Source organism: Cellulomonas sp. PhB150 (assembly GCF_003755175.1).
Classification (GTDB): Bacteria; Actinomycetota; Actinomycetes; order Actinomycetales; family Cellulomonadaceae; genus Cellulomonas.
This window is the reverse complement of sequence record NZ_RKHX01000004.1, coordinates 170,177-226,186: the sequence shown is the minus strand read 5'-3', so window position 1 is coordinate 226,186 and position 56,010 is coordinate 170,177. Positions and strand designations below refer to the sequence as shown.

The window sequence follows — 56,010 nt, the reverse complement described above, 5'->3', positions numbered from 1 at the left end:
AGCTGGTCGCGGGCGACTGAGGGGCGTTGTGCGCGGACCGGCGGTCCGCCACTCTGGGGCGATGCACTCGGTGGTGGTAGGCGACGACGGTGAGCCGGACCCGGAGCAGCAGCGCGCCGTGCGGGTGCGCTGGTCGCCGCCGGAGAACGAGGTCGGTGCGCTGGTCCGGGGACCCGTGGTGATCGTCGCGACCGACGACGCCGCCGCGGTGCTCGGGTCCGCGGTGCACTACAGCGCGGGCGTCCTGCTCTCGGTGCAGCTCAGTCGGCGCCAGGAGGCGCGCGGTGCGAGGTACGGCCGTGGCATGCCGGACGAGCCACTGGTCGGGGTGGAGCTGGCGGACGGCCGACGTGTCGCGGTGGACACCTACCGGCTCGACGAGAGGGACGACGGTGTGGTGATGACGGCGCAGGGCGGTGGCGGTGGCGGCCGATCGTTCGCGTTCTCGTACTGGCTCAGCCCGGCGCCGCCGGCGGGCGACCTCACCGTCGTCGTGCACGCGGTCGACCACGGCCTGCCCGAGGGTCGCGCCGTCCTGGCCGCCGACGACCTCGCGGCAGCCCGGTCCCGCGTCGTCGAGCTCTGGCCCTGGGTCCCGGACCCGCCCGACAGCCACGAACCACCCCCGCGCCCCACGCCGCCGCCCGGCGGCTGGTTCGACCACGAGAGCGAGTGACCATGGACTGGACCCTGGAAGTCGTCGTCGTCCCCGTCAGCGACCTGGCCGCCTCGATCGCGTTCTACCGCGACCAGGTCGGCTTCCACCTCGACCACGACACCGAGAACGAGTTCATGCACGTCGCCCAGCTGACCCCTCCTGGGTCGGGCTGCTCGATCGTGATCGGCAACCTGCCCTCGCAGAACGAGATGGCGCCGGGCTCGCTCAAGGCGCTGCAGCTTGTCGTCGCGGACGCAGAGGCCGCCCGCGCGGAGCTGCTCGGACGGGGGGTCGAGGCCTCCGAGATCACGGTGTTCGACGAGCGCGACGGCGGCACGTTCTTCGGCTTCGCCGACCCGGACGGGAACACGTGGGCGGTCCAGCAGATCCGCGCCCGCGCGGACAAGCCGCTGATCCCGCTCGAGGCTCGCGGTCGGTTCGGGGAGTGAGGTCAGGCGCGGCGGCGCCGCCCGAGCGCGTGCCCGCCGACGGCACCGAGGGCCAGCAGCCCGACGGCGACGAGCGCGAGCCCGACCCAGTCCGTCGTCGTGAGGATGCCCGGCGAGTAGACCGTCTCCGACATCGGCGCGTAGGCGAACCAGCCGAACGTCGCAGTGCGGGACGAGTGCCAGACGAGCCAGCCACCGCCGACGACGAGCAGTCCCGCCAGCACGGCGACCGCGGGCAGGGTCAGCCGGGTTCGCGAGTCAGTCATGCCCGGATCATGGCCCGGCCCGCGCGGCGGGTCAACGGGTCACCGCCGCCTCCCGGTACCAGGCGACGTACGCCTTGCCCGGCTTCCCGGTCCGGCGGCGGAACGCCGAGCGCCGCAGGGTCGTCGGCCGCAGGTTGATCCAGCTGCCCTTCGGCAGGCCCGTCACACCGACCGGAACCCGCTCGTGGTCGCGCCGGGCGTCGCGGTTCTGCGACGTGAACCGGGCGACCTCGCACGTCCGTCCGGAGACCGAGAGCACGAGCACCGGACGGTCCTTGCTGCCGGTCCCGTCCTCGAACGGCACCTGCGCGAACCAGACCTCGCCGACGCGCGGTCGCGGCCGGCGTGAGCCCCAGAGCAGGGCCAGCACGACGACGGCGCAGACGGCCCACCACGTCCAGGAGATGTCACCCATGCGCGGGAGCATAGGGCTCAGGCCGACGGGTCCAGCAACGACTCGAACGGCGCGACCGGCACCAGGCGCGCGGCGGCGCGCGCGAGGTCCTCGTCGAGGGTCACGAGGTAGTCGCCCTGCAGCCGCGTCAGTGCGACGTACTCCGCGTCATACGTCGAGGCGACCCCGAGCTCGTCGGCGAACTTCCACGCCTGCCCGCGCAGCACGGCGTCGCCGAGCAGCCGGATCCGCATCCGACCCACGGCGGAGACTCGCTTGCGGGCCTCCGACGACGAGAGCTCGCCGCGGTGCACGGCCTCGTGCATCGTCGAGAGCACCTGCGAGCGCAGCAGCGTGGGCGCGAGCAGCTCGTGCGGGACGACGGCGTCGGTGGCCGCCAGCCGCAGCGCGACCCCGGCGTCGATCACGAATCTGGTCATGCCGACCGACGCTAGCGCGAGCAACCGACATCGGTGCGACGATCGCCCCATGCCCAGCACCCTGCTCATGAAGTCGCTCAGTGGGCTGCACCGTGCGGCGCTCAAGCTGAGCGGCGGCCGACTGGGCGCAGCGCTGGGCGGCAACCCCTCGCTCGAGCTCACCACCACGGGCCGGCGCACCGGCAAGCCGCGCGTCTCGATGCTCACCTCTCCGGTTCAGGTCGGGGAGGCGCTGGTCGTCGTCGCGTCGCGCGGTGGCGACGACTTCGACCCCGCCTGGTTCCTCAACCTGCGCGACGACCCGCACGTGCAGGTCGCGCTCGCGGGTGGCCCGCGGCGCCCGATGCTGGCGCGGATCGCCGAGCCCGACGAGCGGGAGCGGCTCTGGCCGCAGATCACCGCCGCCCTGTCGAACTACGCCGAGTACCAGTCGCGGACGTCGCGGGTCATCCCGGTGGTGCTCCTGGAGCCGGCTGCCTGACCGCGACGAACCGCTCGACGAGGCGGAACCGGCCGGCCTCCTGCTCCTGCACGACGAGTCCGGCGTCCGGCACGACGAGAACCGGGCGGCGCCGGTGGTGCTCGCCCGACTCGCGCGCGGCGGTCGCGTCGAGCAGGCGCTGCAGCAGGCGGAAGGCCGCGGCCGACGAGACCACGTGGTCGGCTACCACGACTCGGCCCCCGGGCCGCAGCACGCGCCCCATCTCGCGCAGCGCGGCCCGCTCGTCGTCCACGCCGCAGAGGGCGAACGTGCACAGCACGGTGTCGAACGAGGCGGGCTCGAACGGCAGCGCCGCCACGTCGGCCCGAAGCAGCTCGATGCTGACGTCGAGGTCCGCTGCCCGACGAGCGCTCGCGGCGAGCATCTCCGCGCTGAGGTCGACCCCCGTCACGCTCGTCGCGCGCGCGGCGTAGTACGGCAGGTTCGCGCCGGTGCCGATCGCGACCTCGAGCGTCCGCCCTCGGACCCTCTCGGCTGCCCACGCGCGGGCCGGTGCGAGCAGCCGGCGCTCGAGGAATGCGGTCCGCCGGTCGTAGCTCGCGGCCTCCCGGTCCCAGTACGCGGCGCTGCTCATCCCGGCACCGTGCCACCGCGGCGGGAGGCTGTCGAGCGGCTCTCGCGGGCCGTCGTAGGTGCGTCGCGACGTGGTGCCCTAGTCTCTGGCCATGCTCATTCTCGGCCTGATCCTCTTCGGCATGCTCATCGGTGCGGCGGCGCAGCTCATCCTCGGCAGGGAGGGCAAGAGCATCGACTGGACGATGGCTATCGTCGCGGGCCTCGTCGGCTCGTTCATCGGCGGCCTGCTGTTCAGCCTGCTCGCGGGCGACGGCCTCGAGATCCACCCGAGCGGCATCATCGGATCCATCGTCGGCGCGATCATCGTGACCGCGATCTGGCGCTGGAGCCGGGGCCGCAAGGCCGCCTGAAACCCCAGCGCCGCGGGGCGCGCCCCGACATGATGGCCATCAGCTGACCGGCCACGTGCAGGGGGATGACATGCGGGTGCTCTTCGACGGCCCGGTGCGGGTGCACTACGGCTTCCTCGCGTTCGAGCCCGAGGAGGCGCCCAGCTCCGGCTTCCTTCTCGAGGCGCGGGGTGGGCAGGCCAACGGACTGTGCGGTGCCGCTGTGCCCGGTTGTCTGTCGATGGTGACGGGCCTGCACACGGGTGACGTGCCGGTCCGGGTCGAGTCCCACGAGGAGGCACCGGAGCTTGGTCCGGACTGGCAGGACGTGGTCGAGGCCTCGTTCGAGGTGCTCGTCGGCGACTACGCCGTCACGGCCTTCGAGGACGTCCACCGCGTCGTGACGCCGCAGCCGGGCCGGTACCGAGCACGATGGTCGGCTTCGGGGATGGACGCGGGCCGGGCGATGGACAACCCTGGCGACGGCCAGAGTGCACCCGACCGCTACCTCCTGCAGCTGTGGCCCGGCCCGTGGCAGCCGGACGTCGTGGTGCGCCAGACGAGTGAAGCCGCGGCGTACTGGCACGAGGCCGCTGCCGATACGCAGCCGTACGAACCGTCCGAGGAGCCCGAGGACGTCGGTCCCTTCAGTCTTCGCCCGATGACGCCCGAGGAGGAGCAGGCGGGCCGCGACGAGGACGAGCTGGAGGACTGGAACGGGCGCCTCCCCTCCGACGAGGTCCGCGCCTGGGACTGGCCCGCCGTGCAGCTGGGCAGGTCCGATCGGCTGCTGGTGGACGAGATCGTGGAGCTGCCTGCGGAGCGGCAACGTCACCTCGCGACCTGGGCGGCAACCCGTGCGTGCGAGCTCGCGGGAGTCCGTGACCACCCGTGGGTGGGCGAGGCGCTCGACCGCATCGCGCGGGGGCTGCCGGCACCGGAGCGCTGGCAGGACTGGTCGACGATGTGGGCGGCCTTCGACCGGCACCCCGCGGAAGCCTCCGAGCGGGTCGCCGTCCTGGTGATCGGCGGCGGCGCCGAGCCCGATCTCTCGCTCGACCCGCGCGCCGCGGCGATCAGCACGGTCCAGGCGGCCGGGCACGGCGACTCCGCACAGGCCGCGGCCGGCGCCGCCGAGTGCCTCGCCAGTGGCGCCGTCGACCGGAGGCTGTGCTTCGCCGAGGTCCGCGAGGCGATGCGCGGGTTGCGCTAGCTGTCGGCAGGCTCGTGCCGCAGCAGGTCCGCGGGCTGGCAGTCGAGCGCCTCGCAGAGCGCCTCGAGGGTGCTGAACCGCACGGCCTTCGCCCGACCGTTCTTGAGCACCGCGAGGTTGGCGGGCGTGATGCCGATGCGCTCCGCGAGCTCGCCCACGGACATCCGCCGGCGCGCGAGCATGACGTCGATGTCGACGACGATCGGCATCAGATGACCTCGTCGAGCTCGGCCCGCAGCGTGGTGGCCGTGGTGTCGAGCGCGACCGCCTTGACCAGCAGGGCCCGCAGCACGACGACGAGCAGGGCGATCCCCGCCGTGCCGACGCCACCCGTGACCACCAGCAGCACGAGCCCCGGTGCGACCGTCTCGCCCGGCGCCAGCACGAACGACAGCACCACCGCCAGCAGCGTCGCGGCCACGGCAGCACCGATCACGACGTCGACGTAGCGGAATGCAGCCGAGCTGAACACGGTGTCCCGGTCGACCATCGTCAGCAGCCGCCAGATGCACACGAGCGCGACCTCGACGGTGAGGACCCCGAGGATGCCGAGGACGACGACCGCCCAGCGCAGGAAGGTCAGGTCGGGGTGCTCCTCGGCGATGTCGACGCCGAGCAGCGGCAGGATCATCACCTGGACGAGGACGAGGCCGACGAGCAGCAGCGCGATGAGTCCGCGCAGAACGAGGACGGTGGCGTGACGCATGGGCGCTCCTATCTATCGAGAAACGATAGAAAAGTATCGCCCGACGATAGATCCGGCAACCTTCGTCACGGCGTGAGGGTCAGCGGCAGGTCGAGTGCGGCGACGTGGTGGGCGCCCACGAACGCGTTGATCTCGGCGATGCGGCCGTCGACGACCCGCAGGACGTCGACGACGAGCGCGTCGTAGGCATCGGGCCCGCGCAGGTAGTTCGCCAGGGCGGGCCGGCCGTTCGCGCGGGTGGGCACCGTCCGCCAGTCCAGCGGCCGCGCGAGGAACTCCGCGACGGCGCCGAGCCCGACGACGGCCTCGTCGGGCGGCATGGTGATCCGCACGTCGTCGGCCAGGAGCAGCGCGAGGGCCCCGGCGTCCGAGGCCGTGGCGTAGCGGCGCAGGATCTCCTCGTCGGCGGCGGTGAGCGCGGGGCGGCGCCAGTCCTGCGGGTCGGCGGGCGCGTGCTGCCGGACGGTGGCCCGGGCGCGCTGGACCAGGCTGTTCGCGGTGGCGACGGACGCGTCGAGCACCGCGGCGATCTCCGCCGGCGTCCACCCGTTGACGTCGCGCAGGACGAAGGCGGCGCGCTGCCGCGGCGGCAGGTGCATGAGCGCCGCGATCAGCGCGAGCTCCACGACCTCGTCGGCCGCGACCCTTTCATCCAGCGTGGGGTACGGGCCGATCGTCGTGCTTGTCTCGAGGACGTCGCCCACGGGCACCGTGCGCCGAGCCGCCGACTTCTGGGAGTCGAGGAAGACGTTGGTGGCGATCCGGTAGAGCCAGGTGCGCACCGATGCCCGGCCCTCGAAGCGGTCGCGGGCCCGCCAGGCGCGCAGGAAGGTCTCCTGCACGAGGTCGTCGGCGTCGGCGACGTTGCCGGTCAGCCGGTAGCCGTGGGCGCGCAGCTCGCGCTGGTGGTCGGCGAGGTGCTCGTCGAAGGCGGCCATCGCAGCACCCTAGCCACGGCCACACCGATGACGATCGGGCGCTGCCTCGTCGGTACCGGGGAGACCGCACGCACGAAGGAGCCCCGATGAACGTCCCCGAGATCGTCGACCGCGAGACCTGGCTGGCGGACCGCAACGCCCTGCTCGTCCGGGAGAAGGCGCACACCCGCGCCGGCGACGCGCTGGCCGCCGCCCGCCGCCGGCTGCCGATGGTAAAGGTCGACGCGAGCGTCCGTCTCGTCGGCGCGCACGGCCCGACAGCGCTGGCCGACATGTTCGAGGGCCGCGACCAGCTCCTGGTCTGCCGGCACATGTGGCACCGCGGCGAGGGCTTCGAGGGCCAGTGCCGCGGCTGCACCGCGACGGTCTGGAACTTCCAGGACGCCACGTACCTCGAGGCGCGCGGCGTCACGTTCGCGGTCTGGTGCGAGGGACCCTACGACGAGTTCGCGCCGTTCCGGGAGTTCATGGGCTACTCCGCGCCCTGGTACTCGCTCGACGGGATCGACTCGCCCGGCATCTCCGACGGCTGGCTGAGCGCCTACCTGCGGGTCGGCGACCGCATCTTCCTGACCTACGACACCGACGGCCGCGGGTGCGAGGCGATGATGCCCGCGCTGCAGCTGCTGGACATGACCGTGTACGGACGGCAGGAGGAGTGGGAGGACTCGCCCGAGGGGTGGCCGCAGGACCCGACGCAGAGCTGGTTCCGGCGTGCCGGCCGGCCCATCCCCCAGTGGACCCGGCCCGGCGTGACACCGGTGCCGGGCCGTGAGCCGCAGCCGATCGCGATCGGGCCGCGGCCGTAGCCCCGAACGCCGGACAGCGGCCCCCGCGGTCCGCTAGTTTTCCGCTGTGCTCGGCCGACGGACGCGCCGACGACTGCCCAAGGGGGCCCCGTGGTGCGCTACCTGCCGTTCCTCATCGAGCTCGGCCTGCTCGTCTACTGCCTGATCGACTGCATCCAGACGGACTCGTCGCTCGTGCGCAACCTGCCGAAGGCCGGCTGGGTGATCCTCATCGTGGTCCTGCCTCTCGTGGGCGGGATCGCGTGGCTCGTCGCGGGACGGCCCGAGGGTGCCTCGCGCGGCCGCCAGGTCGCCTGGCCCTCGACGCAGACCGCCGGGTTCCCGGAGTACGAGCGGCCGCGGGCGTCCTCGCCCGACGACGACGCGGAGTTCCTCGCGACGATGAAGAAGTCCGACCAGGACCACGAGCAGATGCTGCGCGACTGGGAGCGTCAGCTGCGCGAGCGCGAGGCCAGGCTCGAGCCGGAGGACCCGAAGGCCTGAGCGTTCCGCCGCGCAGGTTCCGGGAGTAGGTTCCGCGCATGGACCCTTCGTCCTCGACCCGGATGCCTGGCCGGTTCGTGCCCGCGAGCGGCGGGCACGTGCCCGTGCGCGTCCGCGGTTTCCTCGACGCGTCGGCGCCGGCGCGTGCCGCGCACGCCGACCGAGGGTTCGCCGTGGTCCTGGCCCGCACCGAGCACGACGTCGTGAAGGTGCTCGACGGTGCCACGGTCCTCGGCTTCCTCCCGCCGGCCTGGTCCGAGCTCGTCGACTTCGAGCTGTGGTCGTGCGAGCAGGCCGGCGAGCCCGCGCTCGCTCGCGCGGTGCTCGAGGGGCCCGTCGGGCAGCGCGACCTGTTCGTCATGCTCGACTGGCCGCGCCGGCGGGCCTGAGACCCGCTCAGGCGCCCGCCGACGTCCGCGCAGGGTGGCCTGCCGGGTAGTACGCGCGCACCCAGTCGGGGAACTCGTGCACGAGCCGGTCGTAGAGCTCGGCGTCGGGAACCGCGTCGATGTCGTCGAGGGCGAAGAAGCCGGTGTTGTCGACCGCGCGCCCGGCCAGGTCGTCGAGCCGCGCGAGGATGCCGTAGCTCGACCGACCCAGCCCGATGAACTGCCAGAACACGGGTGCCGGGACCGCGGCGCGGATCGCTGCCTCGGTGCGACGGTTGTCGGTGACGCCGCCGTCGTGGAAGAAGAGCACCAGGGTGGGGACGTCGGGCGACTGGGTCGCGACGAAGGCCAGGACCTCGTCGATCGCGGCGGGCTCGTTGTTGGTGCCGCCCGCCTCACCGGGGCGTTTGGCCGTGTAGGTCGCGAGCCACTGCGGCAGGTCGCCGACCTGGAGGTCGTCCACCCGCACCGTGCGAGCGCCCATCAGGAACATCTGCATCTCGGCGTCGTCGTCCATCGCCGCCGCGACCGGCATGATGCGCTCCACGGCGCGCGTGAACACGCCTCGCCTGTACATGCCGGCGGTCGACCCGCTGACGTCGAGCACACCGATCACCCGGGCGCGGAGCCCCGACGCGCCGCGCTTGCGGAGGGAGACGGTGACGAGGTCCTTGCGCAGGCTGAGCGTCTCGCGCATCTCCGGGGGGAGCCTCTCGGCGCCCTTGATGAGGTTCACGGGCGAGGGTGCCGGGGATGGCTCGTCGGCCACGTCGACACCGAAGTCGCGCGCGAGGCCGGCCAGCCCGTCGGAGTAGCCCTGGCCGACGGCCCGCACCTTCCACGCGCCGTTGCGCAGGTAGAGCTCGCACAGCACGAGGGCGGTCTCGGTCGTCGAGGCGCCGGGAGCGAACGAGGCGGTCAGCGAGCCCGACGCGATGCCGATCCCCACCCCGTCGACCTGGCCGAACGTCCGGCCCTCGACCGCGGGCGAGGCGATCAGCACGACCCGCTCGGCGCCGGCGCGCAGGGCGCTGAGCTCGACCTCGAGCGTGCTCCCGGTGAGCCGCGCGCCCGGTGCCGAGGGCTGGTTGAAGAACACCATGTCGGCGTCGCCGTCGACGGTGCCGGACGCGCCGAGCACCAGCGCGGTGAGGTCCACGGCACCGCTGGCCTCCACCCGGACGCTGGACGCGGGCAGCGCGAGGTTCTGGCCGGGACTCAGGACGGTCACGTGCCGAGGGTAGGGCGGCGCGGGGCGTCGGTGGGGGACGCACGCGGCCGCACGACGACGCAGCACCCGGAGAAGGGCGGCCCGATCCTGCGCCAACCCGTCACCCGGGAAGGGTTGACGGTAGACCCGCAGGTCAGCGAGCATCGGACAATCCACTCCGAACCGCTCGACGGCTCGGTAGCTGCGGTGCAGTCGGCCGGATCGGGTTGGTGCCGTGCTCCCGGAGCGCCGCGATCTCGACCCTGTGGGAGGGTCGATCCGGCGGCTCGCACGACGGGGTGTGGGACGTGACGGGCGAGCAGGAGGCACCGCGATGGGGATTCGGGCCGGATCGACACAGGGCATGCGGCACGCCCGCCGGCGCCACGAGCGCCCCGGGATCATGCGATGGGTCTCCACCCTCGCGGCCGCCGTGCTCGTCGCAGTCCCGCTCGCCGTCATCCCCGCGACGTCGGCGTCCGCCGCGGCCTGGGGGATCCAGAAGGTCGAGCTGAGCGACGGCCCCTACGAGCCCGGCGACACCGTCCAGTGGGGCATCGAGGTCTCCTGCTCCGACCCGAACGGCGTCGCGTGCGCCAACTCGACCATCACGGACCCGATGCCGCCGGGACTCGATCTCGTGGACGTCTCGATCCAGAGCCCGGCAGGCGGGACGACGAGCGACGCCGACAACACGGCGACCGTGAACTGGCCCAGCATCCCCAACGGCACGAACGCGGAGATCATCGTCACCGCGCAGGTGGACCCCGACCTGCCGTACAGCGAGAACGGCGTCCCGATCACCAACACGGCGACCGTGACGGCCGACAACGCGTCCGCCGCGTCGGACTCCGACGACATCACGCCCGTCGTCCCGCTCGTGCTCGACTCCGACACCACGAAGTCGATCGCCCCGGCCGGTGCCATCGCCTCGCCCGGGACCCCGGCGACGGTCACGATCGGCGCCACCAACACGTCGAACGACCCGGCCGACACGCTCGTCGTCCAGGACCCGGTGGACCCGACCGCTGACCCCAACCCGTTCACGTACCTCCAGTACACGGGCACCGGCGACGTCGTCCTGCCGCCGAACGCCACCGACGTGGACGAGGAGTACTGGGACGGCGACTCGTGGGAGCCGCTCACCGACGCGACGCCGCCCGAGGACGTGCAGGGCGTGCGGTACACGTTCAGCGGTGACATCCAGCCCGGGGCGACCGCCACGATCCCGGTCCAGGTCGAGCAGTCCGACGCGGTCACGGACCTGACGGACGCGACGACGGTCACCAACGACGCCTCGTCGTACGTGACGCACGACGACGACGAGTCCACCCCGACCACGGCCGATGACACCTACGTCATCACCCCGCCGAACAACAGCGTCACCGCGTCGAAGTCCTTCGACCCGCCGACGGTGAGCGCGGGCGACCCCACGACGGTGACGATCGGGGCGACGAACGACGGCGACCCGACGACCTCGATGACCATCACCGAGCCCGCCCCGGGGACGGACAGCCCGTTCGAGGGCGACGACCCCCTGACCTTCACCGGGTTCGGCTCCGACGGCGACGGGGCCGGGGTGCAGTGGCCGGCGGACGCGGACACCGCGGTGGTGACGTTCACGTGCGCCGACGGCTCGACGCCCGAGGAGACGAGCACGACGCCCGACACCCTCCCGGACCCGCCTGCCGGGTGCGACGTCACCGGCTTCAGCATCGAGTTCACCGGCGACCTCGTCACCGGCGCGGAGGCGTCGATCCCGTTCACGGCCGACACCGACCCCGACCAGACCGTCGACGACGTGGATCACCCGAACGAGATCGCCGCCGAGATCCCGAACGCGGACGACACCGCGGACGCGACGCTGACGACCCTGACCGACCGGCTCGCGACGAACACCACCAAGAGCATCTCGCCGTCGACGATCCCGGCGCTTCCCGGCCAGACCGTCGTGGTCCAGCTCCCGAGCCAGCTGGAGCCGTTCGGCCCCGACGGCTCGACGACCGACGCGAACGACGTCGTGATCCAGGACCCGACCGACCCGGCCGACCCCGGCGAGTTCTGGTCCGACTTCACCGCGACGTCGGTCCGCTCGACCGACGTGCCCGCCGGGTCGACGCTGACCATCAGCTACTGGAACGGCACGGAGTGGGTGACCGACCCCGACTGCGGCACGTTCACCGGCCCGACGACGGTCAACTGCGACCTTCCGGCCGACGCCCAGGGCGTGCAGTTCTCCTACCACTCCGATGACGGGTTCCCGCCGGGCACGTCGTTCCAGCCCAACTTCGTCGCGGCCTACGACGGCCCGGAGGACCGCGACGACCCCATCGCGAACTGCGGTGCGTCCAGCGCGTCCGCCGGCACGGTGGCGCCGACCACCCCCGCGGAGGGCTGCGACACGGTCGACCCGTTCCCGGTGCCGACCGACCCGGGCGACCTCGACTTCCTCGACAAGACGTTCCTCCCGCCGGCCGGCCAGTCGGGCGCTCCGTACAGCGTCCGGGCGCGCACCGAGGACCAGCTCACCGCGCAGCTGACCTGGTCCACGAACGGGTTCGACGGCGTCGACCCGATGGTCCTCAGCGACATCTCCGACCCCGCGGGCACGCCGATTGCAGACTCGTTCTACGACGCGTTCGACCTCGTGCGCGTCCAGCCGATCGACGGCTCGGTCGACCCGCTCATGCAGTACGACGCGATCACGGGCGTCGAGCTCTATGTCGCCGGCGCTTGGGTGGACGCGGTGGCGGACCCGTGCAGCGTGGCCGCGCCCTGCGTCGGATCCTTCCCGGGCTACACCCTCACCGACGACGAGAGCGCCAGCGCGACGTCGGTCCGGCTCACCTACACGGCGTCGCCGAGCCGCGCCCAGTTCCCGTCCGACCCGACCGTGCCAGCCGCAGGTGACGGCGTCGCCCGGTCGACGCAGGCCGACGGTCGCCACCTGGACCTGACCTTCCAGGTGCGTGACGACAAGCGCAGCGACGGCTCCCCGGTGCTCGGCACCACCAACGGCACGATCTACAACGCCGGCGAGGCCGGGCTGGTCAACGACACCGCGAGCGCCACGGCCACGTTCCAGGGGACCGAGCGGACCGACGTGGACGGCGACGACGTCCTCATCCTCGACGAGCCGATCAACGTGGGGATCACCAAGGAGTGGACCGGCGGTCCGCTCTCGGTCCCGCCCGACGGCACCCCGGCGGGGGCGTACCCGTCGACGCACGCGATCATCACGGCGACGAACAACTCCGTCGCCCGGGTCGACACCCTGGCCATCGCCGAGCCGTCGAGCGAGAACGACGACAACGTCGTGGAACCCGACGTCGCCCCGGGGACCGCGCCGTTCGACGCCTTCACCCTCACCGCGATCGACGTCACCGTCCCCGACGGCACGGCGACGACGACCATCACGCTCACCTCCGTCGGCGGCGGCACGGCGGACTACACGGAGGCAGAGGCCGAAGCCCTCACCGCCGCCCAGCTCGCGGACGTCGTCGGCGTCGAGGCGACGTTCGACGGGCGGGTGGAGTCGCAGGCCGAGGGGGCCCTCGACCTCACCCTGCGGCTGCGCGAGTTCGACCGCTACGAGCCGACCACGCGCGTCGACGTGGCGGGCTACTCGCCCGTGCCCAACAGTGCGGGCGCCGAGGTCACCGATCCCGGCGGCACGACCGCAGACGCCCCCGTGGCCTGGGACGACGCGCAGATGGTCCTCGACGACGCCGAGATCTCCCTGGAGGAGACCAAGTCGTTCGCCCCGTCGACGATCGTCGAGCCGGGGTCCGACGCGGAGCCGAACCCGATCTCGACGCTCACGATCACCGGGCAGCCGACAGGTCCGTCGCGTGCGGTCGAGATGACCCTCACGGACGTCGACGGCAGCTTCTGGAACCAGTACGACCTCGTGGGCTTCGACGCGTCGGCACTGACCGCGCCGATCGACCAGGTCCAGGTCGACGCCTACACGGGCGGGACCTACTCCGAGGCGACGGACACCTTCACGGGCGGGACTTGGACCGAGGGCGACCCGGCGGGGACGTTCGCGCTGCCCGACGGGGTGGACGCGGCCGACGTCACGGGCCTGCGCTTCACCTTCACGCGCGCCGACGGTGCCATCTGGGAGAACCCGGCGAACCCGGTGCAGCCCGTCAACCTCGAGGTCCAGGTCCGGGACGCGTTGCGCTCCGACCCCGGCACGCCGGTGCCGAGCGACCTGACCACCAACGACCCCGCACCCGGCGAGGACGCCCCGGGCCTGGCGACCAACGACGTGACCTCGACGGTCACGGGCGCTGACCTGGTCTCCGACGGGCAGGGCGGCACGGAGCCGGTCTCGAGCGACGACGACACCTCCGCGACGATCACGTACCAGCACACCGAGAACTCGGTGGAGATCGTCAAGGACTTCAACGGCACGGTCACGGGGGGCACGGCGAACGCGGGCGCGGTGGTGCCGATGAACATCACCGTCACCAACACCGGCAACCGCCCCATCTACGACCCGGTCATCGTCGACGACCCCATGCCGAGCGACCCCGACGGGCCGCTGCTCCGGCTCGCCGATGTCGACCAGCCCTACTCCTACGCGCTGACGGGCGCCGCGCCGAGCCCGACCAACGGCCCCGCGATGCCGACCGACCCGGACGACGTCGACGTCGACCGCACCGGCAACATCTTCGGTCTCACGTTCACCTTCCCGGCCGGCACGGTCCTCGAGGTCGAACAGTCGTACACGATCACGGTTCAGGTGGAGTTCCGCGTCGGCCTGGCGTCGGGCACGGTCGTCCGCAACACCGCGGCCGTCACCGGCGACCGCCCGTGGGACGGGTGTGCCGCCCGGCTCGACGACGACACCGGTGCGTGCGAGGCGGACGCCGACATCACGCCGCTGCCGTCGGCGGTGCTGGCGCAGACCAAGGTGGTCAAGCCGACGATCGACGACGACGAGCTCGGCGTGATCACGGACCCCGACGCGCCTGACCCGAGCGTCTCCTGCACGCAGGACTCGCGGGACGTCCTGGGCTTCTACGCCTACCCGTGCACGCCGGTGATCGCTCCTGGGCACGACGAGACGTGGCAGGTCCGCGTCGAGAACGTCGGCAACCTGCCGCTGAGCAAGCTGGTCATGTACGACCGCCTGCCGGCGCCCGGTGACACGGGCTCGATCGGCGACGACCCGCGCGGCTCGCAGTGGCGGCCCATCGGCGACGCCGCGCACCCCCCGACGCTCGTGAACGCACCCGACGGCGCCACCGCCACGTTCTACTACTCCACCGTGCAGGACTACTGCATGGACGACATCGAGAACCCCTCGGACGAGCCCGTCTGCCCGACGGACGACCCGACCACGGGGTGGGTTGCGATCACCCCGGGCACCACGGAGGACGTCTACCGGGAGATGACGGCCCTCAAGGTCGTCGTGACCTTCGAGCCGGACAGCCTCTTCCAGCCGACGCAGGTCATCGCGGTCGAGGGCACGACGGCGACGCCGGCGGTCGTGCCGCCCGAGGGTGACCACTCGATCGCATGGAACTCCGCCGCGGTGAGCGGTGTGGCGCAGGGCACCCAGGGCTCGATCGACCTGCTGCCCACCGAGGGCACCAAGGTCGGCGTGGCATCCGCGAGCGGCTCGCTGCGCGTCGAGAAGCAGGTCATCGGCGACGGCGCCGAGTACGCCCCGGACGTCTTCCACCTCGAGGTGGCCTGCACGTCCGCCGTGGGGACGTTCCTCGAGACGGCCCTCGAGCCGATCCCCATCGACGTCACGCCAGGGACGCCGGTGATCGTGCCCGACCTGCCCTACGGGGCGGAGTGCACGATCACCGAGAACGCGAGCAACGGCCAGACCCAGCTGATCGTCGGCAGTAAGACGATCGGTGAGGACCCGGAGATCGTCGACCTGGTCGCCGTGAACCGGTACGACCTGGCGAGCCTCGTCGTCTCCAAGGAGGTCGTCTCCGACGCGGCGGACCAGAACGGCGACCCGATCTCCTTCGGTCCGTTCGACGTCCAGGTCCGCTGCACGTTCCTGGGCAACCCGGTCTACGCCGACGGTTACGGGCCGGACGACCCCATGGACCTGACGATCGAGGACGGCGACGAGATCACGCTGACCGGCCTGCCGGTCGGCGCGGACTGCACGGTCACCGAGACGGGCACGGGCAACGCCACCGAGGTCGACGTCACCGTGCAGGAGGGCTCGAGGGACCCCGTGCACTTCGACGGCCCCCAGGGCGACGTGACCCTCGTCGGCGACCTCGCCGGCGGCCCGCGCAACACCGCCGACCTGGTCAACACCTACGACGTCGGGGGCCTCGACCTCACGAAGGTCGTCACGGGCGACGGCGTCGAGCGGTACGGGGCCGGGCCGTTCAGGTTGAACGTGCGCTGCACCTTCGACGACGACGGCATCGGGTCCGATCCGCCCCGCGTGGTGTACGACAGCCCGGTCGTCCTGGGGGGCGCCGGACCGCTCGACGCGCAGATCCCGGACCTGCCGGTCGGCGCTCTGTGCCGCGTCACCGAGCCCGACGACGGCGGCGCCACGACCACGACGATCCGCCCGGCGGTGGTCCGCATCGGCTCGGGCGACCCCGTCGAGGTCACCGCCACCAACACGTTCGACCTCGGCGGCATCACGGTCGACAAGGTCGTGGCGGGTCAGGGCGGTGAGGACTTCGGCGCCGGCCCGTTCGAGGTCTCGGTCGCGTGCACCTACGACGGCGAGGCGATCGGCATCCCCGGCGGCGCGACCCGCCCGCTCGTGCCCGGCGAGCAGCTCGTGTACTCCGACCTGCCTGTCGGAGCGCAGTGCACCGTCGAGGAGACGGTCGACGGGGAGGCGTCGTCGACGAGCATCGCCGTCACCACCGGCGACGACGACCCGGTCGTCACCGACGGCACGTCGGCCGACGTCGTCGTCCCCCCGAACGTCGACGGCGAGGCCACCGCGGTCGCGGTGGTCGCGACGAACACCTTCGACGACGGCGCGGTCACCGTGGACAAGGTCGTGGACGGCGACGGGGCGAGCCTCTACGGGAGCGGCCCGTTCGAGGTGAGCCTCGCGTGCACGTTCGACGGGAACGACGTCGACATCCCCGACGGGGCCGAGCGCGAGCTCGTCCCCGGGACGCCCGTGACCTACGACGGGCTGCCCGTCGGGGCCGACTGCACGGTCACCGAGACTGCGACCGGCGGCGCGACGAGCACTGTGGTCTCGTCCGTCGGTGACGGGGCGGCCGGGGCGGTCGTCGTGCCCGAGGGTGACCCCGCGACCGTCACGGTCACCAACACGTTCGACGTCGGCGAGGTCCGGGTCGTCAAGACCCTCTCCGGGAACGACGCCGCGGCGCACGTCGGGGACACCTTCACGGTGACGCTGGCGTGCACGCAGGACGTGGACGGCGAGGACGTCGCCGTCGACATCCCGGGCGGCGCCACCAGGACGCTCTCGGACGACGACGACTGGGTGGCGGTCTACGAGGACGTGCCGCAGGGCGCGGACTGCGTGGTCGCCGAGACGGACGCCGGCAGCGCGGACAGCGTCGAGATCGTCGTCGCCGGCCAGAGCACCGTGACCGACCCGGACGTGGAGACTCCGCAGTCCGCCTCGTTCGCCCTGCCGGTCGGTGACGACGTGTGCGCACCGGTCGACGTGGTCAACACCTGGTCGGCGGGTGGCGGGACAGGCACGGGCGGCGGCGGGTCCTCGGCCGCGGCCGGGGATCCGGGTGCGGCGGACGGCTGTGACGACGCCGGTGGCGGCCCTGCGTCGGGAGGCATCGCCATCACCGGGATCGACGCCCTCGTGGTGCTCGGGTGGATGGCGTTGCTGACGGCGAGCGGCATCATCCTCGTGCGGCTGAGGCAGCGTGGTCGTGCCTGACGCGGCGGCGAGCGAGCGTGGCGCGAGGATCGGGGCGCGCGAGGTCGTGGTGGTCGTGCTGCTCTCGGTGACGACGATCGTCACGGCGTGGGTCGGCTTCCAGGCGAGCAAGTGGGGCGGCGCGATGTCCATCTCGTTCAGCCAGGCGTCCAGCGCCCGGATCGAGGCATCGCGCCAAGAGGGTGTCGCCAACCGCAAGCTCAACCTGCAGGCCACGCTGTTCGCCCAGTGGGCGGCCGCCTACTCGGCCGATGACGAGGAGCTCGCGGACTTCCTCCAGGACCGCTTCCCGGAGCCCTTGGCCACCGCTTTCCCTGTCTGGCTCGACTCGAAGCCCCTGCAGAACCCCGCTGCCGCCGCGTCTCCCTTCGACCTGCCCGAGTACCGCATCCCCGAGCTCGCACTGGCCCAGGCCGCGGACGCCCGGGCGGACGCGAAGTTCGCCGAAGCTCTGAAGGACAACCAGCGGGGGGACAACTACACCGTCCTGACGGTGGCCTTCGCGGCGGTGCTGTTCTTCGCGGCGATGTCGGGGCGCATGAGCTCGAGGAGGGCCGGGGACGTGCTGCTCGGGCTCGGCCTGGTGCTCTTCGTGATCGCTGCGTCGCTCCTGATCGCCTACCCGAAGCTGGTCTAGGCGCCGACCTGCCGGTCGATCGTGGAGGGATCGCCCTCGAAAGGCAGCAGCGTGCCGGGCGCGGGGAACGGGAGCACGTACGTCTGGGTGATCACGTCGACGGCGCCGAAGTCGTCGCCCTTGACGACCACCCGCTCGGGCGTGACCTCGACGATCCGCACGCGCTCGCGGGTCCCGTCCGGCAGCTCGAGCCGCCAGATGTCGGCGAGCCACCGCAGGCCGCGCTCCTCGAGGGCTTCCTCGGCCTCCAGCCAGTCGACCGTGCCGCTCGCCTCGCGGCCCAGGGCGTCGAGGGCGACGAACCCGTCGCCCTCGGGCCGGATCCAGCCGAGGCGCTCGCGGTCGCCCGGGCGGCGGTGCTCGATCCAGTCCTGCGGGGGCATCGGTCGATCGTAGGCGCAACGCTGCCCCGGGGGGAGTGGCCCCCGGGGCAGCGGGCGCGTGGGTCAGCTCGTCGGGAAGCTGTCCGCCGTCATGATGCGGCTGCGGACGAACTGGCCGGACTGCGTGAGCTGGCCGGTTCCGTAGCTGCTCCCGGAGCACGTGCCGGGCTTGAAGGCAGCGCTGCTCTCGTCGGCGTCGGAGTACGTCCAGTTCACGTAGCTGATCTTCAGCGAGTCGAGCAGGTCGAGCCACGTCGTGGAGCTGCCGATGTCGACGGTGCCTCCGCCCGTGGCGCTCGTCGTGCCGAACTCGGTGACGAAGATCGGCAGCTTGCTCGCCGCGTTCCGGACCTCGTTGCGGTAGTTGTCGTAGTGCGACGCCGCGTAGAAGTGGAACGTGTACATGATGTTCGAGAAGGCGATCGGGTTCGCGACGATCTCCGCCGAGCTCGACCCGTTCGACACCCCGAGCGAGGACCAGCCGCGCGTGCCGACGATGATCACCGCGTCCGGGTCAGCCGCCCGGATGATCGGGATGACCTGGTTCGCGTAGGTGCGGATCTGGTCCCAGGAGACGCCGTTGGGCTCGTTGGCGATCTCGTAGATGACGTTCTTCTTCGCGGAGTTGCGCGCGGCCACGTTGGCGAAGAACGTCTTGGCGTTCTGCAGGTTGGCGTTCGGGTCGCCCGGCGTCAGGGTGTGGAAGTCGATGATCGAGTACATGCCGCGCGACTCCGCCTGGTCGACGAGGTCGTTCACCTTCGCCGTGAAGCCGGCCGGGTTCGTGACGTAGCCGTCCTCGTTGACGTACATCGCGATGCGCAGGACGTCGGCCTTCCAGTCGTTCGCGAGCGTGTTCAGCGAGGTCGTGTTGTAGCAGGCCGGGAACCACTGCAGCCCGTGGGTGCTCACGCCGCGCAGCTGGATCGGCTTGCCGTACTGGTTGCACAGGTTCACGCCGCAGACCTTGAGCTGGCCGTTGATGGCCAACGGGGTCGTGCCGGTGGGGGGCGGCGGCGTGGTGGTCGTGGTCGGCGTGGGGGTGGGGGTCTGCGTGGGGGTCTGCGTGGGCGTCGGGGTCGACGTCCCTGCCGACCCCGTGCACGCGACGCCGTTGACGGTGAACTGGGCCGGGACCGGGTTGCTGCCGCTCCACGAGGCGTTGAAGCCGAAGCTCGCGGTGCCACCCGTGCGCAGTGCCCCGTTGTAGCCGACGTCGCGCGCCGAGACCGTGCTCCCGGTCTGGGTCGCGGTCGCGTTCCACGCCTGCGTGAGCTTCTGGCCGGACGTGAACGTCCAGCCGACCGTCCAGCTCGTCAGGGGGTCGCCGAGATTCGTCACAGTGACGTTGGCGCCGAAGCCCCCGCCCCACTGGCTGCTGATGGCGTAGTCCACCTTGCAGCCGGTGGCTGCCTGGGCTGACGTGCTGGCGATCGTGCCGATTCCAGCCATGGCCAGTGTGGCCGCGGCCAGGAGGGCGGTCGCCCGGATCCGCTGGGACATGGGTCTCCTCGTCGTTGAGTGAGCGAACCAGCCCTCGCTGGGGGCGCGGGGCCGTCCGGCTCGAGCCACAGTGCGCCGGATCCCGCACCCTCGCCACCGGTCCGGGCACGAGGTTCGGGCGGCGAATCGTTTAACACTCGATCAGGTGACCTCGGCGTTCACCACTGCCGGCGCACGCTCGCCTTGGGACCGGCGACGAGCGTCGACGCGGGGACGTCGTCAGCCACGACAGCCCCGGCCGCGATCACCGCGTCCCGCCCGATGCTGACCCCGGGCAGGATCGTGGCGCCCGCCCCGATCCACACGTTCTCCGCCACGTCGATCGGCTCACCGGTGAGGTACAGCTTCCGGTCGGCGGGATCGACCGGGTGGCCGCCCGTGATGAACGTGACCTGGGGGCCGACCATCACGCGGTCCGCGAGGCGGATCCCGGCGTAGTCGAGGAACGTGCAGCCCTGGTTGACGAAGACGCGCTCGCCGAGCTCCAGGTGCAGGCCGTGGTCGGTGTAGAACGGCGGGTAGATCGTCGTCCGCGCCGGCACCGGCCGGCCCAGGATCTGCTCGAGCAGGGCCGCCCGCCCCTCCTCGTCGTCGAACGGCAGGACGTTCAACCGCGAGGTCAGCGCCGTGACCTGCAGGACCCTGTCGGCCATGGCCTGGAACTCGGGGCTGTGGATGCGCATGAGCCGGTCGTCGGACATGCCTCGATCCTGCCCTGCGCTCCCGCCTCAGGCTGCCAGGTGGAACGTGCTCGCGAACCGGTCGAGGAGGTCGCCCCGTCCGCGGAGGACCTCCACGACCCCCGTCGCGATCGCGCGGTCCGGCGCGAGCTCGCCGGAGATGAGCCGGCGGATGTCCGGTCCCGCGGCGAACGCGAGGTCCGCCGGCCCGTCGCCGCGCGTCACCTCGAGACGGGCGCCGTCGACGCGGACGAGCAGCTCGGCCGGGCCGAGCTGCGCCACGTACGACGTCGCGGGCAGCGCTGCGGCGACCTGCGGCCGGAAGGCGGTCCGCAGCGCCATGGTCATCGAGTCGGGCGTGATGACCTGCTCCTCGCGTGGCTCACCCATCGCCTTGAACCCCCAGGCCCCGAGCGCGAGCACGACGGGCTCGAGCTCGTGGCCGTAGGGGGTCAGCTCGTAGATGATGACGCGCGAGCGGGGCACCCGCCGGATGATGCCGGCGGCCTGCAGATCCTTGAGCCGCGCCGCCAGGATGTTGCTCGGGATGCGCGGCAGCCCCGCGGCGAGCTCTCCGTAGCGGCGCGGCCCGACGAGCAGGTCGCGCACGACGAGCAGCGACCAGCGCTCTCCCACGAGCTCCAGCGCCCGCGTGACACCGCAGTACTGGCCGTACTCGCGTGCGGCCATCAGGCCTGCTGGGCGGCGAACGCCTCGGGGCCCTGCGAGGCGGCGACCGGGTCCATCCAGCCGAACTCGAGGATGTTGCCGTCGGGGTCGGCCAGCTGGCGCTGGTACATGAAGCCGTAGTCCGAGGCGGGCCGGTCCTCCGCGCCGCCGGCGGCGAGCCCGTCGGTGACGGTCGAGTCGACGGCCTCGCGGCTGTCGAGGAAGATCGCGGTCGAGACCGAGGGGTTCACCTTCGGGTCGCCGATCGGCAGGTCGGTGAACGTCTGGAAGTACTCGCGGACCAGGATCATGAAGTAGCTGTGGTCCTCCTCCACGATCACGCAGGCCGCGTTGTGGTCGGTGAACTGGGGGTTGATGGTGAAACCGATCGCCGTGTAGAACGCCTTGGCGCGCTCCAGGTCGGTCACCGGCAGGTTGACGAACATCGCGGTCATGATGGTCTCGCTCTCGTGGGGCTCGGCTCGTTGACGTCTCCACACTTGCAAAAAACAAGTGCCCCGTCAAGGGTCGGGACCGACGCGAGGACGCCGGCCCGCGCCCGAGGGGGCGCGGACCGGCGTCGGTACCGCTCGTCAGGATGCGGTGCAGGTGAGCGCCAGCGAGCCCGGCGCGGAGCCGTTGCCGACGAACCCGAAGCTCGTCGACCCGCCGCCCCCCAGCTGCCCGTTGTACGGAGCGTTCGCGACGGTCACGTTCGCGCCGGACGACGAGGCGACCCCGTTCCAGAGGTTGTTGACCGTCTGACCACCGGGGAAGGCCCATCGCACCGACCAGCGGCTGAGCGCGGCCGAGCCGGTGTTCTTCACCGTGACGGTGGCCTGGAAGCCACCGCCCCACGAGCCGGTGACCGCCGCGGTGGCGGTGCAGCCCGCGCTGCCCGTGGCGGGCGGCGTGGTCGGCGTCGACGTGGGACTCGTCGTCGGGGTCGGCGACTGCGTCGGGGACGGCGACTGCGTCGGCTGGGTGCCGCCGGTGGTGACGGAGAAGCTGTTGACCGCGAGCCCCGTGCCGCCGACCCACGGCTCGAAGCCGGCCTGGATGCTGGTCAGGTACCAGCTGGTCGAGCCCAGGCCGCGGCTGACGACGTCCTTCCAGAAGTCGTTCACCAGGAAGCTCGCCGACGAGGTCGTCTGCTGGCGCACGTAGGAGATGACGTTCCACCCGGTGTTGCCCGACCAGACGTCCCACGTCGCACCGGCGATGCTCGCCGTGCCGATCTTCGAGCCGATCGGCTGGATCGCGCCCGTGTGGTTGAGCCACACCATGAGCTCGGCCCCGTCGTTCTGCCCGGTCGTCGTGCTCGGCCTCGACTTGTTGAACCAGATGTCGTACGCCGCGTCGTAGGTCCCGCTGCCGGGGTACGTCATGCTCACGCTCGTCGCGACCGAGGCGAACTGGGGGTCGGAGGCCTGGAGGCCGTTGGGGCTCAGGATGTTGTCGCTCGTGCTGCAGATCCCGTAGTGGCAGCCGTAGTACACGGTCGGGTACGACTTGGGTGCGCCGTTGGTCGCGGTGGAGCCGTCGGCCTGGGTGATGGTGAAGCCGGTGCCCGAGACGTCGATGCACTGGGTGGCGCTGGTCCCCCAGCGGTTGTTGCCGACGACGTACCGGCCGCCCTGGATGGACGTGCTGGCGTACTGGTCGCAGAGGACCGGCGCGGCGGTCGCGACCTGGGCGCCTGCGACCCCCGACAGGCCGAGCAACGAGCAGAGCAGCGCGATCAGCGCGACGATGCGAGGACGAGGCATGACTCTCCTTGGCTGGGGCGGGCACGGACGTGCCTGCCGGGTCCTGAGGGGAGGGACCCGGCAGGCTCTCTCTCAGGAGCAGATGGCTCCGTTGAGCTTGATGGCGCCGGGCGGCGGGGTCGACGTCCCGTTGGCGGTGAAGCCGACGCTCGCCGTCGCGCCGGCTGCGAGCGAGGCGTTCCAGCTCGGCGCGGTCACGGTGACGGTGGTGCCGCTCTGGGTGAAGGTGCCGTTCCAGCCGCTGCCGATGGTGACGCCGGCGGGGACGGTGAAGGAGACGACCCACGGGCTGAGCGCCGTGCTGCCCGTGTTCTTGGCGGTGACCGCGGCCTGGAAGCCGGTGGACCAGGAGTTCGTGAGCGCGACCGTCGCGGTGCACTTCCCGGTCGCCGTCGGGGTCGGAGTGGGCGTCGGGGTCGTCGTCGGGCTGGAGGTCGTCGTCGGGGTGCTCGTCGGGGTGCTCGTCGGCGTGCTGCCCGGCTTGACCGGCGGCACCAGCGCCGGCTGCAGGATCGACTGCTTGTTGGTGTTCACGGTGACCCAGTCGTCCTGCACGATCCCGCCGGTGTCACCGGAGTCCGGGTTCCAGGACCAGTACGTGAAGGACATGCCGCTCGAGCCGGTCCCCATGTACTTGACCAGCGCGTTCATCCACTGCACGTCGCGCGGGTCGCGCAGCGTGCTGCCGAACTCGCCCACCAGCACCGGCGCGATGTTCTGCTTGTAGATGTAGCCCCAGTAGTAGTCCCAGGTCGCCGGGAGGTTCGCCGGGAAGTCCGGGTGCTTGACGGTGTCGAACCAGTCCTGGTGGTCGTAGACGGAGATGCCGTAGTCGTGCGCGGAGTAGACGAGCTTGTTCGCGACGTTCAGCCGCACCGGGTTCTTCGCCACGCCCGAGAGGTTGCCGCCCCACCAGCTGCACGCGTTGGGGTCGTCGGGGATGGCGTCCCACGTGTTCGCGACGCTGCCGTCCAGGCAGCTGACACCCTCGACCAGCACGAGCCAGCTGGGGTTCGCGGCGTGCACGGCGTTGCCGATGCGCTCGGCAGCCAGGCGCCAGTCGCGTGCCGTGTCACCGCACCCCCAGCAGGAGCCCGTCCCGTTGGGGTACGTGCCCTCGGCGTGGGGCTCGTTGAACAGGTCGGCGCCCACGACGGTCGGGTTGCCCGCGTAGCGCTTCGCCAGCAGCTGCCAGTCGGCGATCATGCTCGCCTCGGAGACCGCCGGTGTGTACCAGAGCGCGGTCTGGCCCGCGGACGTCGGCCGGTGCCGGTCCAGGATGATGCGCATCCCGAGCGAGCCCGCGTAGTCGACGACCTTGTCCAGGATCTCCAGCGGCGAGAGCCCGACGAGGTCCGGGTTGGTGTTGGTGTTCACGCTCGACGCCACTGCGCCCGGCTTCAACGCGTCGCCGGCGTAGGGGACCCGGATCGTGTTGTACCCGAGCTGGGCCATGTGGTCGATCATCGACTTCCACGTGACGCCCGCCCACAGTCCGTGGAAGGTCTTGTTGTCGGTCTCCATGCCGAACCAGTTGATGCCGGTCAGGCGCACCGTCGCGCCGGAGGCGTCGACGATCTGGTTCCCCTTCGTGCTGAGGTAACCGGTGCCCGTGCCGTTCGCGGTGGCGGCGACGGCGCTGCTCTGCGTCGTCGCGACCAGGGTGGAGACGGCGAGAGCGAGCACGGCGAGCATGCCGAGGACGCGGGCGAAGAGGCTTGATCCGAGGTGGGACCTGGTGCGTGTCACGAGGGCTCCTGGGCAGAAGGCGGCGAACCCTCCTCTGGTGCCGGCGCGACGCCGACGGCCTCTTCCTCGAGGCGGACGACGTGCGGGGGGCCGGGGGCGGGACTGGGCGAGTACCTGCCATGCAAGCACCGCCGCCGACTGCGGACGACCCCTGAAACGTTTCGTTCTTTACCGATATACGACGACGTCGTCCGGCCGCCCGACGCCGGGCGCCGCGAGCGCGCCGACGCCCGGCGTCATCCGTTCACACCCCCGGCTGGGCCCCGACGGGCGCACCTCGGGCCGCCAGCAGCGCGTCCGTCTCGGCGTCGGGCATCAGCTCGCGGACCTCCTGCGCGCAGCGGCACCCGGCGGCGATCTTGGCCGCCCACACCAGCGCCTCCTCGCGTGAGGCCACCTCGACGACGGCGAACCCCCCGATGACCTCCTTGGTCTCCGGGTACGGGCCGTCGGTGACTGACCCGTCGGTGGCCACGATGCTCGCCCGCTGCCGCTCGAGCCCTGCCGCGAACACCCACACGCCTGCCTCGACGGCCTCGCGGATCACCGCGTGCGAGTCCTCGGCGACCTGCGGCCAGTCCCCGTCGGCGATGTGGTCCATCGCGCCGTCGTCGAACGAGATCACGTACCGGGCCATCTCTGCCTCCTTCGTCGGGCGGCCTCGGTCGGCCGCCGCTCACCTGTTCCACGAACGGCCCCACGCGCATCGGACAGCCGCCGACGATCCGGCGGCGCCGCTAGGGGGTCTCTCCTCACTTGAGCGGGCCTTCCCACGGGTAGCCGAGGTCGACGAAGGCGCTGCGGATCGCGCTCTTGTCGCCCTCGACGTCGTCCTCGAAGAGCGTCCGTCCGCTCTCGGCCTCGACGAGGATCTTGGCGCCGCGCGGGCGGACCGAGGCGACCGTGGCGCGCGCGATCACCCGCTCGACCTGCCCGCGGCGCCGGACCTCGACCTGCTCGCGGCTGATCGCGAGCCGCGGGGAGTCGACGAGGACCCAGGCGGCGAACGCGAGGCCGGCCACGAGCCCGAGCACGGGGCGGCCCCACACGAGCCACGCATCGTCGAACGACCCGAGCAGACGGATCGGTCCCTCGAACGGCACCCACGGCAGCTCGGCCGCCCATCGCGCGAGAGGGGGCAGGATGGCGCCGACCGCGATGCCTCCGATCCCGAAGAGCGTGAGGACCCAGACGCGGCCCGCGCGGTCGAACCCACCCACGGTTCGGGTCGATGCATCGCCCTTCGGGTTGATCTCGGTCATACGCTGCACGATCCCACGGTCGTCCGGGGCGACGCAGCCGCTCCGGATCGAGTCAGGCGCGTCCCTCGACGCGATCAGCCAGCCCGTCCAACGCCGTGAGTGCGACCTGGTGGAGCGTCGAGCGCAGCACGTCGCTGCGCTCGGGCAGGTGCGGGCGTCGGTGCCGGCCTGTGATCGTCACGGTCGTGCGGCCGTCGCCGGTGTCGGTGAACTGCCAGGTCTCCTCGTGGTCCCAGGCCCCGGCGTGCGCCTGGAGCGTGATCCAGTGGCCCTCCTGCTGGGCGACCACCTCCACGTACACGACGGTCCGCAGCCCGTACGGTGGTGCCTCCTCACCGAGGTGCACGTGCCTGGCGCCCACGCCGCTGGTGGGCGCTCCGACGATGTGCTGGCACCACCCGGCCTCGTCGTCGCATCCGTGCGTGGTGTACGCCGCCCAGACGTCGGCCCGCGACGCGGCGACGTCCCTCGCCGCGTGCGTCTGGATCGGGGAGAGGTCGGGCGCTGGTGGCGCCACCGGGTTCTGCCGCGCACCCCAGCGCGACTCGAGCTTCTCGTACCAGCGCGCCGTGCCCATGGACAGCGTCATCGGCAGCACGGGGGCGCCGCTTGACCACGCCGGCCGCCACGGCGGCGGCGCTTGACCACGCCGGCCGCCACGGCGGCGGCGCCCTCGCGTCAGAATCGGGCCGAGAAGCCGCCGTCGGTGTGGAGGAGCTGGCCCGAGACCCAGCGTCCTTCGTCGGAGACGAGGAACGAGACGATCGCCGCGATGTCGCCGGGCGTCCCCAGGCGTCCGAGCGGATGTGCGGGGATCAGCGACGCCCGGAGGTCGTCGTCGATCCACCCGGTGTCGATGGGGCCGGGGTTGACGACATTGGCCGAGATGCCCCGCGGGCCGAGCTCGCGCGCTGCCGAGATGACGATCCGGTCGAGCGCGCCCTTCGACGCCCCGTAGGGGAGGTTGCCCGTCGTGTGGTCGCTCGTGAGCCCGACGATCGCTCCGCCCTCGGGGGGCGTCTGACGTGCGAACGCCGCGATGAGCAGGAGGCTCGCGCGGGCGTTGATCGCCGTGTGCCTGTCGAAGCTCTCCGCCGTGGTGTCGAGGATGCCGCTCTCGACGTCGTGGGCGTGGCTCAGGACGAGGGCGTGGATCGGGCCCCGGTCGCGGACGACCGCGGCGATCAGCTCGTCGGGCCCCTCCGGCCTCGACAGGTCGCACGGGTAGTCGACGTCCGCGAGATCGCTGGTGACCACCTGCCAACCGTCGGCGGTCAGCCGCGGCACGATCCCTGCGGCGATGCTGGTGGCGCGAGCGGCGCCGGTGATGAGAGCGAGCGGCATCGGGCCAACCTAGCGAAGGCCCGTGCCTCAGCCCGTCGCGGCCAGGGCGGACCGCGCGATCTGCCCGGCGGCCTCGGCGGGCGAGCGGTCGGTCGTGTCGACCACCTCGGCCTCGTCGTGCAGCCAGGCGCGGGCGGCCTCGGCGTACGCCTCGACGTACTGCATGCGGAACGCGGACGGGCCCATCACGGTGTCGCCCAGGATCCGCGCCCGCAGGACGTCCGGCTCGGCGTGCAGCACGAAGTGCCGCACCGCGATGCCGTGCTCGGCCAGGCCGTCGCTGATCTCGCGCCAGTACGGCTCGACGAGGACCGTCATCGGGATCACCAGCGTGCCGCCGGTGTAGTCGAGCACGCGGCGCGCGGTGTCGACGACGAGCGGGCGCCAGGGCGGCCAGTGCTGGAAGTTGTCCGTCTCCGGCAGGCCCGGCTTGATGTCCATCAGCGTCTCGCCGACCTTCTCGGCGTCGAAGACCCGCGAGCCCGGCACGAGCTGCTGCACCAGGGCGCTGGTCGTCGTCTTGCCGATCCCGTGGGTCCCGTTGAGCCAGATGATCACGGGCCGACGCTAGTCGGCGGTGTCGGTCCAGCCCGCGATGTCCACGCCGTGGTTGTCGGGCGAGGCGAGCGACCACCAGGCGGGGGCGTAGGAGTCGTCGGCGAGCCGCCCACCCGCGGCCAGCGCGGCCTCCACACGGGCCTGCGCCTGGTCGGCCGGGACGAAGACGTCGAAGTGCGTCCTGCCGCGCGCCGGCACGTCCCCGGCGATCGGGTTGAAGGCGAGCCCCGGCCCGCACCGCAGCGGGTCGACGGCGTCCGTGTCGCCCAGGTCGTCGTAGCCCAGCGCGGCCCGGAAGAACGGTCGCGCGTCGGTCCCGGAGTGCTGGGCGACGTAGATGCCGACGGACTGCACGCGTGACGGGTCGGGCGTCAGCCCCAGCTCGGCGGCCGCCTGGGACACGGCGGCCGCGAACTGGCCGGCGGCTGCGGGGATGCCGTCCCAGTTCCGGTTCGGGATGCGCACGACGACGCCCTCGGGCCGGAGGTCCACGTCGGGCCGGATGCCGAACCGCTCGGCCGCGGCGACGATCGGGGCGACCAGGCCCGCCGCGTGCGCCAGGGAGGTCGCGGTGAAGACGGCCTGCGGCCCCGCGATCCCCGTGACGCGCCAGTCGGCGACGCCCGGTGCCCGGTGGAACTCGGCCGCGGAGATCCAGCCGTTCGTCGACTCGCTCATTCCGTGCTCCTTCGCAGGGGGTCGAGGGGCCTCGACCACCGATGAACGAGGCTGGATGTCCACGCTACTCGTCAGGCGTGCTCGTCGACCGAGCGCGAGCTGCTCAGGGACAGCGATCCGAACCCGACGGCGAGCCCGACGACGACCGCGAGGGTGCCGAAGACGACGCGCTCGCCGTGGAAGAACGACGCCACGAGGTCGCTGCCCCACACGCCGTCCGGCAGGACGGTGGTGACGAGCACGGCGATGAGCGTGCCGACGATCGCCGTGCCGACGCTGGTGCCGACCTCCTGCGCGGTGTCGTTCAGGGCGGCACCGAGCGAGGTGCGGTTCTCGGGGACGGCCTCGACGAGGGCGACGGCGCAGATCGTCATCACCGTCCGCAGGCCCATCGTGAAGGTGACCATGAAGAACGCGATGGCCAGGTACCCGTGCTCGACACCCCACGCCAGGCCGACGAGCGACCCCGCCAGGAGCCCCGCGCCGACGAGGCACGCGACGCGGTGGCCGAACCGCTTGGCCAGGGCCTCCGAGAAGGGGGTGGCGACGATCATCGTGAGGATCAGGGGCAGGTTGGCCAGGCCCGCGCGCACCGGGCTCCACCCGTAGGCGTACTGGAAGTGCAGGATCAGGCCGAACATCACGCCGGCCATGGCGATCGACGTGCCGAGCTGGGCGATGCTCGCGCCGCGGACGATGCCGTTGCGGAAGATCGTGAGGTCGAGCATCGGCTCGGCCGTGCGGTTCTCGTGCCGGACGAAGATGACGAGCGCGAGCACCGCGCCGAGGCCCGAGGCCCACGTCCAGGCCGACATCCAGCCGTGCTCGACGCCGCTCGTGGCGGTGTAGCAGGCCAGGCCGATGGTCATGATGCTCAGCACCGAGCCGGGGAGGTCGAGGCGGTCCGTCGTCAGCCCGGCGGGGTCGTCGGCCGCGACGCCCTTGCGGACGCCGAACCAGGCGATGAGGGCGATGGGCGCGTTGACCAGCAGCAACCACTGCCAGCCGACGTGCGCGAGGGCGGTGCCACCGAGCAGGGGCCCGAGGATGAACCCGCTCATGCCGACGACGATCATCACCGTCATCGCGCGCATCCGGAGCTCCTGCGCGTCGAACAGGCGGAAGACCAGCGAGTTCGTGATCGGCGCCATCGCGGCGGCCGCGACGCCGAGCGCCGCCCGCAGCGCGATGAGCTCGCCCGAGGTGGAGACGCCGAGGACGAGCAGGCTGATGAGCCCGAACGCGGCGAGCCCGTACAGCAGGACGCGGCGCCGGCCGATCCGGTCCGCCGCCGATCCCGCGGTCAGCAGGAGCCCGCCGAACGTGAGCGAGTACGCCCCGGTGACCCACTGGAGCGAGGTGGTGCCGGCGCCGAGGTCCCGGCCGATCGTCGGCAGCGCGATCGTCAGGAGGGTGTTGTCCACCATCTCGACGAAGAACGCGAGGCAGAGCGCGGCCATCGGGATCCAGGCCGCACGCAGGGACGGGTAGGTCCGTGCGGGTGAGGGAGCGGTGAGTGTCGTCATGATCGGGTCCTTGCTAGAACGGTGTTCGTTCATCGAACGTTGTTCCATACGCTAGAACGATGTTCGGTAGAGTGCAACCATGACGACGGACGACGAAGTGAGTGATGCGTCACGCGGGCCCGCCGATCTGGTCAGGCGCCGGGGCGGGGGACGACGACAGAGCGGCCGGCAACGCTCGTCGCACTCGCTGGACGCCGTGGTCTCCGAGGCGGTCGCGCTGCTCGACGAGGGCGGCGAGGCGGCCCTGACGTTCCGCGCGCTGGCCGCCCGGCTCGGCGGCGGGGTCGGCAGCATCTACTGGTACGTCTCGAGCAAGGACGAGCTCCTCGAGCGCGCCGCCGACCACGTCCTCGGCGGGGTCCTCACGGCGACCTCGCACGTGGGGCACGGGAAGGACCCGATCGCCGAGGTCCGCGAGCTCGCGATCGCCTTCTACGCCGCGACCGTGAACCGCCCGTGGCTCGGCGCGTACTTCCTGCAGGACACGGGCACGCAGACCAACGGGCTGATGTTCTTCGACCGCGTGGGCCGCGAGCTCATGCGGCTGGACCTGACGCCCCGGCAGCAGCTCGACGCCGTGTCGGCGGTCATGGCGTACGTCGTCGGCGTCGCCGCGGACCGTGGGCAGGACCCGCCCCCGGAGGTCCGGGACGGCACCGTGCCCGTCGACGAGTTCGTCTCCGAGTTCCGCGCGAGCATCCTCGCGATGGATGAGCACGACTTCCCGTTCCTGCACCACATCGCCGACGAGTTCGCCGCGCACGACGACGCCGAGCAGTTCCGCGCCGGGCTCGACCTCCTGCTCGCCGGCCTCCGGCAGCAGGCGGGCGCCTGACGCGGTTCCGTCAGGGACACTGGGTGACAGCAACCGAGAGAAGGAGTCCACCATGCCTGAGGCGACTGTCCGCTGGTTCGACGCCGAGCGGGGCTTCGGCTTCCTCGACCTCGGTCCTGACGGCGAGGACCTGTTCGTGCACGCGTCCGAGATCGTCGGCGGCGAGGGGATGAAGCAGCTGCGCGAGGGGCAGGTCGTCGAGTACGAGCTGGGCGAGGGGGATCGCGGTCCGCAGGCCCGGCGCGTCCGCGTCACGGGCGACGTGGCCGCCGACGCGCCCCTGGGCGTGCTCGGCACCGTCGCCTGGTACGAGCCGGCCAAGGGCTACGGCTTCGTCACGCCCGACAACGGCCGCGGCGAGATCTTCGTGCACAGCTCGGCGATCGTCGGCGGCGGCGTGATCTCGGACGGGCAGCGCGTGGCGTTCCTCGTCGTCGACGGGGAGAAGGGCCCGCAGGCGGACCACCTGCTGCCGCTCGGCGCGGAGGCCGCCCGCCAGGCGTCGTCCGACGGCGCGGACGGCACCGTGTCCTGGTGGGACGACGTCAAGGGCTTCGGGTTCGTCGTCCCCGACTCCGGCGGCGACGACGTCTTCGTGCACGTCAAGGAGCTGACCCGGGGGATGACCGAGCTGTCCGAGGGCGACCGCGTGACGTTCGACGTCACCACCGGCGACCGGGGACCGCTCGGCCGCAACGTGCAGGTGGTGGGCGGCTCGTCGCGCGGGGGGCCCGCGTCCAGGTCGGACCGTGGCCGCTCGTCGTCGGGCAGCTCGGTGACCGGCGGCGAGGGTGTCGTCGCGCGCTACGACGAGGAGCGCGGCTTCGGCTTCATCACCCCGGACGCCGGCGGCGAGGACCTGTTCGTGCACGTCTCGGTCGTGCGGGGGGCCGAGCCGCTCGAGCAGGGCGACCGGGTCCGGTTCAAGGTGCGCCAGAGCGACCGCGGGCCGCAGGCGGACGGGGTCGAGCTGGTGTGACCGCGGGGGACGCGGTTCTCCGCTGAGCGAACACGCGGAATGGTGGGGCTCCGCCGGCGGTTCGGACGGGCAGCAGATGGTGCTCGTCGTCCGGCGAGCACGCTCCGAGCGAGACGAGGAGTCCGCCCATGACCGTCGCCACCTTCGACCAGCCCACGACGACCGCTCAGCTCACCCGTCAGGACCGTTGCGACCGCTGCGGCGCGCAGGCCTACGTCAAGGCCACCCTCCCGATGGGCGAGGGCATGGAGCTGCTCTTCTGCGGGCACCACTTCCGCGACCACGAGGCGAAGCTGGTCGCGGCCGGCGCCGCGATCCTGGACGAGCGGCACCGGATCGACGAGCAGCCGGCCGAGCGGGTCTGAGCGAATTCAGCTGGGCCGGTCCGAGGGTGCTCCGGCATGCTGACCGCCGTGAGCTCCTACCTCCAGACCGACCGGGTGACGCTGCGTCAGCTGGGCCTCGACGACGCCGAGCGGCTCGTCGAGCTCGACAGCGATCCCGCGGTCATGCGCTACCTGACCGGAGGCGAGCCGACGCCGCCCGAGATGTACCGGGACGGCATGCACCACTTCGTCGCCGCCTACGAGCGGTGGGCCGGGAACTTCGGGCTCTTCGCGGCGTACGAGAGCGAGAGCGGCACGTTCATCGGGTGGTTCTGCCTGCGCCCGGAGCGTGACGGGCCGTTGGACCAGGTCGAGCTCGGCTACCGGCTGCGGCAGGCGGCGTGGGGCAAGGGCTACGCCACGGAGGTCTCGTCGGCCCTGCTCACGAAGGCGTTCACCGAGCTCGACGTCCGCACGGTCTGGGGCGAGACGATGTCCCTGAACGTGCCGTCGCAGCACGTGATGGAGAAGGTCGGGATGGTCGTCGTGCGGGACGTGGAGACGCCCGAGGACATGATGGCGGTCGAGGGGTCCGAGCTCGGCGGCTACCGGTACGAGATCACGCGGGAGCAGTGGGTCGCGCTGCACCCCTGACCCGGGCACGGCCGGCGTGGCCGCACCCGGGTCGCGACGAGCTCAGCCAGCCATGATCGCGTCGATGATGCCCTGCTGGGTCACCGTCGCGGAGCTCCGGTCGAACAGCGCGAACCCGTACTGGCCGTTGTAGCCGTTGTCCCAGTAGGCGGTGGCCGCGCCGTACTTCTTCGCCGTGGCGACCAGGGTCCGCGCGTAGTCGGCGCGGTACTTGTTGTTCGTCGCGTCGAAGTTGGTCTTGTCGATCGAGCCGTACTCGCCGACGAACACCGGGTATCCCTTGACCGTGAACGCGTCGTACGTCTTCTTCAGCTGTGCGTCCATGAAGTCCTGCTGACCCCACGTCGACTTCTTCGACGCGTCGGTCGCGTTCGGGCCCCACTGCGTGATCGCGCCGCTCTCGGTGCCCGTGAAGTCCCACGGGTCGTAGTAGTGCACCGAGATCATGATCCGACGCTCCGCGCTGGGGACTGCCGCCGAGCGGTACTGGTCCGTCGGGATGACGAAGCCGTAGCTCCCGGTCGTGTAGTCGATGTTGGTGTTCCAGCCCGGCACGAGCAGCCACCGGGAGGTGTTGTTGCCGCCGGTCTGGCGCACCGTGTCGACGAACGTCTGGTTGTAGGCGTTGATGTTGGAGTAGCAGGGCTGGGTCGGGGTGCCGTACTGCCCGTCGAAGTTCTCGTTCATCGACTCGAGGATCAGGCGCCCGTCGTAGCCCTTGAACGTCGACGCCACCTGCTGCCAGACCTTCTGGTACTTGGCCTTGATCGTGTCCTGCCCGGACGCGTCGCAGATGAGCCACGAGCCGCTGACGCCCTTGTAGCCGTCGCCGTGCATGTTGATGATCACGTGCAGCCCGCGGTCGTAGGCCAGGTTGACGACCGCCTGGATCCGGCTGAGCCAGGCAGCATCGACGGTGTAGCTCGGTGCCGAGCCGATCTTGCCCAGGTACGAGACCGGGATGCGGATCGTCTTGAAGCCCGACGCCTTGACGCGGTCGATGAGCGCCGACGTGATGACCGGGTTGCCCCAAGCCGTCTCGCTGGGCACCCCGTTGATGTTGGCCTCGAGCTGGTTGCCGAGGTTCCAGCCCTTGCCCAGGTCGGCGACGAGCTGGGTGGCGGTGCCCGTGACCGGGCCGGTGGTGGGTGTGGGCGTCGGAGTCGGGGTGGGCGTCGGGGTAGGCGACGCGGTGGGGGTGGGGGTCGGCGTCGGTGTGGGGGTCGGCGAGCTCGTCGGGGTGACCGGGGCGCCGGTGCACGCGACGCCGTTGAGCGTGAAGGCGCTCGGCACGGGATTCGTCGAGGTGTACGCGCCGTTGAAGCCGAACGACGCGGTGCCGTTCGTGGCGATGTTCCCGTTCCACCCGGCGTTGCGGACGGACACCGCCGCCCCGGACTGGGTGACGGCGCCGTTCCACAGCTGGGAGACGGTCTGGCCAGCGGCGAAGGAGAAGCGGAGGTCCCATCCGGAGATGGGGTCGCCCAGGTTCGTCACCTTGACGTCGGCGCCGAAGCCGCCGGGCCACTGGTTGGTCACCGTGTAGTCGACGCGGCACCCGGCGGCGGCGCTCGCCTGCTCGGTGACGGCGATCGAGCCGGTGACGGCGATGAGGGCGGCCGCGGTCGCGGTCAGCACCTTGCGTAGTGAGAACACGGAGGTCCCTCTCAGGGCGGAGCGGCCGTAGACGACCTTGGCGACGGAACGCCCAGCCCACCACTCCGACGCGGCCCGCGCAGCCGTGCGAAACGATTCGTACTCCGCTTCGTCCTGCGGCCGGGTGCGCGTGACCAGCGCGTCAGTCGCGCTTCGCGGCTCCCCAGCCGTGCCAGTGCTCGACCTCCACCCGGACGCTCACGCGGGGGCGGTCACGGACCGGGTAGGGGTTGCCGCCGTAGTGCGTCGAGAGCCGGTCGATGTCCACGAGGTCGACGTCGTCGCGGATGTCGACCACGCGGCCTTGGAGGCTGACGTGCGTGTACCAGTCGCCTTCGGCGAGGGCGGTGAGCGAGACGCGCGGGTCGGCCCGCAGGTGCTTGAGCCGCGCGCGTCCGGCGTCGAGGTTGAGGAGCACTCGACCGTCGTCCTCGACCAGGTACCAGGTCGCTACGGTGACGGGATGCCCGTCGGGGTGGATGGTCGCCATCACCGCAGGGTTCGGCGCCGCGAGCAGCGCGATGACGTCGGCGGGAAGCGGGAGGTTGGGCACGGTCGATCTCCGATCTGGCAGGTGGCTCGTCGAGTGTGCCGGTCGCGGCCGGCCGGTCGCTCAGCGCCCGGATGGTCCGTCGGGGGTGCGCACCGCGTGGCGGACGTAGACCACGCCGTTGTCGAACCGTCGGTGGTCGAGCAGCTCCAGGTCGAGGCGGACGCCCCGCGGCAGCGCGGGCTTGCCGCCGCCCACGAGCACCGGGCACAGCAGCAGCACGCACTCGTCGACGAGCCCGTGCCGGAACGCCTCGGCCCCGAGGGTCGCGCCGCCGATGCTGAGGTCCGCGTCGGACTCCTCCTTGAGCCGTCGGACGGCCTCGGGGTCGAACTGCCGCTCGATCCTCGTGCGCGCCGTCGACACCTCCTCGAGCGTGGTCGAGTAGACGACCTTGTCGGCGTTCCGCCAGATCGCCGCGTACTCCTGGACGACGTCCGGTTCGCCCGTCAGCCACTCGTCGTCCTCCCAGACACGCATCGTCTCGTACATGCGCCGGCCGCACAGCGACGTGCCGATGGTCCGCTCGTGCTCGTTCCAGAACGCGTGCACGGCCTCGTCGGGAACCGACCAGTCGAACGCGCCGGTCTCGTCCTCGAGGTAGCCGTCGAGCGAGGTGTTGGCCGCGTAGATCAGCTTGCCCATGAGTGCCTCCTGCGTGATTGTCAGGTGATCGTCGAGCCGGACCGGACGAAGCGCTTGCCGAGGAAGAAGATGCTGCGGGTCTTGCCCGTCCAGAAGCTCGCGCCGGTGTTCTTGGTGACCTTCGAGTGCGTGATCGTGAGCGTCCCGGTCCAGTCGTTGCTCACGTAGAAGACGCCCGGGCCGCCCTCCGGCGCGCGGTTGCGCTGGATGGTCGAGCGGTCGACGGTCACGGCCTGCTTGGTGCCGTCGAAGTACACGGCCCCGCCGTTGCCGCCCTTGCCCGACGATGTGCCGCTGCCCGTGGCGACGTTGTCCGTCAGGGTGCTGCGGCTCAGCAGCATCGGTGCCTGCAGCGAGGAGACGGCGCCGCCGTTCGCGCAGCGGTTGCGCACGAACGTCGAGTCGACGAGCTTCGACCGGACGCGCTGCCCGACGAGCCGGACCGCCCCGCCGCCGGCGTCGGAGTCAGCCTTGATGCAGCGGTTGTCGCGGAAGGTGACGTGCTGCACAGTCAGGTGCCCGCCGCGCATCGCGATCGCGCCGCCGCCGCGCAGGTTCTCGAGCCTGTGGCCCTTGAAGGTCGGCGCCTTGGTCGCGTTGCCCTTCTGCATGACGAGGTTCTTCACGACGATGTGCGGGGTCGTCTGCGTGTCGCAGTGCGCGTCGAGCCAGCCGAACGACTCCTGGCACGTGTTGGCGTACAGGATCGGTCGCTTGTTCGCGCCGGACAGGGTGACCTTGCCGCCGCCGTCGAGCACCAGCCGCTCGACGACCTTGGCGGACGGGTCGGCAAACGGGTGCTGGCACGTCGTGGTGTTGCACACGACGAGCGTGCGGTCGAGGACGATCGTGACGCGCTGCGGGCCGCAGCGGAACTTCACGGTCCCGCCGCCCCGCACCGCCTTGGCCAGGGCGGCCGGCGTGCACGACCTGGCGGTCCCGTGTCCCACGTAGGTCACGGGCGACGCCGTGCTCGCGGACGCTCGCGGGGCGGCGCCGACGAGAAGCATCACGAGCGTGGCGATCGAGGCGAGGACGCGGAGCATGTGGGCACGCTAGCCCCTGGTCGGGGTGTGCGGGAGTGGCAGTGGACTGCGGTGTCGGCGAGCCGCGACCGCAGGCTTCCGGTCGGTCAGGGAGTGACGATCGCGAAGTTCTTGTCGCCCGGGTCGAGCACCGAACCCAGCTTGCCGAGCACCGACGCGTCACCGGCGACCTCGATGCCAGCAGCGGCCAGCGCCTCCGCCGTCAGCCCACCGGCCAGCGCGGGCAGTGCCCGGCCCGTCGTGGTCAGCGTGACGTCTGCGTCGCCGGACTGGGCCGCAGCGCTGTACGTCAGCACGCCGTTGGAGAGCTTCAGGCGGTAGCGCTCGTCGACGTCGGTCAGGACCACGTCGATCGAGAGCTTCAGGTCCCACGCCTTCGGGCCGTTCACCGTGATGGCGATCGCGTCGAAGAGCATCGACGGCGACAGCTGCCCGATGACGTCCGGCGCGTTCGTCTCCGTCGGGGTACCGAACTGGCCGTCGCGCAGCTCGAGCGCGCCGGAGAGGTAGAAGTCGCGCCACGTGCCGTTCTCAGCGCCGTACCCCAGCTGCTCGTACGTGTCGGCCAGCAGCTCCCGCGCAGCGGCGTGATCCGGCTCGGCGAAGACCACGTGGTTGACGATCTCGGCCACCCAGCGGTAGTCGCCGGCGTCGAACGACGTTCGCGCCTTCTCGACGACCGCGTCCGCGCCGCCGCCGAGCTCGACGTACCGCTTGGCGCGCTCGACGGGCGTGTGCTCCCACAGGTGCGCAGGGTTGCCGTCGAACCAGCCGAGGTAGCGCTGGTAGATCGCCTTGACGTTGTGACTGACCGAGCCGTAGTAGCCGCGCGTGTGCCACGCGTTCTCCAGAGCCGGAGGCAACGTGATCTCCTCAGCGATCTCCGGGCCGGTGAGACCCTTGTTCAGCAGTCGGAGCGTCTGGTCGTGGAGGTACGCGTAAAGGTCACGCTGGAGCGAGAGGAACTCGACGACGCGCTCCTTGCCCCACGTGGGCCAGTGGTGGGAGGCGAACACGACCTCGATGTCAGCGCCGAACAGGTCGACGGTCTCGGTCAGGTACTTCGCCCACGCGTGCGGGTCACGGACCACCGCGCCACGCAACGTCAGCAGGTTGTGGAGGTTGTGGGTCGCGTCCTCGGCGGCGCACAGCGCCTTGAAGTCCGGCAGCCAGATCAGCATCTCCGACGGCGCCTCGGTCCCGGGCGCCATCTGGAAGACGAGGCGGACGCCGTCGATGACCTCTTCGTGGCCCGTCGTCGAGATGAGCTGTGTCGGTGCGATCAGCGACACGAGCCCGGTGGACAGCGTCTGCCCCAGCCCGGCTCCGACACCCCCCTGGGGGCCCTTCGCGAGTGCCGCGCCGTACATGTAACCTGCGCGCCGGTTCATGGCCGTGCCGGCATAGACGTTCTCGGAGACGGCCGCCTCGGTGAAGCCCTCGGGTGCGATGATCCGCACGGCGCCCGAGTCGACCTCCTCCTGCGTCACGAAGCCCTTGACCCCGCCGAAGTGGTCGGCGTGCGAGTGCGTGTAGATCACGGCCTTGACGGGGCGGTTGCCGCGGTGCTCGCGGTACAGCGCCAGCGCCGCCGCGCCCGTCTCCACGGAGAGCAGGGTGTCGATGACGACGATGCCCTCGTCGCCCTCGATGATCGAGGTGTTCGACAGGTCCTGGCCGCGCACCTGGTAGATGCCCGGCACCACCTCGAACAGGCCCTCCACGGCCGCCAGCTGCGACACCCGCCACAGGCTCGGGTTCACGGTGCTGGGCGCGTCGCCCTGCAGGAACGCGTAGGTGCTGTTGTCCCAGAGAACGGTGCCGTCCTCTGCCGCGACCGCGTTCGGCTCCCGGCGCCCGACGAGGCCGCGGGTCGCGTCCTCGAAGTCCTGCCGGTCCGAGAACGGCAGGCTGCTGAGAACTGCCTCCTGCTGGTCGGCGATCGTCTCTGATGCGGGCTTCGGTGTGGTGGCCATTCTTCCAGCATGGCACGGGAAGGTCGTGCTCAGACGAACAGCACGGAAAATCTCGGCGCTCTGGCCAACTCGAGCTGGCGCGTGCGTCAGCCGGCCGCGCGGGCGCGGGTCCGCCCGCGCAGCAATGTCGCCGTGACCACGGCCATGACCGTGAAGAAGACGGCGAACGTCAGCGTCGTCGTGCGGTACGCGTGCACGTAGGCCTCCTGCGCAGCACCGACGACCTGGTCGAACAGGTCGTTTCCCTTCGCCCACTCGGGGACGGTGCCGTCGGAGAACCAGCCCACGACCTGCGCCTGCTGCGACGGGGTCACCCCGAGCTCGTCGAGCCGGTTCCCCAGTCCTCGGCCGAAGCCCGAGTACAGCAGGGTCGAGCTCAGGGACAGGCCGAGCGCGAAGGAGGCCTGCCCGATCGCGGGCTTGCTCGCGACGGTCGCGCCCACGAGGTCCGGTGGGGGGATCTCGACGAAGAACTCGCCGGCCGAGGTCTCGGTCAGCATCCGGGAGAACCCGCCGAGCACGAGCCCGACGGCGAAGACCCAGTACGGCGTCGAGGCGCCGCCGATCGCGAAGACGTACATGGCCGTGGCGACACCCGCGAGCCCGACCACGACCAGGGTCTGCGGGCGCTGACCGCGCGCGGCGAAGCGTCCAGCGGCGAACGCACCGACAGCCATGGCGATCGTCGCCGGCAGCTGCCCCACGGTCACCTCGAGGGGAGAGAACCCGTACACGTACTGCCAGAGCAGCGAGAGCTGCAGCACCATGACGGCCTGCCACATGTTGAACGAGACGTCCGCGGACAGGGCGCCGGCCAGGCGCCGGTCGGTGAACAGCCGGACCGGCAACGCGGGTTCGGCGTGGTGCATCTCCCAGCGCAGGAACGCGACCAGCGCAGCAGCACCGACCAGGAGAGGGACCAGCACGCGTGCCGTGCCCCACCCGCCACTGGCCTGGCTGACGCCCCAGATCACGCCGACGAGGCCGACGGCGACCAGGACGAGCCCGACCGGGTCGGACTGCCGACGGTGCACGGCCTTCGACTTCGGCGTGTACACCTTGTTCAGCACGGCCGCGGCGGCGCCGACCACGGGCAGGACGAGGTAGCCGAGGCGCCACGACTCGTTGATCAGCGCACCGCCCAGGATGGTCAGCGGCAACGCGAACCCGACCTGGCCGGTGAAGTAGAGCGACATCGCCCGGGGCACGCGGTCGGGAGCGACGGTGCGGATGAGGGCCATGGACAGTCCGAGGGTCCCGGCCAGGCCGACGCCGGTGATGACCCGGCCGAGGACGAACACCGCGTACCCGCCTGCCGCAGCGGTGACGACTCCGCCCAGCACGAGCGCGACCGCGCACCAGATCAGGGTCAGCCGTCGCCCGTGCCGGTCGCCGATCGTGCCGACGGTCAGGATCGAGGCGGCCATCGCGAGGGTCGCGGCCGACGCGGCGAAGGATCGTTGCGAGGCAGACATGCCGAGCTCCGCGGCAGCCGACGCGATCGCGGTGTTGTGGATCGACACGTCGGCCGCCTGGGCGACGCCGGCGATCGTCAACGCGAAGATCGCGGCGCCGGGTCGTCGGGCGATCCCGTCGGGGGTCGTCGGCTCGGCGACCGGCGACGTGCTCATCGTGCCGCGTAGACGGTGACGCCCCGCTTGATCGTCCGCTCCACGGCGACGTCGCGGATCTCGTCGACCGCCACCTCGAGCGGGTTGCGGTCCAGGACGACGAGATCGGCGAGCTTCCCCACCTCGATCGAGCCCCGGTCGTGCTCGGTGCGGTGCTCGTACGCGGCGTCGATCGTGAGCGCCCGCAGCGCCTGGGCGGCGGTGATGCGCTCCTGCTCGCCGAGCACGACCCCGGTCAACGACGTCCGCGCGACCGACGACCAGAGCAGGCCGAGCGGGTTGATCGGGGTGATCGGGTAGTCCGAGTGGTTGGACGGCCGCAGCCCTTTGGCCAGAGCGCTGCGCATCGGGGAGATGCCGAACGCGCGCTCCGGGCCGAAGTTCGCGATGTGGATGTCACCGAACAGGTAGGTGTGGATCGTGAACATCGACGGCTCGAAACCGTTGGCGACATAGTCGTCGAGCTGGTCGAGGCGCATCACCTGGGAGTGGATCGCGATCGTCCGTCCGGTCGGGGTGATGCCCGCGGCCGTCGCCGCTCGGTGCGCGTCGAGCAGCTGGTCGATCGCGGCGTCGCCGTTGACGTGCGCGAAGACCTGGACGCCGTGGCCGTAGGCGGTCGCGACGACGGTGTTGGTGGTCTCCACGTCGGTGGACGCGATGCCGTGCCAGTGCTGCTCGCCTCCGGGGCCACCCGTCACGTACTCCTGGGTCACATGCGCGGTCCGGCCTTGTGGCGAGCCGTCCAGGATGAGCTTGACGCCCTGCACCGTGTGGCCGCCGACGGTCGTGTCCGCCAGGCCGGCGTCGATGACCTTGTCGAGGTCGCTGTAGATGACCAGCGATCGGACGTCGACCGGCAACGGTGCCTGTTCGGCGTAGCCACGGATCTGCTGGATCTGCGCCCAGGTCGCGGCCCCGTCCTGCACGGTCGTCACGCCCCAGCGCGCGTACTCGGTGAGCATCGCGTCGAACTCGGCGCGCCCGTAGTGCAGGAGGTTGAGCACGAACGGCATCCACGCCTGCTCCCACAGCTCGCCCGAGGGGATGTCCGTGCCGGGCAGGCGGACCACGGTGCCTCCTTCGGGGTTCGCGCAGCCGGGGGCGTAGCCGAGGTCGTCGAGCACCCGGCCGTTCACGTACCCGCCGTGCCCCGAGACGTGCACGACCACGACGCGATGGTCGGGGAACTCCTGGTCGAGCAGGTCGGCGGTCAGGACTCCACCGTCGTCCATCTGGTCGGGGAAGTAGCCCCACCCGACGACGTACTCGCCGGGCGCGGGGTCGTTGCGGTCCTTGGCCTCGTGCAGGCGCCGCAGGGCGTCCGCGACCGTCCGGGTCTCGCCGACGGGCGGTGTCTGCAGGTCGGCGTGCTTGACGTACGGCGCACCCATCGAGACGTGACTGTGCGCGTCGATGAACCCCGGCACGACCGTCCGGCCCGCGAGGTCGACGACCTCGGTTCCCGCACCGGCAAGGGCGATCACCTCGTCGGTGGTGCCGACGGCTGTGATCAGGCCGTCCGTGACGGCGACGGCCTGCGCGACGGCGTCGTCGGCGTCGACGGTCAGCACGGTCGCGTTGGTCAGGATCAGGTCGGGCGCGCTCATGTCAGTCTCCGGTCTCGGGAGTGGTGGTGCTCAGCTCGTGCCGGGCTGCACGGTCGGCTCGTCGACCGCGATCGGGCCGTCGACCAGCAGTCCCGCCTTGCGCAGCTTGGTGGCTCGTGCGAAGAAGAGCGTGCTGATCACGGCGAACACCGCCAGGAAGCCAGCGATGACGAACATCGTCGTGTTGAACGAGTCGACGAACGCGCCGGAGGCCGTGTCGACCACCTTCTGGACGAGTGCCGGGTCGTAGTCCGACAGATCACCACCGGACACGTACGTCTGGATCAACCCGGTGTAGATCCCCTGCTGGGCGGGCTCCACGTTGGCCTGGGTGAACGCGGCGGCGATCCCGCGCCCATAGGCACCGAACAGGAGCGTCGAGGACAGCGCCGTGCCGAGGGCGAAGCTCGTCTGCCCGATCGCGGTCTTCGAGGAGGCCATCGCCCCGGTCAGCGACGGCGGTGGCTTGGACACGAAGAACTGGCCCATCGTGGTCTCGTTGAGCATCCGGGCGAAGCCGCCGACGATCATCGGCAGGGCGAAGAAGATGTACGGCGATGTCGTCGTCGAGAAGCCGAAGACGACCATCGTGCCGATCAGCAGGACGTGACCGACGATGAGGTTCGTCGCCGCCGAGACGCCCTTGGACAGCAGCCGGCCGGCGATCGTCGCGCCGACGACCATCGCCAGGCTCATCGGCAGCTGGCCGAGGCTGACCTCCAGCGGCGTGTACCGGTAGACGTACTGCCAGAGCATCGACAGCTGGATCATCACGACGGCCTGCCACATGTTGAACGAGAACCCGGTGGCGACCGAACCCGCGAGCTCCGGGTCCTTGAAGAGCTTGACCGGGAACGCCGGGAACGCGATCCGCGCCTCCCACCAGATGAACACGACGAAGGCGACGACCCCGACGCCCGCCGGAGCGAGGACCTGCCCCGATCCCCAGCCGTAGGTGGAGGCGTTGCTCAGGCCGTAGATGATCCCGATCAGGGCGACCGCGACCGAGCTGAGCCCCAGGTAGTCGAACGGGCCGACCGTGTCGGCCTTGGCCTCGGGCAGGCCGCGGATGCACATGAGGAACGCGATCACCGCGACGATCGGCATGGTCAGGTACCCGTACCGCCAACCGAACCCCGCCATCCAGCCCGCGACCACCCCCAGGACGAGCGCCGCCGCCGTCTGCCCGGCGAGCCAGAACGCGACCGCCTTGGGGATCTTGTTCGGGAGCACCTCGCGCAGGAGCGCAAAGCTCAACCCGAAGGAGGCCGCGATCCCGATCCCGGTCACCGCCCGGCCGAGCATGAAGAAGCCCGTGGTGGGCGCCAGGGCCGTCAGGAGTCCACCGGCGATGGCCACGAGCAGGCCGGCGAGCATCACCTTGCGCCGCCCGAGGCGGTCGCCGAGGGCGCCGGTCGTGAGGATGAACGCTGCCAGCGCCAGAGTCCCGACACTGGCGGCGAACGCGCGCTGCGAGCTCGACATGTCGAGGTCGACGCTGGCGCCGACGATGGCGATGTTGTTCGCGGTCGGGTCGACCACCTGGAGGCAGGAGGCCGCGGTCAGGGCGACGAGGGCGGCTGTCGTGCCCTTACGCGCGACGTCCGACCGCGTGGAGGCGGTGCTCATGGCGAACTCCCTCGTCAAGCCCTCAGGCGCCAAGGTGCGCACGTCCGAACCTAGGCGCGATCGACACCGCTGCGCAACGCCGTACCGGTCAGGGCGGGCGCAGTCGTCCAGCTCGCACGAAAGACTTCCGGCGTGGACTGGTCGCTCGTCGTCGACCGCGCTCGAGGCCGGTCGACCAGCCCGCGGGATCGGCCAACGGCGCCAACGAGTACGGCTACGCGTCGAACGACCCGCTGAACCCCTTTGTAGGAACTCGTAGGACCTGTCCGCCGTGCAGCGCCACGACCTGCGGCGGGACAGGTTGGTGGGAACGACGCTGTCTCACCTAGTTGTCCGAATCCTCAGCCCACCCGACGAGGGCGGACCATGTTTTGGACTGGGAGTGCCCGGCAACGCAACATGTCCTGACACGATCGTCTCGTCGTTCAGGCCCGTCGTGGACATGTATGGGTGACACACGCCCACTACCGAGGAGACCTGATGGCAATCGACGCTGACAGCCCCGACCCCGTCAATGTTGAAACCGAGCTTGACTCGATGCTCATCGCCGTCGGTCCGCGCACCAGCTCTCCGAGCCCAGCGCGTGCAGCTGCGCTCGCGGAGCTGATTCGCACCACCCGGCACGAATCGCAGCGACCGGCGCACGGCCGTCGGCGAGCAAGCGCGGTCGCGCTGGCCGGTGCACTGGTCGTCCTCGGTGGTGCAGCGGCCGCGGCAGCAACCGACGTGTGGCACGCACCCTGGATGGCACGGCCGGCCGTTGAGGTGCAGTACACGGTCGCATCTACGGGCGAGCGCTGTGCACTCACATTCGGCGATCTTGAGGGAGAGCCCGACGCGGTCGCGGCCGCGAAGACATACCTCGGCGGCATCGACGTGTTGTCGAACGCTGATGTGGATGGCGCCCTGGCTGCGATCCGGGGAGACGGTGCCTTCTCGGACTCGGTGAGTTCGGCAGGCCGGTTGGGATCTGAGGAGTACTCGGTTGCTGTGTCCTACGCCATCGCGGAACTCTTGGACGCGGAAATGCTGCATGAGGGTTTTGGCGCGCACGCGGTCTCCGCGGGCAGCTACACCAGTTCCTGCGCCGGTGACCGCTCGTGACGGTCGAAGGCAGGCGGGTAGAGGAAGCGCTGCGAGCGAATGCTGACCACCTGCTCGGTTTCGTCGAGAGGCGCGTGGGCATCGACGGCGCACCCGACGTGCTAGCCGAGATCATGACGGTGGCCTGGCGCCGCGCCGCGGACGTGCCTCTCGACAGAACCGAAGCGCGCATGTGGCTGTTCGGCGTCGCGCGGATGACAATCGCCAACGCGTCGCGGGGTGAGATCCGCCGGCGGCGCCTCGCGGACAGGCTCCGCAGTGTCACAGCTATGTCTGCAGCGACCGCGCCGTCAGCGGACGCCGGACTTGAGGTTCGCGACGCGCTCGACCGTCTCCCCTCCGACCTCGCGCAGATCGTGCGACTCGTTCACTGGGACGGCTTCACCCTCGCGGAAGTCGCGCAGTTCCTGGAAGAGCCTGCCTCCACCGTTCGCAGCCGGTACCGACGGGCCTGTGACGCACTGGCCTCAGCGCTGCTCATCGGCGCGCGAAGCCAGCCATGACCACGGCGGGCAAAGGATCCACCTACGCGCCAATGCCCCTCGATCGGCGTAACGCGGTCGGTATCGGAGTCATCCAAATTCTTCGCGGCCTCGTCACCATTTCATTCGTCTGCACGCTCCTCGTTCAGGTTCTCGTTGTTCCACGCGCTGCAGATGTCCTTCGTCGCGCAGATGACGAGTCCGCGATCCTGGCCCAGCCCTACGCACTCGCAATGACGGGAGCGCTCGTGTTCGTCGAGCTGGCGATGTGCGCGTTCTGGCGCATGCTCTCGCTGAGCAGGCGCGGCCTCTCGAGTGGCACGCCGATAGCGCGCAGCGTCGACGCAGTCGCGGTCTTCCTCTGGATTGGATTGGCGATCGCTGGCGCGACTTTCGCCCATGCCTGTCTCGTAGCGCGGACTGGGGGTCCAGTGGTCTTCTTCGGTCTGGTCGCGACCGTGGTGGCAAGTCTCACCGTGTTCACAGGTCGGACCGAGCTGCGAACAACCTTCGTGGTCCACACCAAAGCGTCGTGACCGCGAACCTGGGCACGGAACGGGCGACGAGCGCCGGCCCTGAAGGAGCAGCCGGATCCCCTGTTACTTCTGAGCGGTGCCGGACATTTCCCAGTGTGGACCGAGATCAACTGACCGAAGCGGAACGCTTCGCCGCACTCTGGGAGCGCCATGCTGGGCGCGTTCAGGCGTACGCGATGCGCCACGTCGATCGCGAGACCGCGCAAGAGGTGGTCGCGGAGACGTTCCTCGTGGCTTGGCGCCGTCTTGAGGACGTCCCAGGCGAGGCACTTCCGTGGCTACTGGTCGTCGCCCGCAACACGGTGCGCAACCACAGCCGATCGCAGTACCGGGCTCGACAGTTGCACTCGGCCCTCGCCGGGCTCGCACCCGCCGGGCCCACCGATCCAGCCGCCGCGGTTCACGAACGGCAGATGCTGTTGCGCGCCCTGGCGGCGATGACCGCCAACGACCGGGAAGCGATCCTGCTCGTCGCATGGGACGGACTCACCTCCGGACAGGCGTCAGCAGTCCTCGGATGCTCGGAGGCCGCGTTCAAGATGCGCCTGTCCAGAGCGCGGCGCCGGCTGGCCGACGCAGTTGAGGAGCCATCCGTACGGACCGTCACCGAACCGGCAGGGAGCCCGACATGAACGACATCCTCGACCGCGTCGCAGCGATCGCTCCGCGTGTCCCAGTCGACCCTGAAGGTCTCGCGTCCGCGCGGAGCTGGCTCGACGACGCGGCGACCGAACGGGACGCCCCGCTGATGGGTGACCTGTGGGATCTGGACCGCCCGAATCGCCCGAGGTCGGTGCGCCGTAGTCGGCGGCTCGTTCTGGTGGGCGCGGCCGCGGTGGTCCTGGCGGCTGTTGCGGTCGTGGCTGCCCCGCTGTGGCCGACTGGTGCACCGTCTCCCGAAGCTGGCGTTTCCCCGCTCGGGGCGCTCTTCGTCATGCCAGCAGCAGCAGCAGACAATCCCGAGTGCATGAGAGAAGCGTTGGGCGGCAGCCCTGCCAGCCAGGCGATCGGCGCCGCGAAGCTGCAGTCAGTGCCTGAGCTCGCAGCGGCTTCCTACCTGATCGGGTCAGAGGGTCCCGAGCACCTGCGCGTTCGCAGCGACACGTTCTCATGCGGGCAGGCGTTCCCCAGCGCGATCTTCTACGACCCAGCCGGCTCCGGCGGGATCTCCCTGTACGCCGATGTCGCCGACCCGTTTACTCACGAGTCCACCGGCACCGTGCCGACGCGCGGGACGGACGCGCACGTCCTGACGCCACCGGCGGGGCACCACTTCATGACGTGGACCGAGCCGGACGGGGTGCGATGGTTCGTCATCGCCCGCGGCATGTCCGTCGCGCAGCTTGCCAGCTGGCTCGACACGGCGCCGCTCACGGGAGTCACCGTCGGCACCGACGCTTCCGTGCCTGGCATGACCCGGGTGCCCGACATCGCCCCCACCCCCGCCGGCCCGAGCACGGTTTGGACCTGGACCGCCGAGTACGCAGGCGTCGCGCCATCGCGGGTCGTCGACGGGTACGAGGACGTACCGGCGGGTGCAGTGACGCTCGACGTGCGGGTAGGAGCTGTGGAGAATCCCGCGGCCAGCCTCTCGTGGGCACTCCCCGGCCGAGTCATCACGACGGTCGACGGCGCCCCAGCGTGGTACGTGCCGCACTCCGAGGGCGGCTCCGTTCTCGCATGGACCAAAGACGGGGCAACGTTCCGCCTGTACGTCGGCGCGCACACCCTTCAGGCAAGCCAAGCAATCGCAGCCCAGCTCGAGCACGTCGCGCTCGGCGACCCCCGCGTGACGTCTCGACTGACCCCGTGACCGCTGGATTCGGCCCGACCCACGGGGGTGCAGAGGTCGCGCCTGGCTGTCGCCGTAACGCTCTCGACGAGTAGCTCATCTCCGAAAGACCAACGGTTGTGGCAGCGCCCGGACACGCCTCGGCCGGAACTTGCGGAGTTCGCTCAACGAGGTTCCATGCGCGTCTTCCCTGTAGGAACTCTCCCGACTTGTCCGCCAGCCGACGCTCTGACCTGCGTCTCGACAGGGGCGTGACTCGCCTTCGTGTCCGGATTCTCAGCGTGGCGCGAGGGCGAGCCGATCTGCCGGGTTTCTCCGAATCCGATGGTGGCGTGTGGAGGTCTACCTGGGTTCGAGGGTGTTGCGGCGACCAAAACCGCGCCTTGTGGTGGGCGTTGCCCGTAACCTGAGCGGTCGGCGCGGAGTCGATGAGCGACGCGACGCGTCCACGGAAGGGGAGCGCCTTGACGGTCGGGGACGTGCCGCCGAATGCGGCGACCCGGACCCAGCACGCCATCCGGCTGTTGGTGCTGCTGCGGGTGTGCGGAGACCCGGTCGGGGGCAGCGATCCGGCTGGCATGGCGCAGGTCATCCGCAGCGAGCGGCGCCTGCAGGCGCTCGACTTCTGGTTGCGGAACCCGGACTACCTCGCTGATGAGCTAGTGACGGCCGTCGAAGCGGGCGCGCTGGACGCCGGCTATCTGGCCGTGGCGGAGGGCCTGCTCACGGACCCAGAGCCGGCGTGGCACCACTACCCGATGCCCAAGTGGTTCTACGGCGCCTACGAGGAGGTCGACGACGCGTTCGCCATCCTGCAGGCGTACGGGCTGGGGTTGGTGCGGCGCCGCGGCGTCCCGCCGAAACCTTTGCGCAACCAGTTCTTCCTCACCGAGTTCGGTGCGGAGAAGGCCGACGAGCTCGCTGCCACCGACGTGTTGAGCTGGTACTCGCAGCAGGCTCAGCTCGTCCACAAGGTCGCTGGCACGGACAGCGGCACGAAGCTCAAGGAGCGGCAGTACTTGCAGGACGAGTACGCCGACGCGGTCTGGGGCACGACCATCGGATCCATCGGCGAGCAGGTCACCCAACGACTCGCGCTCCTGAGCCAGACCGCGCCCGCAGCGGGTGCGACCCCCGAGACCACCGGCGGCATCGCCGACGAGACCTTGGAGTAGCAGTGACCAGACTCGGTCAGGCCGTCGCCGAAGACCTCCGCGACCAGGGCCGTCTCGCAGAGTTCGAGGCCATACTCGCTAAGCACCAGGTCAGCACGTCGGCGTCGCAGCCGACGCCCGCCCACCTCTGGTTCACGAGGTTGGCGTTCCGCGGGACGAAGGTGCTCACCGGTGTCACCAGCGCAGGTGTCGCGGTCGACACCGACTACCGCGAAGAGGTGCCGTTCACGTTCAGTTGGGACCTCGGTACTGGCCTGTACGGCGTCGGGAGCGACGAGAACCTGCGGGGGAAGTCGAGCACCCTGCGCATCCTGATGTGGGCGCTGCGGGGGCGGTGCGACCTGAAGAACGAGGTGCGGGCCTGGGTCGACCACGTCGAGGTCGGGCTGACCATTGACGGTGTCGCCCACCGGGTTACCTTCGACGTCGACCACGACAACTCTGACCGACCCATCGGCCAGCTGACCAGAACGTCTGGTGCGGGCGAGACGGTCGTCGGAACGTTCGACAGCGACGACACGTTTGAAGACGTCATGGGTTCGGCGATGATGGCCGCTCTGCGGCTGCCCGCGATCGCCGCCACCCAGGAAGGTCGTCGTACCCAGCACGTGTGGCCCACCTACGCCGGCGCGCTCCTCATCCGTGGCGACAACCTCGACATGCTCCTCGGTGACAAGAAGTTCGCCGGGTTGCCGGCGCGGCTGTTGTCGATGTTCGCCGGTGCCGAGTGGGCTGCGGCTCGCAACGAGGCGACGTCCGCGGTGACGGTCGCGAAGGCTGAGCTCACCGACCTACAGGACGCCACGAAGAAGCACGCAACCGCGCTACACGAGGCCCACGAGCGCGCCGAGGACGCGGTCACGAAGGCGCAGAACGCACTGGAGCAGATCAGCTCGAGTGAGTACGACCTCGACGCGGTCACCGCAGCCGTTGAGGAGCTCGCCGACCTGGACGATCAGACCGCCTCCGTCAACCACCGCCTGCTCGCTGCCCGGTCCAGCTTGTCGGTGGCGACAGCCCAGTTCAACGCGGAGCAGGCCCTCCGAGTTCAGCAGGCCGAGGACGCGTATGCGTCTTTCTTCTTCCAGCAGCTCCAACCCCACGTCTGTCCGCGCTGCGCCGGCCCGGTCACCAAGGAACGTCAGGACGCTGAACGAGACCAGCACCAGTGCTCGGTGTGCACCTCGACGTTGGACATCGCCGCCCAGGGCGAGCACGTCGTGGTCGCGACCGTCGTACCGGAGGCTGACCGCCAGCACCTCGTCGACGACCTCCAAGTTCCCACAGGCCACGGAGAGGATGGCGGAGACAGCAGCGACGACGATGAGGACGAGGACGCGGAAGGGCGGACGGACGCGCTGAACGCACTGGCCTCAGCGCGCGACGACGCGGAGCGGCGCGTTGCTGCGCTGGAGACTCGCCTGGCCGTTTTCAACGAGCGCCGCGTGGTTGTGCGGCAGGTTCTGGAGGCCAACAGGGCCGCAACGGGGGCTGCTGCGGCGCGGCAGCAGGCGCAGCTCGACCTTGCCCGCGCTGAGGGCGCGGCCGCTGCCCTCGCGCCGGACAGCACACAGCTCGGCCCGGATCAAGGCCGCGCCGAGGTGCTCGCCGGCGATCTTGTGGTCCTCAACTCGGCGAAGAAGATCACCACGAACTGGGTCCAGGAAGGCCAGCGCCAGTGGCTGTCCGACCTGGGCGAGGACATCACCCGGTTGGCGCGCGAGTTCGGCATGTCGAACCTGACCCAGGTCGACCTGGGAGGCGGGGCGACGATGACGGTCTACCAGGGTGGGCAGACCAACGCCTACTCGGCCTGCGAGCGGGGCGAGAAGCTGCGGCTCAAACTGGCGACGGCCATCGCCCTCATCAAGCAGGGCCACGCCAGTGGCGTGGGACGGCACCCGGGCTTGTTGTTCGTCGACTCACCGGGCGCCGAGGAGGTTCCCATCGACGACCTCGACGTCATGCTCGAGGCGCTCCAGCGGGAAGCCACGGCGGCCGACATCCAGGTGTTCATCGGGACCCGTCACACCGAGGAACTCGTCGCCTTGCTCGGCGAGGACAGGTGCCGGCTCGGGCGCGGCACGAACTTCGTCTGGTAGGAGAACTCCTGGCAAGCGGATCCTCGCGCTGGAGCAGGCGCGCCGGAGGCGTGGGCAGCCTTGGCCATCGTGTCGTTCATGGCCCTGTTCCTGCCGCTGGCGATCCTGCTGGTGGTGGCCTGGCGTCGGACGGTAGCCGATTGCGTACCGGGACAGGCCGGTTGTCTGTGGGCGCGGGGCCCGCACGGTGACGCCCACAGAATGGTTGACTGACGATCCACGGGCCGGTGCACACCACGGGCCTCACGTGAACACGAGGGGCACGAGGAGCGCACATGGCGACCCATGACGAGCACCCCAGCCCAAGCCTCGACCTCGCGTCGCTCGCCGAGTTCCTGTCGGCGACCGCGAACACCCCCGAGGTCATCAACGCGGCCGCCCAGCTCGCGACCGCTGCCACGCCCACCCACACTGCCGACTATGACACGGCGGCCCGTGCGCTGGCCGACGCCATCGCGGCCACGACGAGCCCCGCGCTGTTCGCCGACGCCGCCCAGCAGTTCCTTTCCTCGAGCGGCCTCCTCGAGGCGGCCGGCGAACGTCTCGGCGTCAAGGTGCTCGCCCAGGCGACACCACCAGGCGCCGGCGCGACCGGGCCAGAGGTGCTACGGGCGGCCGACGCTCTGGAGGTGTCCACGCAGCTCCGGCTAGGCGGCTGGGCTCCCCGATGGGACCTGTTCGCGCTTCTCGCCGCCTACGACGGCACGGGATCCGCCACGTATGCACGCGCGGCCATGCGCGTGGTCCAGGCGTGCTTCGAGCAGTGGCCAGAGGCCGGCGACCTCCTGCCCGTGGCGTACCGCATCGCCGAGCTGAGCGACGACGACGCTGAGTCGGTCTCATCGTCGGACTCCGGCGTCATGTTCGCCCGGGTCGCGCTCCTCCAAGCGCTCCGCGCAGTCGACCACGAGACCGCGCTGCGCCACATCGACGACGCGCTGGTAGCCCTCGCAGCCGCCGTTGCCCACGACAACCGGCCCGACGCACACGTGACCGCGAACATCGCGCGACTCATCCAAGGGCTCATCCAGACCCAAACCGTCGACTCGGTCATCGCCTCCGGCCTGGCCGATGGAGTCCGGGAGCTGCGGCACCTACGCTATGCCCGCGGCCACTGGACCGGCGACGTCTCCGGCACCACCTGGGCCACCTGGACCCTGCTTGCCGACCGCCTCACCGGCGCACAGCAACGGTTCGCTGAGCCATCCTGGCTACACGCAGTGCCCATCATCGACGATCTCGTCGACCTATACCGAACCAGTGGCTCGTACGCAGGTCTGCGACGCAACGACGACGGCCGCGCCGTTGAGGTCCTCGTTGCCCCGGTCATCGAGAACGGGTTCGCTGGCGAGGTGGGCTTGTTCAACGTTCTGCGGCAACGCGTTGCGGAGATGGAAGCCGCCGCCGCGGACGGCACTGCGACCGCGGACGAGCTCGCCGACCTTCCGGTCGCCATCGACATCCGCGACGCGGCCGCACGTCGCCTGGCCGCGGGGAAGCCGGTTCGCGACCCAAAAGCGGCAGCCGGCGCCGAGCCGCCGGCTGACCGCGACAACCCCGACGACACAGGCGAGGCGGGCGCCGAGGGCCGACTCTGGGCGGCAACCCGCCGCCGGTACCGCACGAAGCTCGCCAGCGCGTCCCTGCTGGTCAATCGGGCCCTCGAGCGCATCTGGAGCGACCTGCAGGCTTCCGCTGACTACCGGGACCTCGACGACCTCGCCGACGCCGTGGACCTCATCACCGCACTTCTGATGACATTCCTGTACGACCGGTCCTCCATCGGCCCCAGCGAAGCGCGATACCTGTTCGACGCGTCCGCCAGCGAAGAGGACCTCGCCCGCGACCTGCGCACCTTCGTCCGCGGTAGCGGCTACCTCCACGGCGTCGACACCGAAGTCCGCCACGTCGCCGGCGGCCGCGTCGACATGCGGTTCTCGTTCCCCGGCTTCAACCTGTACGTCGAGCTCAAGCAGGACTCGAGCGAGGAACCGGTGCCCGACAAGACGTCATACGTGAACCAAGCCGCTACCTACCAAGCAGCAGAACCCCGTGTCGGGTTTCTGCTCGTCCTGAAGAAGACCCCGAAGAAGACACCTTCGGTATCGGTGAACAACTGGGCCCAGATCGTCGAGACGACCGACGCCGACGGTGCACCACGGCACGTGGTCGCGATGACACTCGCCGGAGCGCGCACGATCCCTTCCGACATGTAGGCCGCACCCGTCTCGTCGTAGCCCGAACGACCTTCCGGTCAAGGGCGAAGCAAAGCCCTGAAGCAGGCCGCGCGTCAGGTTCAAGGTTCTCGGCTCATGCGTCACTCCACACGGATTGGGTCCGACGTGAGCCGCTCTCGTACCTGGGTAGGCAGGACCCGGTGACTCCACAGCACGCGGGCGACCTCCTCACGCAGCACCTCGCGGGTCACGCCCTGTGTGAGACCACGAAGGTCCTTCCACGCCCGGACAGTGTCGTGGCCGACGTCGAGCAGGAGCCGCGGAACGGCGGTGTACACGTGCAGATTGGCGATCGGGACGGCGTCGGGGTCGATGACCGTGCGCGGTGTAACCACCACGGACGCGCTGGCGACCGGGGCGGCGTCGACGCCGCGGTCTGAGGCGAGCGACGCCAGCTGGGTGTTCGTCTGGCGCACGTAGTCCATCGACAGCATCCCGCCGTCCTCCTGCTCGCTCTTCGCCTCGACGGTGAACCAGAGGGTCGGCCACACCCACGCGGCGTCGGCCCGGCCCTTGCGGTCGGGCTTGTACGACTCGGCGCCCAGGAACGTGCCGAGAGCGACCAGGCCCGGCTCGAACCTCTTGTGGTCCTGCTCGTTGAGGTCGGCCAGCATCTGCGACGACTGTTTCATGAACTTCGTAGACGAGGCGTACCGACCGCCGATCAGGTCCAGGATGGCCTCGACGGCGTCGTCGTCGGCCTGATCGTTGCCGAAGGTGGCACCCGATGCGGCCTCGACCTCCTTCAGCCATGTTGTGCCGGTGGCGGCGCCTTGCGCCTGTCGCAGCAGCTCGGCGCTGCGAAGTGCGAGAGGCGAGCCGTCGTGGGGGGACGCCAGCGAGAACCACGCGCTGGCGAGGTAGGCCCACAAGCCGCGGTACGGCCGGGTCGACGGAGCGGTGAGGTTCTGGAGCACCTCGATGGCCGCGATGGCGGCGGACTCCCATTCGAGCTTCCAGGCGTGCATCCACGCCTTGACCTCGAGCCGTGCGCTGGCGGCGAGCTCGGCGGCGTTCGGCTGCGGCGCCCGTGTCGCCTCGCGTCGTAGCCGGGCGAGCTCGGGCTCGGCGTCCTCCTGCCAGATCTCGTCCTGATGCAGCGCGCTGCGTGCCAGCTCCACGATCTCGTCGGCGGAGGCTTCGCTCTGCTCGAAGCCGAAGGTGAGCTCAGCCTGCAGCTCGGCAGGCAAGGAACGGCGCACCTCTGCGCGGGAAAGGAACCGCAACAGGTCCTCGCCGATGATGACCACGACCGACCAATCCTTCGGGCCGCGCGTGCACCTACCGGCGCCCTGCAGGACCCGAGTGCGGATGCGCTCCTGCAGGATGTCCGGCGCCCGCAGCTTGGTGTCGAAGAACCGGTCCTGCAGGTGCGACGCCGCCGGCAGCCCTGACATGAGCATGAGGTGGCACGCGTCGGCGGCCAGGTCCATGCCGTCGTAGCGGCTGGGTGCCAGGAGCGCGCCACGGTTCGCGTCGATGAACGGCTGGATGCCCGTGTCCGCGTCCTTCGCCGTGAAGCGCTCGTCGGCCGGCACACAGAGGACGTCGGCGATCGCCGTGGCCGAGTCGTTGTCAGGCGTCAGCAGCAGTCGCTTGTCGGCCAGAGCCATGAGGTCTCCCACGACACCCGCGTCCGTCGCGGGCGCGACAAGGGCTGCCATGGCGTGCTCGACCACCGTGGTGTCGGCGTCCTCGGACACCGCCGCGTCCGCGAGGAGGGGCGCGGTGCCCGCCGCGGCGAGCTCCGGGAAGATGAAGAAGCGTCGACCGCTCCCGGTGCGCTCCCAGGCGGGCGGAACGTGGACCGTGCGGATGCCCGACCTGCCGAATGCTCGTTCCAGCTCGCCGGCGTCGCCGAGCGTTGCCGACAGGTACACCCGCTGCACGGGCTCGGTGAACGGCTGGTGCTGGAACGTCGGCGGGATCATCGGGCGGATGTAGAACTCCTGACGCGAGACGTAGAACAAGCACGAGCCCAGGCTCGGGCGCAGCATCCGCAGTCGGTAGGACGCGTCACCGGTCAGTCCGGCCAGTGCGTGGTCGATGTCGGCCGCACGGTGGGCGACCGCCGCCACGGGGATCAGGCGGACCTCCGAGCCGTCGGCCGCCGGGCCGGGCGGCGCTACCATGCGCTCGACGAACGCCGGCTCCACCGCATCTCCGAGAGCGTCGAACAGAAGTGCGTACTCGTTTAGCGCTGTGGGGACGCTCAGCGCCCACGCCGCGGCCACGTAGCCTTCAGCCGCGTGCGCGTCGTCGAACACGAGGGTCTGCGCGTCGCTCAGGTGGGAGTTGACGTTGAAGATCGCGCTGTAGGTCGTGATCGCGATGGCGTCGCCGCGGGTGTAGCGAGCTAGATCCGCGGTATCCCACGTCGTGTGCGAGTTGATCAGCAGCACCGCGCCAATGCCTTGGTCGTGCGCTTTCTGCGCTACCTGACGGGCGAGTTGCTTGGTCGGGCACGCGTACACCACACGCTGACCCAATGCGCGGCGGCGCCACTCCGAGACCAGTAGGCCCACCAACGTCTTGCCCGAGCCCGTCGGCAGTTCGAGCGCCACGTCCGCTGCTTCGCGGTGATCCTTGGCGTACTCGCGAAGCTGGTCAGCCTGGTGAGACCACAAAGCTCCGACCCCTTTGGGTGTTCGCGGGAGTTCGCCAAACAGCGCTTCGGGGTCGACAGGCCCGACCGACGTCTGTACGCGGGTGCGGAATCTCGGCCGGGGGCGTGCCGTGTCGTCGCTGCTGGTCACAGTTGACAGTCTTGCCCAGGTGAACCACAAGACAGATGCGCCGCGCGGATCTTAGACGCGCAGCGCCGCTGGTCACGCCTACGAGCGAGTGCGCCCGGCCCGCCGCCGCAGCGGTCGCCGAGCGCGGCGTCAGCCGGGATGCAGGACACGTTCCTGCCAGTCGCGCAACGTCTGGTCGGGCAAGTTCAGACCGAACAGTCGCAGGATCGCCTGGGCGAGTCGCACGCCCGCGGCCCGGGAGTCGGCGACGAGCTCTGTCGCGTCGAAACGCTCGACGT

55 protein-coding genes (2 of these 55 only partly in view) are annotated in these 56,010 nt (G+C 70.8%); 23 read left to right on the top strand and 32 right to left on the bottom strand.

Annotated elements, in window-relative coordinates; all coding sequences use genetic code 11:
• The 3 genes in view from EDF34_RS14105 to EDF34_RS14095 are tightly spaced (at most 41 nt apart) and all read left to right on the top strand, a layout consistent with a single transcriptional unit that may run on beyond the window.
• Positions 1-20 carry the 3' portion of a VOC family protein gene (locus tag EDF34_RS14105; RefSeq protein ID WP_123372130.1) on the top strand. It extends 376 nt beyond the left edge of the window, so 20 of the gene's 396 nt are visible here — the last part of the coding sequence; its start codon lies off the left edge, out of view; its stop codon occupies positions 18-20.
• A 41-nt stretch (positions 21-61) separates the two neighbouring features.
• Positions 62-676, top strand: coding sequence for a hypothetical protein (locus EDF34_RS14100; protein WP_123372129.1), 615 nt, complete (start codon positions 62-64; stop codon positions 674-676).
• A gap of 2 nt (positions 677-678) precedes the next feature.
• Positions 679-1,107 (top strand): VOC family protein, encoded by a 429-nt coding sequence (locus EDF34_RS14095; RefSeq protein WP_123372128.1) that lies wholly within the window; start codon positions 679-681, stop codon positions 1,105-1,107.
• Between the two features lie 2 nt (positions 1,108-1,109).
• On the opposite strand, the gene EDF34_RS14090 is transcribed toward EDF34_RS14095, so the two are convergent.
• Genes EDF34_RS14090 through EDF34_RS14080 form a run of 3 tightly spaced genes read right to left on the bottom strand, consistent with a single transcriptional unit; the run spans position 1,110 to position 2,207 of the window.
• Entirely contained in the window at positions 1,110-1,373 is a 264-nt protein-coding gene (locus EDF34_RS14090) for a hypothetical protein (RefSeq protein ID WP_123372127.1), read from the bottom strand.
• A gap of 31 nt (positions 1,374-1,404) precedes the next feature.
• Positions 1,405-1,788, bottom strand: a complete 384-nt coding sequence (locus tag EDF34_RS14085) for a type II toxin-antitoxin system PemK/MazF family toxin (protein ID WP_123372386.1) — start codon at positions 1,786-1,788, stop codon at positions 1,405-1,407.
• A 17-nt stretch (positions 1,789-1,805) separates the two neighbouring features.
• Positions 1,806-2,207, bottom strand: a complete 402-nt coding sequence (locus EDF34_RS14080; protein WP_123372126.1) for a type II toxin-antitoxin system VapC family toxin — start codon at positions 2,205-2,207, stop codon at positions 1,806-1,808.
• 49 nt (positions 2,208-2,256) lie between these two features.
• Between EDF34_RS14080 and EDF34_RS14075 the strand changes: the two genes are divergently transcribed.
• Entirely contained in the window at positions 2,257-2,688 is a 432-nt protein-coding gene (locus EDF34_RS14075) for a nitroreductase/quinone reductase family protein (RefSeq protein WP_123372125.1), read from the top strand.
• On the opposite strand, the gene EDF34_RS14070 is transcribed toward EDF34_RS14075, so the two are convergent.
• Complete coding sequence (locus EDF34_RS14070) at positions 2,654-3,283, bottom strand: class I SAM-dependent methyltransferase (protein WP_123372124.1); 630 nt, start codon at positions 3,281-3,283, stop codon at positions 2,654-2,656. The genes EDF34_RS14075 and EDF34_RS14070 overlap by 35 nt on opposite strands.
• Before the next feature lie 91 nt (positions 3,284-3,374).
• On the opposite strand from EDF34_RS14070, the gene EDF34_RS14065 reads away from it, so the two are divergent.
• Entirely contained in the window at positions 3,375-3,635 is a 261-nt protein-coding gene (locus EDF34_RS14065) for a GlsB/YeaQ/YmgE family stress response membrane protein (RefSeq protein ID WP_123372123.1), read from the top strand.
• Positions 3,636-3,705: 70 nt separating this feature from the next.
• Positions 3,706-4,827: a hypothetical protein gene (locus tag EDF34_RS14060; protein WP_123372122.1), complete on the top strand. Its 1,122-nt coding sequence runs from the start codon at positions 3,706-3,708 to the stop codon at positions 4,825-4,827.
• On the opposite strand, the gene EDF34_RS14055 is transcribed toward EDF34_RS14060, so the two are convergent.
• The 3 genes from EDF34_RS14055 to EDF34_RS14045 form a co-directional block, all read right to left on the bottom strand.
• Positions 4,824-5,036 carry a helix-turn-helix transcriptional regulator gene (locus EDF34_RS14055; protein ID WP_123372121.1) on the bottom strand — a complete coding sequence of 71 codons (213 nt, stop codon included), beginning with the start codon at positions 5,034-5,036 and terminating at the stop codon, positions 4,824-4,826. The genes EDF34_RS14060 and EDF34_RS14055 overlap by 4 nt on opposite strands.
• Positions 5,036-5,533 carry a DUF2975 domain-containing protein gene (locus EDF34_RS14050; RefSeq protein ID WP_123372120.1) on the bottom strand — a complete coding sequence of 166 codons (498 nt, stop codon included), beginning with the start codon at positions 5,531-5,533 and terminating at the stop codon, positions 5,036-5,038. The genes EDF34_RS14055 and EDF34_RS14050 overlap by 1 nt, the downstream gene beginning before the upstream one ends.
• Before the next feature lie 65 nt (positions 5,534-5,598).
• Complete coding sequence (locus EDF34_RS14045) at positions 5,599-6,471, bottom strand: RNA polymerase subunit sigma-70 (protein ID WP_123372119.1); 873 nt, start codon at positions 6,469-6,471, stop codon at positions 5,599-5,601.
• An 86-nt stretch (positions 6,472-6,557) separates the two neighbouring features.
• On the opposite strand from EDF34_RS14045, the gene EDF34_RS14040 reads away from it, so the two are divergent.
• The 3 genes from EDF34_RS14040 (at position 6,558) to EDF34_RS14030 (ending at position 8,152) form a co-directional block, all read left to right on the top strand.
• Entirely contained in the window at positions 6,558-7,280 is a 723-nt protein-coding gene (locus tag EDF34_RS14040; protein WP_123372118.1) for a DUF899 family protein, read from the top strand.
• Positions 7,281-7,370: 90 nt separating this feature from the next.
• On the top strand, positions 7,371-7,763 hold the full coding sequence (locus tag EDF34_RS14035) for a PLD nuclease N-terminal domain-containing protein (protein WP_123372117.1): 393 nt from the start codon (positions 7,371-7,373) through the stop codon (positions 7,761-7,763).
• A 38-nt stretch (positions 7,764-7,801) separates the two neighbouring features.
• On the top strand, positions 7,802-8,152 hold the full coding sequence (locus EDF34_RS14030; RefSeq protein WP_148076644.1) for a hypothetical protein: 351 nt from the start codon (positions 7,802-7,804) through the stop codon (positions 8,150-8,152).
• Positions 8,153-8,159: 7 nt separating this feature from the next.
• Here EDF34_RS14030 and EDF34_RS14025 read toward each other — a convergent pair whose 3' ends face one another.
• Complete coding sequence (locus EDF34_RS14025) at positions 8,160-9,383, bottom strand: VWA domain-containing protein (protein ID WP_233575398.1); 1,224 nt, start codon at positions 9,381-9,383, stop codon at positions 8,160-8,162.
• A 343-nt stretch (positions 9,384-9,726) separates the two neighbouring features.
• On the opposite strand from EDF34_RS14025, the gene EDF34_RS14020 reads away from it, so the two are divergent.
• Positions 9,727-17,253 carry a DUF5979 domain-containing protein gene (locus tag EDF34_RS14020; protein ID WP_123372114.1) on the top strand — a complete coding sequence of 2,509 codons (7,527 nt, stop codon included), beginning with the start codon at positions 9,727-9,729 and terminating at the stop codon, positions 17,251-17,253.
• Complete coding sequence (locus tag EDF34_RS14015) at positions 17,246-17,890, top strand: hypothetical protein (protein ID WP_148076642.1); 645 nt, start codon at positions 17,246-17,248, stop codon at positions 17,888-17,890. The genes EDF34_RS14020 and EDF34_RS14015 overlap by 8 nt, the downstream gene beginning before the upstream one ends.
• Here the strand turns inward: EDF34_RS14015 and EDF34_RS14010 are convergent.
• The 14 genes from EDF34_RS14010 to EDF34_RS13945 form a co-directional block, all read right to left on the bottom strand.
• Positions 17,887-18,273 (bottom strand): hypothetical protein, encoded by a 387-nt coding sequence (locus tag EDF34_RS14010; protein WP_123372112.1) that lies wholly within the window; start codon positions 18,271-18,273, stop codon positions 17,887-17,889. The two genes, EDF34_RS14015 and EDF34_RS14010, sit on opposite strands and share 4 nt — an antisense overlap.
• A 63-nt stretch (positions 18,274-18,336) precedes the next feature.
• Positions 18,337-19,776: a cellulase family glycosylhydrolase gene (locus tag EDF34_RS14005; RefSeq protein ID WP_123372111.1), complete on the bottom strand. Its 1,440-nt coding sequence runs from the start codon at positions 19,774-19,776 to the stop codon at positions 18,337-18,339.
• 158 nt (positions 19,777-19,934) lie between these two features.
• The gene (locus EDF34_RS14000) at positions 19,935-20,477 is read right to left on the bottom strand and encodes a DapH/DapD/GlmU-related protein (RefSeq protein WP_123372110.1); all 543 of its coding nucleotides are present in this window, start codon (positions 20,475-20,477) and stop codon (positions 19,935-19,937) included.
• A 27-nt stretch (positions 20,478-20,504) separates the two neighbouring features.
• A complete protein-coding gene (locus EDF34_RS13995) occupies positions 20,505-21,146 on the bottom strand; it encodes a helix-turn-helix domain-containing protein (RefSeq protein ID WP_123372109.1) in 642 nt (213 codons plus the stop codon).
• Complete coding sequence (locus tag EDF34_RS13990) at positions 21,146-21,580, bottom strand: VOC family protein (RefSeq protein ID WP_123372108.1); 435 nt, start codon at positions 21,578-21,580, stop codon at positions 21,146-21,148. The genes EDF34_RS13995 and EDF34_RS13990 overlap by 1 nt, the downstream gene beginning before the upstream one ends.
• A 138-nt stretch (positions 21,581-21,718) precedes the next feature.
• Positions 21,719-22,894, bottom strand: coding sequence for a cellulose binding domain-containing protein (locus EDF34_RS13985; protein WP_123372107.1), 1,176 nt, complete (start codon positions 22,892-22,894; stop codon positions 21,719-21,721).
• Between the two features lie 72 nt (positions 22,895-22,966).
• Complete coding sequence (locus EDF34_RS17910; protein WP_233575397.1) at positions 22,967-24,643, bottom strand: cellulase family glycosylhydrolase; 1,677 nt, start codon at positions 24,641-24,643, stop codon at positions 22,967-22,969.
• Between the two features lie 244 nt (positions 24,644-24,887).
• Positions 24,888-25,280, bottom strand: a complete 393-nt coding sequence (locus EDF34_RS13975; RefSeq protein WP_123372105.1) for a YciI family protein — start codon at positions 25,278-25,280, stop codon at positions 24,888-24,890.
• A gap of 115 nt (positions 25,281-25,395) precedes the next feature.
• Positions 25,396-25,914 (bottom strand): hypothetical protein, encoded by a 519-nt coding sequence (locus EDF34_RS13970; RefSeq protein WP_148076641.1) that lies wholly within the window; start codon positions 25,912-25,914, stop codon positions 25,396-25,398.
• Positions 25,915-25,957: 43 nt separating this feature from the next.
• Entirely contained in the window at positions 25,958-26,494 is a 537-nt protein-coding gene (locus EDF34_RS13965; RefSeq protein ID WP_158615094.1) for an SRPBCC family protein, read from the bottom strand.
• 89 nt (positions 26,495-26,583) lie between these two features.
• Complete coding sequence (locus EDF34_RS13960) at positions 26,584-27,249, bottom strand: SDR family oxidoreductase (RefSeq protein WP_123372102.1); 666 nt, start codon at positions 27,247-27,249, stop codon at positions 26,584-26,586.
• 27 nt (positions 27,250-27,276) lie between these two features.
• Positions 27,277-27,807, bottom strand: coding sequence for an ATP-binding protein (locus EDF34_RS13955; protein ID WP_123372101.1), 531 nt, complete (start codon positions 27,805-27,807; stop codon positions 27,277-27,279).
• 9 nt (positions 27,808-27,816) lie between these two features.
• The gene (locus EDF34_RS13950) at positions 27,817-28,485 is read right to left on the bottom strand and encodes a VOC family protein (protein WP_123372100.1); all 669 of its coding nucleotides are present in this window, start codon (positions 28,483-28,485) and stop codon (positions 27,817-27,819) included.
• A 71-nt stretch (positions 28,486-28,556) separates the two neighbouring features.
• Positions 28,557-30,011 carry an MFS transporter gene (locus tag EDF34_RS13945; protein WP_123372099.1) on the bottom strand — a complete coding sequence of 485 codons (1,455 nt, stop codon included), beginning with the start codon at positions 30,009-30,011 and terminating at the stop codon, positions 28,557-28,559.
• 79 nt (positions 30,012-30,090) lie between these two features.
• Here EDF34_RS13945 and EDF34_RS13940 point away from each other — a divergent pair, with 79 nt between their 5' ends.
• The 4 genes from EDF34_RS13940 (at position 30,091) to EDF34_RS13925 (ending at position 32,805) form a co-directional block, all read left to right on the top strand.
• Positions 30,091-30,846, top strand: a complete 756-nt coding sequence (locus EDF34_RS13940) for a TetR/AcrR family transcriptional regulator (protein ID WP_123372098.1) — start codon at positions 30,091-30,093, stop codon at positions 30,844-30,846.
• 52 nt (positions 30,847-30,898) lie between these two features.
• Positions 30,899-31,825: a cold-shock protein gene (locus EDF34_RS13935; RefSeq protein WP_123372097.1), complete on the top strand. Its 927-nt coding sequence runs from the start codon at positions 30,899-30,901 to the stop codon at positions 31,823-31,825.
• Positions 31,826-31,953: 128 nt separating this feature from the next.
• Positions 31,954-32,190, top strand: a complete 237-nt coding sequence (locus EDF34_RS13930) for a hypothetical protein (protein WP_123372096.1) — start codon at positions 31,954-31,956, stop codon at positions 32,188-32,190.
• Between the two features lie 36 nt (positions 32,191-32,226).
• On the top strand, positions 32,227-32,805 hold the full coding sequence (locus tag EDF34_RS13925) for a GNAT family N-acetyltransferase (RefSeq protein ID WP_233575396.1): 579 nt from the start codon (positions 32,227-32,229) through the stop codon (positions 32,803-32,805).
• A 42-nt stretch (positions 32,806-32,847) separates the two neighbouring features.
• On the opposite strand, the gene EDF34_RS13920 is transcribed toward EDF34_RS13925, so the two are convergent.
• From EDF34_RS13920 to EDF34_RS13885, 8 genes are all read right to left on the bottom strand, one after another.
• Positions 32,848-34,461: a cellulase family glycosylhydrolase gene (locus EDF34_RS13920; protein ID WP_199737906.1), complete on the bottom strand. Its 1,614-nt coding sequence runs from the start codon at positions 34,459-34,461 to the stop codon at positions 32,848-32,850.
• A 142-nt stretch (positions 34,462-34,603) separates the two neighbouring features.
• The gene (locus EDF34_RS13915) at positions 34,604-35,014 is read right to left on the bottom strand and encodes a TIGR03618 family F420-dependent PPOX class oxidoreductase (RefSeq protein ID WP_123372095.1); all 411 of its coding nucleotides are present in this window, start codon (positions 35,012-35,014) and stop codon (positions 34,604-34,606) included.
• Positions 35,015-35,074: 60 nt separating this feature from the next.
• Entirely contained in the window at positions 35,075-35,656 is a 582-nt protein-coding gene (locus EDF34_RS13910; protein ID WP_123372094.1) for a dihydrofolate reductase family protein, read from the bottom strand.
• Between the two features lie 20 nt (positions 35,657-35,676).
• Positions 35,677-36,702 (bottom strand): right-handed parallel beta-helix repeat-containing protein, encoded by a 1,026-nt coding sequence (locus EDF34_RS13905; RefSeq protein WP_123372093.1) that lies wholly within the window; start codon positions 36,700-36,702, stop codon positions 35,677-35,679.
• 86 nt (positions 36,703-36,788) lie between these two features.
• Complete coding sequence (locus EDF34_RS13900) at positions 36,789-38,678, bottom strand: alkyl/aryl-sulfatase (protein ID WP_123372092.1); 1,890 nt, start codon at positions 38,676-38,678, stop codon at positions 36,789-36,791.
• A gap of 86 nt (positions 38,679-38,764) precedes the next feature.
• Positions 38,765-40,309 carry an MFS transporter gene (locus tag EDF34_RS13895; RefSeq protein ID WP_123372091.1) on the bottom strand — a complete coding sequence of 515 codons (1,545 nt, stop codon included), beginning with the start codon at positions 40,307-40,309 and terminating at the stop codon, positions 38,765-38,767.
• Complete coding sequence (locus EDF34_RS13890; protein ID WP_123372090.1) at positions 40,306-41,919, bottom strand: amidohydrolase; 1,614 nt, start codon at positions 41,917-41,919, stop codon at positions 40,306-40,308. Before EDF34_RS13890 ends, EDF34_RS13895 begins: the two co-directional genes overlap by 4 nt.
• 30 nt (positions 41,920-41,949) lie before the next feature.
• Complete coding sequence (locus tag EDF34_RS13885; RefSeq protein ID WP_123372089.1) at positions 41,950-43,548, bottom strand: MFS transporter; 1,599 nt, start codon at positions 43,546-43,548, stop codon at positions 41,950-41,952.
• A 480-nt stretch (positions 43,549-44,028) separates the two neighbouring features.
• Between EDF34_RS13885 and EDF34_RS17435 the strand changes: the two genes are divergently transcribed.
• From EDF34_RS17435 to EDF34_RS13845, 8 genes are all read left to right on the top strand, one after another.
• Positions 44,029-44,652, top strand: a complete 624-nt coding sequence (locus EDF34_RS17435; protein WP_148076640.1) for a hypothetical protein — start codon at positions 44,029-44,031, stop codon at positions 44,650-44,652.
• Positions 44,649-45,155, top strand: coding sequence for an RNA polymerase sigma factor (locus EDF34_RS13875; RefSeq protein WP_233575395.1), 507 nt, complete (start codon positions 44,649-44,651; stop codon positions 45,153-45,155). Before EDF34_RS17435 ends, EDF34_RS13875 begins: the two co-directional genes overlap by 4 nt.
• Complete coding sequence (locus tag EDF34_RS13870; RefSeq protein WP_148076639.1) at positions 45,152-45,670, top strand: hypothetical protein; 519 nt, start codon at positions 45,152-45,154, stop codon at positions 45,668-45,670. Before EDF34_RS13875 ends, EDF34_RS13870 begins: the two co-directional genes overlap by 4 nt.
• A gap of 95 nt (positions 45,671-45,765) precedes the next feature.
• Positions 45,766-46,302: an RNA polymerase sigma factor gene (locus EDF34_RS13865; protein WP_123372086.1), complete on the top strand. Its 537-nt coding sequence runs from the start codon at positions 45,766-45,768 to the stop codon at positions 46,300-46,302.
• Positions 46,299-47,483 (top strand): hypothetical protein, encoded by a 1,185-nt coding sequence (locus EDF34_RS13860; RefSeq protein WP_148076638.1) that lies wholly within the window; start codon positions 46,299-46,301, stop codon positions 47,481-47,483. Before EDF34_RS13865 ends, EDF34_RS13860 begins: the two co-directional genes overlap by 4 nt.
• Positions 47,484-47,890: 407 nt before the next feature.
• Entirely contained in the window at positions 47,891-48,637 is a 747-nt protein-coding gene (locus tag EDF34_RS13855; RefSeq protein ID WP_123372084.1) for a hypothetical protein, read from the top strand.
• Between the two features lie 2 nt (positions 48,638-48,639).
• A complete protein-coding gene (locus EDF34_RS13850) occupies positions 48,640-50,739 on the top strand; it encodes a hypothetical protein (RefSeq protein ID WP_123372083.1) in 2,100 nt (699 codons plus the stop codon).
• Between the two features lie 275 nt (positions 50,740-51,014).
• Positions 51,015-52,955, top strand: a complete 1,941-nt coding sequence (locus EDF34_RS13845; protein WP_123372082.1) for a hypothetical protein — start codon at positions 51,015-51,017, stop codon at positions 52,953-52,955.
• A 101-nt stretch (positions 52,956-53,056) separates the two neighbouring features.
• Here the strand turns inward: EDF34_RS13845 and EDF34_RS13840 are convergent, their stop codons facing one another.
• A complete protein-coding gene (locus EDF34_RS13840) occupies positions 53,057-55,732 on the bottom strand; it encodes a DEAD/DEAH box helicase (RefSeq protein WP_158615093.1) in 2,676 nt (891 codons plus the stop codon).
• A gap of 129 nt (positions 55,733-55,861) precedes the next feature.
• Positions 55,862-56,010: the 3' portion of a helix-turn-helix domain-containing protein gene (locus EDF34_RS13835; protein ID WP_123372080.1), read on the bottom strand. It continues 1,150 nt past the right edge of the window; only the last 149 of its 1,299 coding nucleotides appear in the window; its start codon lies beyond the right edge, outside the window; it ends in the stop codon at positions 55,862-55,864.

Excerpts from the sequence above, each read along its gene's own strand:
- EDF34_RS14100 (WP_123372129.1), top strand. The coding sequence starts at position 62 with ATGCACTCGGTGGTGGTAGGCGACGACGGTGAGCCGGACCCGGAGCAG.
- EDF34_RS14095 (WP_123372128.1), top strand. The coding sequence starts at position 679 with ATGGACTGGACCCTGGAAGTCGTCGTCGTCCCCGTCAGCGACCTGGCC.
- EDF34_RS14090 (WP_123372127.1), bottom strand. The coding sequence starts at position 1,373 with ATGACTGACTCGCGAACCCGGCTGACCCTGCCCGCGGTCGCCGTGCTG.
- EDF34_RS14085 (WP_123372386.1), bottom strand. The coding sequence starts at position 1,788 with ATGGGTGACATCTCCTGGACGTGGTGGGCCGTCTGCGCCGTCGTCGTG.
- EDF34_RS14080 (WP_123372126.1), bottom strand. The coding sequence starts at position 2,207 with ATGACCAGATTCGTGATCGACGCCGGGGTCGCGCTGCGGCTGGCGGCC.
- EDF34_RS14075 (WP_123372125.1), top strand. The coding sequence starts at position 2,257 with ATGCCCAGCACCCTGCTCATGAAGTCGCTCAGTGGGCTGCACCGTGCG.
- EDF34_RS14070 (WP_123372124.1), bottom strand. The coding sequence starts at position 3,283 with ATGAGCAGCGCCGCGTACTGGGACCGGGAGGCCGCGAGCTACGACCGG.
- EDF34_RS14065 (WP_123372123.1), top strand. The coding sequence starts at position 3,375 with ATGCTCATTCTCGGCCTGATCCTCTTCGGCATGCTCATCGGTGCGGCG.
- EDF34_RS14060 (WP_123372122.1), top strand. The coding sequence starts at position 3,706 with ATGCGGGTGCTCTTCGACGGCCCGGTGCGGGTGCACTACGGCTTCCTC.
- EDF34_RS14055 (WP_123372121.1), bottom strand. The coding sequence starts at position 5,036 with ATGCCGATCGTCGTCGACATCGACGTCATGCTCGCGCGCCGGCGGATG.
- EDF34_RS14050 (WP_123372120.1), bottom strand. The coding sequence starts at position 5,533 with ATGCGTCACGCCACCGTCCTCGTTCTGCGCGGACTCATCGCGCTGCTG.
- EDF34_RS14045 (WP_123372119.1), bottom strand. The coding sequence starts at position 6,471 with ATGGCCGCCTTCGACGAGCACCTCGCCGACCACCAGCGCGAGCTGCGC.
- EDF34_RS14040 (WP_123372118.1), top strand. The coding sequence starts at position 6,558 with ATGAACGTCCCCGAGATCGTCGACCGCGAGACCTGGCTGGCGGACCGC.
- EDF34_RS14030 (WP_148076644.1), top strand. The coding sequence starts at position 7,802 with ATGGACCCTTCGTCCTCGACCCGGATGCCTGGCCGGTTCGTGCCCGCG.
- EDF34_RS14020 (WP_123372114.1), top strand. The coding sequence starts at position 9,727 with ATGCGGCACGCCCGCCGGCGCCACGAGCGCCCCGGGATCATGCGATGG.
- EDF34_RS14010 (WP_123372112.1), bottom strand. The coding sequence starts at position 18,273 with ATGCCCCCGCAGGACTGGATCGAGCACCGCCGCCCGGGCGACCGCGAG.
- EDF34_RS14005 (WP_123372111.1), bottom strand. The coding sequence starts at position 19,776 with ATGTCCCAGCGGATCCGGGCGACCGCCCTCCTGGCCGCGGCCACACTG.
- EDF34_RS14000 (WP_123372110.1), bottom strand. The coding sequence starts at position 20,477 with ATGTCCGACGACCGGCTCATGCGCATCCACAGCCCCGAGTTCCAGGCC.
- EDF34_RS13995 (WP_123372109.1), bottom strand. The coding sequence starts at position 21,146 with ATGGCCGCACGCGAGTACGGCCAGTACTGCGGTGTCACGCGGGCGCTG.
- EDF34_RS13990 (WP_123372108.1), bottom strand. The coding sequence starts at position 21,580 with ATGACCGCGATGTTCGTCAACCTGCCGGTGACCGACCTGGAGCGCGCC.
- EDF34_RS13985 (WP_123372107.1), bottom strand. The coding sequence starts at position 22,894 with ATGCCTCGTCCTCGCATCGTCGCGCTGATCGCGCTGCTCTGCTCGTTG.
- EDF34_RS13975 (WP_123372105.1), bottom strand. The coding sequence starts at position 25,280 with ATGGCCCGGTACGTGATCTCGTTCGACGACGGCGCGATGGACCACATC.
- EDF34_RS13965 (WP_158615094.1), bottom strand. The coding sequence starts at position 26,494 with ATGACGCTGTCCATGGGCACGGCGCGCTGGTACGAGAAGCTCGAGTCG.
- EDF34_RS13960 (WP_123372102.1), bottom strand. The coding sequence starts at position 27,249 with ATGCCGCTCGCTCTCATCACCGGCGCCGCTCGCGCCACCAGCATCGCC.
- EDF34_RS13950 (WP_123372100.1), bottom strand. The coding sequence starts at position 28,485 with ATGAGCGAGTCGACGAACGGCTGGATCTCCGCGGCCGAGTTCCACCGG.
- EDF34_RS13945 (WP_123372099.1), bottom strand. The coding sequence starts at position 30,011 with ATGACGACACTCACCGCTCCCTCACCCGCACGGACCTACCCGTCCCTG.
- EDF34_RS13940 (WP_123372098.1), top strand. The coding sequence starts at position 30,091 with ATGACGACGGACGACGAAGTGAGTGATGCGTCACGCGGGCCCGCCGAT.
- EDF34_RS13935 (WP_123372097.1), top strand. The coding sequence starts at position 30,899 with ATGCCTGAGGCGACTGTCCGCTGGTTCGACGCCGAGCGGGGCTTCGGC.
- EDF34_RS13930 (WP_123372096.1), top strand. The coding sequence starts at position 31,954 with ATGACCGTCGCCACCTTCGACCAGCCCACGACGACCGCTCAGCTCACC.
- EDF34_RS13925 (WP_233575396.1), top strand. The coding sequence starts at position 32,227 with ATGCTGACCGCCGTGAGCTCCTACCTCCAGACCGACCGGGTGACGCTG.
- EDF34_RS13910 (WP_123372094.1), bottom strand. The coding sequence starts at position 35,656 with ATGGGCAAGCTGATCTACGCGGCCAACACCTCGCTCGACGGCTACCTC.
- EDF34_RS13905 (WP_123372093.1), bottom strand. The coding sequence starts at position 36,702 with ATGCTCCGCGTCCTCGCCTCGATCGCCACGCTCGTGATGCTTCTCGTC.
- EDF34_RS13900 (WP_123372092.1), bottom strand. The coding sequence starts at position 38,678 with ATGGCCACCACACCGAAGCCCGCATCAGAGACGATCGCCGACCAGCAG.
- EDF34_RS13895 (WP_123372091.1), bottom strand. The coding sequence starts at position 40,309 with ATGAGCACGTCGCCGGTCGCCGAGCCGACGACCCCCGACGGGATCGCC.
- EDF34_RS13890 (WP_123372090.1), bottom strand. The coding sequence starts at position 41,919 with ATGAGCGCGCCCGACCTGATCCTGACCAACGCGACCGTGCTGACCGTC.
- EDF34_RS13885 (WP_123372089.1), bottom strand. The coding sequence starts at position 43,548 with ATGAGCACCGCCTCCACGCGGTCGGACGTCGCGCGTAAGGGCACGACA.
- EDF34_RS17435 (WP_148076640.1), top strand. The coding sequence starts at position 44,029 with ATGGCAATCGACGCTGACAGCCCCGACCCCGTCAATGTTGAAACCGAG.
- EDF34_RS13870 (WP_148076639.1), top strand. The coding sequence starts at position 45,152 with ATGACCACGGCGGGCAAAGGATCCACCTACGCGCCAATGCCCCTCGAT.
- EDF34_RS13860 (WP_148076638.1), top strand. The coding sequence starts at position 46,299 with ATGAACGACATCCTCGACCGCGTCGCAGCGATCGCTCCGCGTGTCCCA.
- EDF34_RS13855 (WP_123372084.1), top strand. The coding sequence starts at position 47,891 with ATGAGCGACGCGACGCGTCCACGGAAGGGGAGCGCCTTGACGGTCGGG.
- EDF34_RS13845 (WP_123372082.1), top strand. The coding sequence starts at position 51,015 with ATGGCGACCCATGACGAGCACCCCAGCCCAAGCCTCGACCTCGCGTCG.